Consider the following 53,752-nt stretch of genomic DNA (forward strand, 5'->3'; position numbering starts at 1 on the left):
ACTATTTTTTTTCCCTGGTGGGGTTTGTGGGTTGGGTGTTCGGCCCGATCGGGGGGGGGTGTGGGGGCGCCGCGGGTTTCCTATTTGTGGCCCTCCCCCCCCCGTAGGGGGGTTTGGGGGCCCGCCACGCGCCCGGAGAGGGGGCTTTCGTAGAGCAAAAGACGTCGGCCAGAAAGCCCAGGCCACGGTTGCGCCTTTCGATCATTCCTCGAAATGGAGGATCTTGGCGGCCGGCAGCCCGACAGCGAGGGTTCAATTCGCTGGCAACACCTTGGTCACGCGCGTCAGCCGCCATTCACCAAAGCAAGAATGAGCTTTTGCAGGTTGCCGCCCTGACCGAACTCGACGCGGTCGAAATCGCGGCTCGCCTGCCGCTGCGCTTGTGACAAGGCGGACAGGCGTCTGGTCATCTCGGTGCGGATCTTGCTGCATTTGGGATCGTCGGCAACGCTGAGGCCGACGGTCGCCGCCTCGATCTTGCGCACCATGTCGATGATATCAGCGCCATGCACCTTCTCGTGCGCGCTGACACCGGCGATGAAAACCTCCCAGTTCTTCTGGATGGCCGGCGGCAGCGGCGCCGAGGGGCTTGGCAAGGTGTAGGTGATGATGAGCTTCGGCCGTGCCGTCGCCAGCACGCAGGCGCCGGCCCGTGCTTGGTAATCCCGGGTCCAGGTCAGCTTGAAATTGGTGTGGGCGATGGCGCGGGTGATGCCGAGCTTTGGACCGTTGTCGCCGATCGAGCGGTAGAGTTCCGGCCCGGACTGGCCCGATATGGCGTACGTCTCGACCTTCTCGACCGGCTTCCAGTCGGCATGGGCGGCCAGCGGTGAGGCCAGCAGGGCGACCAGCAGCAGACACAGACGAACACAGGTTTTCAACACCGCTCTCCGCACAATCGGGCCGGACGCCGCAACAGGCGATGCCACCGGATGGCTTTTCCTATAGAATGCCGGCGGGTGCGGCGGCAAATGTGCGAGGGGGAAGTCATGAAATATCTCATCATGGCGGGTGCGGTGGCCGGCAGCCATCTCGGTTACAAGAAAGCCTTGTGATGCCCTGCGCGGTTCCGGAGCGCCAGCGGCTGGCGCATGCGGGAAATCTTTCAGGCACACTTCAATTGGGGGACAATAGAGGATATAGGTCAGCCAAGTTGACCTATATTGCAGCGTCCGGGAGGCGTGTCGTGACTTTGATGAACCTGTTGGCTTCGCGCTCGTCGCGGATGAAGGCGTCCGAAATCCGTGAACTGCTGAAGCTGCTCGACCAGCCCGACATCATCTCGTTTGCCGGCGGCATTCCCGATCCGGCGCTGTTTCCGGCCGAGGCGATCCGCGATGCCTATGCCGATGTGCTGGGTGGCTCGGAGGCGGGAGCGGCGCTGCAATACCAGGTCTCGGAAGGCTATCCGCCGTTGCGGCGCTGGCTCGCCGGGCAGATGGGCAAGCTCGGCGTTGCCTGCGACGAAGCCAACATCTTCATCACCTCCGGCTCGCAGCAGGCGCTGGATTATCTCGGCAAACTGTTCCTCTCGCCGGGCGATACGGCCTTGGTGACCTGGCCGACCTATCTCGGCGCGCTGCAGGCCTTCAACGCCTATGAGCCGCGCTACGACCGGCTGACCCCGGCCGGCGGCAACATGACGCCCGACGCCTATCGCGCGGCGGCCGCCGCGAACGGCGGCAAGGCCAAGTTCGCCTATCTGGTGCCGGATTTCGCCAACCCGACCGGCAACACGCTGAACCGAAAGCAGCGCGAGGCGGTGCTCGACCTTGCCGGCGAACTCGACATCGCCGTCATCGAGGATGCCGCCTATCGCGCGCTGCGCTATGACGGCGAAGGCGAGCCGCCGATCCTGGCGCTCGACTGCGCGCGCTCCGGCGGCATCGACAAGGCGCGTACGCTCTATTGCGGCTCGTTCTCGAAGATCCTGTCGCCGGGCATGCGTGTCGGCTGGGTGTGCGCGCCGCGCCATATCGTCGAGAAGCTGGTGCTGATGAAGCAGGCCTCGGACCTGCACAGCCCGTCGATCAACCAGGTGGTGATGCACCGCGTCGCCGAGGCCGTGTTCGACGGCCAGGTCGAAAAACTCATCGGTGCCTATCGCGAGCGCCGCGACGGGCTGCTCGCGGCACTTGAAGCCCACATGCCTGAAGGCGTGACCTGGAGCCGTCCGGAAGGCGGTATGTTCGTCTGGATGACGCTGCCCGAAGGGTCCGACGCCACCGCGTTGCTGGCGCGATCGGTCGAGGAGGCGCGCGTCGCCTTCGTGCCCGGCAACGCGTTCTTCGCCGACGGCACCGGGCGCAACACGCTGCGGCTGTCCTTCACGCTCGCCGACCGGCGCGCGGTGAGTGAGGGCATCCCAAGGCTGGCGGCCATCCTGAAGGAATAGGCTTCCGCCGCCGGCGGGCTTTTTTCGTTCCGGTGGAACCTCTGTGGTAAATCGGAGTTCTCACCATGTCTGACCCCCGCAGACAGTGGAAAGCCTCTTGTGTCGGCTTTCCAAAGGCCCGCCGGATCCCCCTCCCGGCGGGCTTTTTGTTTGACGGGCTTTTTGTTTGAAAGGTGGATCAGTGGACTTGCGGCGGGTGACGGTAACGCGTCCACATTGACGGCGTCTTGTCCGAACCTAAATTCGAAAGCCTCACGAGGAGGAGTTTTCATGGAAACCCAGGAATTGCATCGCGGCCGGCTCATCGACCATATCCAGTTGGTGGTCAGGGATCTCCCGGCCAGCCGACGTTTCTACGAGGCGATCTTCCGGGTGCTCGATGTTCCGATCGGTGGTGCCGGCGAGGGTTATTTCTGGGCCGATGAACTGTTCATCTCCAGCGCCGACAGCCGGGCGGCGTTGGGAAAACTCACCGGCCGCCATCATCTTGCGTTCCAGGCGAAGGACCACGCCATGGTCGAGGCCTTCTACAAGGCCGGGCTCGCCGGCGGCGGCACGGACAATGGCGCGCCGGGGGAACGGCCCTATCACCCCGGCTATTACGCCGCCTTCCTGCTCGATCCGGACGGCAATAACATCGAGGCCGTTCATCACGGTCCCCACACGCGCAGCACCGCTTCGGTGAAGATCACCTTCTAGGCTGTGCCGATATTCACCTGAATCCAGTCCGCAAGCGACGGCTTTGGGCGCTTCGGTGCTCATCCGAGTTGGTGCCGGACCGCGGTGCCATGGGCGATGCTGGAGAGATGCCGCCTTGCGTTGCCAATTTGGTGGCTCCGATGCTAACCGTGCAAATGGCGGGCGGGAATCGGCATCGAAGCAACGCGCGCCACAAACCTTTGAATAAAACTCCCCTTACCCATCGTGGAGACTATTTTTTATGCAAAACTCAACAAGGACGCTCCATGCCGCCGCACTTCTATTGGTGACCGGGGGTATGGGTCTGGGCGGTATATTATCCGTTGCTCATATCCAGTCGGCGCAGGCTCAGGAGGAATATCTTCCGACCCAGAAGGATTTTATCGGCAAATGGAAACTGAACGGTGGAGCCATCCGGTCGCCGCGCGACATGAAGAATGCGCCCACGCCGGAACAAGAGGCGGACGCCAATGAGTTCCAGCAGACGGTGACCGCGTTTTACGGCGCCTTCGACTATCTGGAGATCACGGCGGACGGCCGCTACAATTTCCATCAGCCCGGGGATCCAACGTCGGGGGCCTGCGTCTGGTGCGGGACCTGGTCCTTCAGCAACAGTTCGGCGTGGCTCAAGCTGGATACGGCGCCCAGGCTGGATATCTACGCCAAGGACGGCGACATGCAGATGACCTACACCGCCGAATCCGACGAAAGATCCAAATATGCCTGGCTGGTTTTCGGCTGGACCAAGGCCGAGTAAACGACGCCGCGCGGCTCGTAGAGCGAAACAGGCCCAAGCGGCTTTTCATCCATCTCGTATCCTCGTATTCGAGATGGAACCAGCCGCCCGAGGAGACCGCGTGAGTCCACTGCCTGAAACCGTGCCGTTTTTCAGCCAGTGGGAAACGCCGGACATGACCAAGGACGTGCTCGCCGATGGCGCCGAAGTGGCGCTGCGGCGCGATCCGCTGTGGCAGGGGTCGGGAGCGAAAACGCTGGACGAATACGCGGCCTGGGCCGCCAACATCTGCGGCATGGCCTGCCTGAAGATGATCCTGGCGACGCGCGGCGAGATCGTGCCAACGATCGAACTCGCCAGGCAATGCACTGGATATGGTGGCTATGTCGTCAACGAGGGATCGATCAAGGGGCTGATCTACGCGCCCTTCGTCAGCTTCGTGGATGAGGTCTTCGGCCTGCGCGCCGAGGTGATGACCAATGTCGCGACAGGGGACATTCCGGCGATCCTTTCGCGATCGCGTTTCTTCATCGCGTCGGTCAGCAGCTCTATCCGCTGGCCCGAGCGCGAGCCGCCATCGAAGGGCGGGCATCTGGTGCTGGTCACGGCGGCTTCCGCCAAGGATTTCCGCTTCCACAATCCGTCCGGCCATACCAGCGCCACACAGGCAAACGCAGTGTTGGCGCCAGCCGATTTCGATCGCTTCTTTGCCAATCGTGGCATTGCCGTCGCCATTTGAACTTTTTGAGAGTTGAGGGATTTCGATGACCGCCAAGACAAGGGTTGCCATCCTCTATGGCGGACGTTCGGCCGAGCATGACGTGTCGCGCCTTTCGGCCGCCAATGTGCTGAAGGCGATCGACCGGACGCGCTACGACATCGTGCCGATCGCCGTTTTCCGCAGCGGCAGGTGGCTGCTGCAACAGTCGGCCGCCGGCGACGGGGCAGGGGCTCCGGCATCCGAGGACGGCATCGAGGTCGCGCTTTTGCCCGGCGGCAAGGGCAGGCTGGTCGCCGTATCGCGGGATGGAACGCAGCCCGACCTGCCTCCGGTCGACGTCGTCTTTCCCGTGCTGCACGGACCGTTCGGCGAGGATGGGTCGGTGCAGGGCTATGCCGAAGTCGCCGATGTCGCCTTTGTCGGCTGCGGCATCCTCGCTTCGGCGGCCGCCATGGACAAGGAGATTGCCAAGCGGCTGATGCGCGAGGCCGGCCTTGCCGTCGCCCGCTCGCTGACCTTGCGGCGCGGCGAGTCGGTGGTCTTTACGGAAGTCGCGGCCAAGCTTGGCCTGCCGGTGTTCGTCAAGCCGGCGCGCCAGGGCTCGTCCTTCGGGGTCAGCAAGGCAACCGACAGCGCCAGCTTCACCGCGGCCGTCGAGGCGGCTTTCCGGCATGACAGCAAGGTTTTGGTGGAGGAGTTCGTCGAAGGCCGCGAGATCGAGTTCTCGGTGCTGGAGCGGGCCGACGGCACGCTGACGATGTCGCTGCCCGGCGAGATCATTCCGGCCGGCAAGCATGGCTTCTACACTTATGAGGCCAAATATCTCGATGCCGACGGCGCGGTGGTCAAGGTGCCCGCCGATGTCCCGGCCTCGGTTGCCGACAAAGCGAGAGAGATCGCGCGGCAGGCTTTTCAGGCGCTCGGCTGTGAAGCCATGGCGCGCGTCGACTTCTTCCTGCGCGCCGACGGCAGCCTGCTGGTCAACGAGGTCAACACCATTCCCGGTTTCACCGACATCTCGATGTACGCCAAGGCGCTGGCGGCATCAGGCATTGGCTACAGCCAGATCATCGACGTGCTGATCGAGCATGCGCTGGCAAGGCATGCGGCGCGTTGATCCCGTTCGGGAGCGGAGTGGCGCGGTCTACGCCTTGCCGGGGCCGTCTCTGGCCAGGTCTTGAAGGCCATGTGAAGCGTAGTTACATCAATCATTGAGCGTGCGTTGCACGCGAACTTAACGCTTTGGTCAAGCTTCATCTGTGGAGGTTGTCATGGCTAATACACTGATGGAAGGAAAGAAGAGCCAGGACTGGCTTAATCTGGTCCTTGCCATCTGCCTGTTCATCTCACCTTGGATAATCGGCTTCGCTGCTGAAACCGCTCCCGCATGGAACGCCTGGATTGTTGGCGTCGTGCTGGGCGTCATGGCTTTGGCGACGCTTGCCGCATTCGCCGAGTGGGAGGAATGGGTCAGTGTCGTTCTCGGGCTCTGGCTGATCGTTTCGCCCTGGTTTCTCGACTTCATGGCGAACGGGTACGCGATGGCCACCCACGTCGGTCTCGGCGTGCTGGTGGTTGCCGTATCAGGTTGGGCCGTCTGGGACTTCCGTCATCCGCACGCGCATGCGTGACCGGTAAAAGGGTGGGGGTCCGGCGCGCGAGCGGCGGGCTCCTCCGGATTTGAATTTATGCGCCCCATGCGTTTGCCGTCCAGGCCGCGCGGAGCCGGGTTCGTCGGCTTGCAGTCTGTACCGCGCCATGGATTTCGGTGGGATCGGGCCCCATATCCCGCCCGGGGAGTTTTGAGCGTGAACCTCGCGCGGATGGCGGTTGTTGCCGCGGCCCTCATGGCCGCCGCGGTCGCCAGTCCCTCTTCCTTGGTAACCGGGGAGGCGGCGGAGAGGGTGGCGTTGCGCGTCGAGATGGACGGCGCCATCGGCCCGGCGAGCGCAAGGCAGCTCAAGGAAGCGTTGGCGAACGCCACCGAGCGGCACGCCGAGGTTCTCATCCTCGAGATCGACACACCAGGCGGGCTGGTCACCTCGATGCGCGAGATGATCGCCGATATCCTTGCCTCGCCCGTTCCCGTCATCGGCTATGTCGCGCCCGCCGGGGCGCATGCGGCAAGTGCCGGAACCTACATCCTCTATGCGACCCATGTCGCGGCGATGGCGCCCGGCACCAATCTGGGCGCCGCCACACCGGTCGAGCTTGGCGGGCTGCCGTCTCTTCCCGGTGGCGGCGACCAGAACAAGGGCGACCAGAAGGACGCCACCGGACCGCCGGCGGGCGACGCGATGATGACCAAGATGACGAACGACGCGGTTGCCTTGATCCGCTCGCTCGCCGAATTGCGCGGGCGCAATGCCGACTGGGGTGAAAAGGCCGTGCGCGAGGCGGCCAGCCTTTCCGCCAACGCGGCGCTTCAGGCACATGTCGTCGACCTCGTCGCCCATGACACGGCCGAACTGCTGCAGCTTGCCGACGGCCGCATGGTCGAGGTGGCTGGCAAGAAACAGGTGCTGGCGACCAAGGGCCTCCCGGTCGAGACGCTGGAGCCCGGCTGGCTGATCCGGCTTCTCGCCGTCATCACCGATCCCAACATCGCCGTCATCCTGATGCTGGCCGGCTTCTACGGCCTCGTCTTCGAATTCACCAGCCCCGGCGCGGTGGCACCCGGCGTGATCGGCACCATCTGCCTTCTGCTCGGGCTCTATGCCCTCAACCTGTTGCCGATCAGCTATGCCGGCCTTGCCCTGATGCTGCTTGGCCTCGCCTTCCTCGTCATCGAGGCCTTCAATCCGACCGTGGTGCTTGGGCTTGGCGGCGTGGCCGCCTTCCTGCTCGGCGCCGCCATGCTGCTCAAGGTCGAGGGTCCCGGCTTCGAGATGTCATGGGCGGTCATCGGCACCGCCGCCGCGCTGACGCTTGGCCTGGCGCTGCTGGCCGGCAGCTATCTGTGGGCGGCACGCAAGCGCCTGCCGCGTGTCGGCGCGCAGGCCATGCACGGACTGCCGGCCAAGATACTCGACTGGTCGGGACGCGAGGGCCATGTGCTGGCCCAGGGTGAGCGCTGGCGGGCGAAAGCCGACGAACCGCTCGCCCCTGGCGACAGCGTCGAGGTGGCCGATGTCAGGGGTCTCATGCTGACGGTCCGGCGCAGGAACAATGGAGCAAGGCAATGATCATCGGTTATGTGGCCTATCTGATACTCGCCCTCCTCGTGCTGATGTTCCTCTCCGCGACCATTCGCATCCTGCGGGAATATCAGCGCGGCGTGGTCTTCACGCTCGGCCGCTTCACCGGGGTGAAGGGCCCCGGCCTCATCCTCCTCGTTCCCTTCGTCCAGCAGATGGTGCGGGTCGACCTGCGCGTGGTGGTGCAGGACGTGCCGCCGCAGGACGTGATCTCGCGCGACAACGTCTCGGTGAAGGTCAACGCCGTGCTCTATTTCCGCATCGTCGACGCCGAGCGGGCAATCATCCAGGTCGAGGATTTCATGGCCGCCACCAACCAGCTTGCGCAGACCACGCTGCGCTCGGTGCTCGGCAAGCACGAGCTCGACGAGATGCTGGCCGAGCGCGACAAGCTCAACAGCGACATCCAGGAGATTCTCGACCAGCGCACCGATGCCTGGGGTATCAAGGTCTCCAATGTCGAGATCAAGCATGTCGATCTCAACGAAAGCATGGTCCGCGCCATCGCCAAGCAGGCCGAAGCCGAGCGGCTGCGGCGTGCCAAGGTGATCAATGCCGATGGCGAGCAGCAGGCGGCGGCAAAGCTGGTCGAGGCCGGCAAGATGCTGGCCGCCGAGCCGCAAGCCATGCAGCTGCGCTATTTCGAGGCCCTGCACGACATCGCGGGCGAGCGCTCGTCGACAGTGGTGTTTCCGCTGCCGGTGGACCTGCTCACGATCTTCAACAAAAAGCCGGACGGCGCCAAGTGAACCGGCTAGGGCGCCGAGCAGCCGCATCGCCGGCTTCGGGTTCTCCGACCGTGCTGCGATAACCCTGGCGCACAGCCCATTGCCCGCACCGCCGAGATCGCTGGCGTGACGCTGCGCTACACCGACTTCATCCGCGGCGTCTATCTGGAACGGTGCTCAATGCTCCTTCCAGGCACCGGGGCCATGCGCTTGGGCGGCACGTCGTTTTCATCCGGATTGGGGACCGGGTCTTCATCCGGAAGCCTGTCCGGATCCGGCTCGCGCATGGGCTTCGGTTCGGGAAGCGGCGGCGGCGTGGGTACTGGAACAGGCGTTGGGTCGGGGTTAGGCAGAATGGCCATGAAATAACTCCTGCGTGGGGCTTGGTGGGTGGTCGAAATCCGGGGGGATGTCGACCAACCCGACATCCAGGTGTCCTCAGCGTCTTTGACGGCGTCTCGACCAGGGCTGATGCGGGCAGAACGGTCGTGCTTGCGGATGGTTCCGGTGCGGTTTCGGTCACGACCCGGACGCGCTCTCGCGAGCCGTGCCGCGGAATGGAGCCAGGTCGTCAAAAATGAATCGTCCTACCGTGCATTTCCGGGTCTTGCCGACCTCACGGAGCGCCATAATTCCATTCAAGGCTGGAGCGAATTCAGCCACTGAATAGGAGGCGTCCGTGAAGCATCAAACCGTTGACCAACTGAATGCCGTTGCCGACGTCCACGCCGAGGCAACCTATCTTGTCGCGACCCGAGGCGAACGCCTCGAACGCTGGGCGCAGCTTCTGGAGCAAAATCCCAACAGGTGCCTAGGGGCGCTGACGGGGACCGAGTACCAATCCGTGGAGGTGCGCGAAAGAATGCGTTCCGCGGGATCACCAATCACAGTTGCTTTCGAAGATCCGATCTTTCGCGCGCTGGGCTTGAAGGAGGATACCTACGGTGAGGCCAAGCGCTTCTTCGAGCTGACCGATTGGCAGCTCCACGGAATCGTCTGCCACTGCCATGTCGGCGCCACGATGACGGCACGATGGGCCGCATCCCGTGTCCGCGCGGCAATGTCGGCGAGATCCGGTTTCCTCGCGTGGCTGCGAGGAGCGTTTCTGCACTGAAGGCCGATGCCCGGCTGGCGAACATCGCGCACGACGTCGAGTTCGGCTGAACGAATGCTTGAAGATCGATGAGGCGGCAGCGGGTCTGTCCGCCCCGTATCGATTGTGCTGGATGACGCCGCTTGTCTGCTAGCAGCGGCCGCTCGCCGAACACGATGTCGAGCGAGCCGATCTCATCGCGTCGAACATTCGGAACGCCGACAAACAGCATTCGATCTCGCCATCCCGGCGCAGGCACGGGAACGCTGACAAAGTTGCATGCCGGCTCAATATATCAGATCATGACGGTTGGCGGGGGAGACATCGAGTGGCCAATCGTCGAAACGGCACGGCGTCTCCGGCTCATGGGTCGGAGGACATGTTTTCGGCTGCCGCGCCTCACCCTCGAACCGTATTGCCCAATGTGGCAACCACCGTCACGACGGTGGCGGCGCTGTATTTCGGGCGCGAGGTCTTCCTGCCGATCGCGATCGCGCTGCTGATCACCTTCGCGCTCGCGCCGCTTGTCGCGGCGCTCAAAAAGGTCGGCATACCCCGGATTGCGGCTGTCGTCGCCAGCGTGCTGGGCGCTTTCGCGGCGCTTGGCCTGTTCTCCTTCATCGTCGCCACGCAGGTCAGCGAACTGGCGCAGAACATCCCGGTCTACCAGACCAACATCCTGACCAAGATCCGTTCGCTCAAGGAAACCGGGGTCGGGGGAGGAATCCTTGCCAGATTGAGCCAGGTGGTCGAGCGTGTCGGCCAGGAAATCGACCGGCAGGACGCTACGCTGCAGGCCGTCACCCCGGAAAAGCCGCCGCGCGAGCCGGTGCCCGTCGAGATCGTCTCGCGCGAAAGGCCGCTCGAAGTCCTGCAGAACATAGTCGGCCCGCTGATCAGCCCGCTCGGATCGGCCGGGCTGATCATCGTCGTCGTCATCTTCATGCTGCTCGAACGCGAGGACTTGCGCGACCGCTTCATCAGGCTTGTCGGTTACGGCGACCTCCACCGCACCACGGAGGCACTTCAGGATGCCGGCAAGCGGGTGGGCCTCTACCTGCTGATGCAATTGGTGGTCAACATCGTCTACGCGATACCGATCGCGATCGGGCTCTGGATCCTCGGCATTCCCAATGCCCTGCTGTGGGGACTGCTGGCGCTGGCGCTGCGTTTCGTTCCCTATATCGGCCCGGCCATAGGCATGCTGCTGCCGCTGTTCCTGGCGCTGGCCGTAGCGCCGGGCTGGTCGCTCGTGCTGTGGACGGCAGCCCTGTTCGTGGTGATGGAACTGATAACCGGCAATGTCATCGAACCCTGGCTTTACGGTTCGCGAACGGGACTGTCGCCGCTGGCGATCATCGTCGCGGCGATCTTCTGGACGTGGCTCTGGGGACCGCTCGGGCTGATCCTGTCGACGCCGCTCACCGTCTGCCTGGTGGTGCTGGGCAGGCACGTGCCGCAGTTTGAATTCCTCGACGTGCTGTTCGGCAACGAGCCGGTGCTCGAACCCCATGCGCGACTATACCAGCGGCTGCTGGCCGGAGATCCGGAAGAAGCCACCGACCACGCCGAGGAGATGCTGGAGGAGAAATATCTCGTCGAATTCTACGACAAGGTCGCCATTCCGGCGCTCCTGCTGGGCGAGCGCGACCGTGTGCGCGGCGTCATGGGCGACCTGCAACGGCGGCAGGTGGCGGCCAGCGCCCTGACGCTGGTGGCCAATCTCGACGACAGCGCACAGGAGGAGGCAGGCGAGGAGGAGGAGGACCCGCACGTGGCCGGGGAGGCGGGCGACCATGGCGATGCCGCCGGCGAGAACGAGACCGATCTGCCCGATGGCACCGGCATATCGGTGCTTTGCGCCGGCGGGCGCGGCGAACTCGACGATGCCACTGCCGCGATACTGGCGCAGGTGCTGGAGGTCCAGGGCGCGACAGTCGCAAGGGCCGGCTTTGCCGAGATGGAACCCGCCAACATCCGCCGCATCGAGCTCGAAACCATCGACACCGTCGTGGTCGGCTTCCTGAACCGCGATTCCGTCAAGCACGCCCGCTTTCTGGTTCGGCGGCTGAAGCGCGCGAAGGCCGCACTTCGGGTGGGAATCGTGTTCTGGTCGGAGACCGGCACCGAGGACAAGGAAACGGCCGCCAGGCTGGCCCAGGACATCAACGCGGATTTCGTGGCGCACGGCATGGTGGATGCCGTACTGGGCGCACTGTCAAACGAGCCGCCGGTTGCCCTCAAGGTCATCGCCAAACGCCGCATGCGCCGGCAGCGGGCAGCGCCCAGGAAGGTGCCGGCAGCGGCGGCGAGCTAGGGTCGCCGTCGCCTCGTTCGGCAATGGGTCCGGCAAGCCCGGCTCCGATGGCGACAGAGCAAGCATCCTGCTCCCGTTTCGGGATCGCCCGCTCTACCGATCGACCATCGCCATGCCGCGCTCGGTGTAGCGCGGGCCAGCGATTTTCCCGGGCGCCAGGGCGTCGTCGAGCGCGGCCGTTTCGGTGGCGTCGAGTTTCAGGGATTCGGCGGCGACGTTCTCCTCCAGATATCTGATCCGCTTGGTGCCGGGGATCGGCACGATGTCGATGTCGAAACCGCTGCCCTTCCGCAGCAGCCAGGCCAGCGCGACCTGGCCGGGCTTGACGCCCCGGGCAGCCGCGATGTCGCGCACCTTGGCCGCCGCCTCGACATTGGCGTCGTAGTTTTCGCCCTGGTAGCGCGGATCGTTGCGGCGGTAGTCGCCCTCGGCATAGTCCTCCGCGCGCTTGACCTCGCCGGTGAGAAAACCGCGGCCGAGCGGCGAGAACGGCACCAGGCCGATGCCGAGTTCACCCAGCAGCGGGATGATCTCCGGCTCCAGATTGCGCTCCCACAGCGAGTACTCGCTCTGCACCGCCGACACCGGATGCACGGCATGCGCCCGGCGGATGTTGGCCACACCCGCCTCGGACAGGCCGAAGAAGCGCACCTTGCCTTGCGCGACCAGTTCACCAACGGCGCCCGCGACATCCTCCATCGGCACCGCCGGGTCGACGCGGTGCTGGTAGATGAGGTCGATATGGTCGGTGGCGAGTCGGCCGAGCGAGGCTTCCACGGCCTCGCGGATGTGCCCGGGCCGGCTATCGGTTCCGACCTGCTTGCCGTTTTCTATGCGGAAGCCGAATTTGGTGGCGATCGTCACCTGGTCGCGCTTGCCCTTCAACGCCCGGCCGAGCAGGGCCTCGTTGGTGTAGGGGCCATAGACCTCGGCGGTGTCGAGGAAGGTGCAGCCGAGCTCGATGGCGCGGTGCAGCGTTGCGATGGATTGGGCCTCATCGGCCGGGCCATAGGATTGGCTCATGCCCATGCAGCCGAGGCCGATGGCAGAGACCTGCAGCCCCTGACTGCCGAGCTTGCGTGTTTTCAGGGTCATTGGTGCGCTCTCCGGTGCAGCTCGCCACGACTATAGGCGCGTCCGCTCCATTCTCAAAAGGCGGGCTGGCTGCCACAATCGCCGGCCATGAGTCACGCTGCCTATCCCGGCGCCTCCGACAATCGGTTCGCCGGGCGATATTCCTGAAACCAGCCGCTCAGGCCGAAATACCGCCACGCCCGGATCGCTGCCCGGTCATCCAGGGCAGGACGCTCGAGATATCCTCCAGGATGCGCGCCGATCTTGCCCAGCCGGCGAAGGCTTCCCGGGCAACCGACGGCGGCAACAGCCCGTCAAAGGCGCGATGGCAGGCGCGCCGGGCGGTATCGAAGATTGGGCCGCGGCGGTTGCTCGGCCATTCGTCGAGAAAGTCGAGGGCCTCGTCGAGGCAGGTGATTTCCTGGACGATCATCTGACCGTCCTTGACGAAAACGGGGTGGTTGAAACGCCTGTCGTTCATCACTTCCTCCAATCGCTTGAACGATGCTTTGAACTGGCCGGCAACGCTGGCTCCGGCTATCGCAAAATATGCGAGGGGCGGGTTTCCGTGTCAAGAATAGACACGGGCGGCCAGACTACTCGATCAGGATATGCGCCTCGCGGGCGGCCTCGACGAAAGCCTCCCGGGCGATGTCGGAGGACACGTCACCACTCGTCGCCCGGCGGCAGGCGCGCAACGCCGATTGATGTTTTGGGCTGCCGGCGTCACGCCAATGTGTCGTGAGCAATTCGATGGCTTGCTGTGTATTGGACAAATGGTGGATGGAACCGGTGACACCGACCGACACCGCCACGGGTTTGGAAAACCATGCAGTCTGCATTGGAACCTCGACAGGCCTGAAGCGATAAACGCCTTTGGCGGCCCAAGGTTTCGTCGGTGCCAATCACTCTGCCGTGAGAGTCCGAAACATCCGTTCTCCAACGACCATCCGCATCGACACCCGGTTTGTTCGCCTTCGGCTTGTGTTCCGTCGCCCCGACTGTTGCCGGCGAAAGCGGCTTCAGTCACCACCTGCCAATATAGGCGGCCAGTTCGTCCGGCGTCCCATTTGGAAAGGCCTGTTTCAGAAAGTCCAGGAACGCCGACACGCGTGCGCTGAGCAGCCGCCGAGATGGGTAGAGCGTCCAGAGAGCGATCTCGGGGCCGTCGATGTCCCCCCAATTCACCAGTGTGCCGTCAGCCAAGTCGTGGCTCACCAGCGAAATTGGGAGACGTCCAACACCGACGCCGGCTCGCACCGCATCCCGCACCATGATCAGCGTTGACAAAGCGAGGACAGGTTCGATCGTAATCGTCGACCGGCCACCTTGTGTCTTCACGTGCCATGTTTGCCGTTCGCCTGTGCCACGCGCAACGCCAGGAGCGGCCCGTCCACCGGTCGTGCGAGGAAGGTGTGGGCTCGCCACAACGACCAGGCGGTCGCGGAGAAACGCCCGTCCGACCAGGCTTTCGTCGGGATCCGGATTGACCCGGATCACCAGGTCGTAGCCTTCCTCGATCATGTCGACAGGCCGGTCCTCCGTCGTGACCTCAAGCCTTACCTCCGGATGTTTGAGGGTAAACCCCGCGGCGATCCTCCCCATCGCGGTCTGAGAAAAATGGAGAGGTGCGCTGATCCTTAATCTGCCCTTGGGTCTCTGACCGCCCGAGGCGATCGCCGCGGCCGTCTCGTCCAGTTCGGCGAGCAAGGGCCCCGTCCGCTCGAAAAGTGCCCGCCCTTCCTCGGTGAGCTTCAGGTTGCGCGCACCTCGTTCGAACAGGCGCAGGTCAAGACTGCTTTCCAAGTCTCCGACGCGCCGAGACAGCGTTGCCTTGGGCCGGCCGGTGGCCCTTGCCGCTTTGCCGAAGCCACCATGGCGGGCAACGAGGTTGAAGTCGGCGAAGGCAAGGAGATCCATGATCGTTCCACCAGTGGGACGCTGCGTCCAAAATTTCCGTCTATTGGACTGCTAGTGAGCCACACATATTGGGCGTGTCAAGCAATCCAACAGGAGAAATTTCCATGACCATTCTCGTCACCGGCGCCACAGGCAATGTTGGCCGCCAAGTCGTCGAACACCTCGTCCAGCGCGGCGCCGATGTCCGTGCTCTCGTCCGCGATCCCTCGAAAGCCAGCTTCCCGGCGGGCGTATCGGTCGCGCAGGGCGACTTTCTCGACGTCGATTCGCTGCGCAAAGCCATGTCCGGCATTTCCACCCTGTTCCTTTTGAACGCCGTGGTGCCGGACGAATTCACGCAGGCTTTGGTGGCGCTGAACGTCGCCCGGTCGGCTGGCATCGAGCGGATCGTCTATCTTTCGGTGATCCACGCCGACGTCTATGCGAACGTGCCGCATTTCGCCGGCAAGTTCGGCGTCGAGCGAATGATCGAGCAGATGGACTTCAAGGCTACGATCTTGCGCCCGGCCTACTTCATCCAGAACGATCTGATGATCGAAGCCGCCATCACCGGCTACGGCGCCTACACGATGCCGATCGGCGGCAAGGGGCTCGCCATGATCGACGTGCGTGATATCGCCGAGATCGCCGCCCTTGAGCTGCTGCGCCGCGAACGGGCCGCGGAGCCGCTCGCGCTCGAGCGGATCAACCTCGTCGGTCCGCAGACGCTGACCGGGGCGGATATCGCCGCGATCTGGTCGGACGTGCTCGCCCGTCCGATCAGCTACGGCGGCGATGATACAGAGGGCTTCGAGCAAAACCTCAAGCAGTTCTTGCCTGCCTGGATGGCCTACGACATGCGCTTGATGGGCGAGCGGTTCTTGACCGACGGAATGCTGCCCGAGGCTGGCGACGTTGATCGCCTGACCGCGCTTCTGGGCCGCCCACTGCGCCCATATCGCGACTTTGCCTCACAAGTCGCTGCCTCCGCCTGACGGAAGCAAGCGCAAGGACCATTAACATGGACAACAGGGCGGCCTCTTGAGGAGGACGCCCTGCCTTTGCGTGGGACAATGTGTTCAACCAAAATTGCCCTACTGCCGGGAAGCCGGAAGAGGTCTATCGATCACGCGCTCGCCATCGTCGCCGGCCTGGCCATCCACGAACGTCCCAGCGACGCCGTCGACAGAGCTGAGGCCGTCGAATTCGATTGCGACGCCAATGAGTTGGGCTGCCTGCAGGACGAGGTATTCGACGTCCTCGAGGGCGACGTTCTCGGCCAGATTCCTGACCCTGACCCGTTCCGCCACCGCCGTGATGTTGACGATGCCGGCCGTCTTGAATGCCATCAGGACTGCTGAACTGACGTCATCGCGCAGGCGCGTCGAGTAATCATACCGCATCGAAACCTCCCAACGGGAACGGTTTTCTGTTCAGATTCCATCATGCGGCAAGGACTCCGCCATGGCAATCCACAAATTAAATATTATCTAAATAAATCAATTAGTTAGCAGAGTTACGCAAATGCGTGGCCAGCGCCGAATCCTCATCATGCGCCTGGTGCGCGAACCACCCATAGCAGGGTCTTGACGCATTATGAGGCTTATCCTATTTATTAGCCAAGTGAGTTAAATACTAACTCAACGCATTCTTGGTCCTGAGCGAGGAAAGCGCCATGGCTGAATTGGAACGCCCCGAACGATTGCAAATCATGCTGACGGCCGATGAACTGGCCGCGCTGGAAAACTGGCGCTACGACAAGCGCATGCCGAGCCGCTCGGCCGCGGTCAGGGAACTGTTGCGGCGCGGCCTTGCCTCGGACGGGTTCCTGACGGCGGAGCAAGGGGTTAAGTCGCAGGATTTCGGCATCCTGCGCAGCTCCGATGGCAACGGCGCCGCAGACCACGGCGGTTGACCGCGACTTTTGCGATCCGGCGCCTGGATGTTGGCCTAGAGAATGTTGGTCGTCACTTCGACGATGATAGCGGCACCCTCCAGCGTGCCATTGGTCACATGCACGACACGTGATACCCGCAGATCCTGTGTATTTCCATCGATCGACAGGGAAACGCTTTCGCCAATCCGGGGAACCGCCTGGAAAATCGCATCGGTGGCTTCAGGTCGGTTGTCGATCGATATGCGGCAGTTGACGGTCATGTGGTGTCTCCTGTGTCGGACCCCGGTCGTCAACGCGGGCTCCGCGAAATGGTTTCGGGGAACAGATGCAACTTAGTGGCGCCCGAATTCGTACAGCAGGAATTGCTCCATTGTTCATCGTAGAGGGGCAACAGGCTCGCCGGGGAGGGCGTTGGGGCTGCCCGGCGAGTTTTGTCCTCGTTGCCTCGCAAACCGTCAGCCAATAGCCAGGCTGGTCGGCAGGCTCAGTGCTATCCGTTCATTTCGCCCCGCGTGGCACGACATAGCTCGTCACGGCATCTGTTCCTCGCGTGACGACGACCGTAGTGTAGTCCGCCGGTAGAGAAGCCGTGGCGGTCGCGTCGATTGGCTGGCACCGGCCGACGATCTCGCCGTTGGGCGAGCTTGCCAGCCTGCCGGCCAAGGACGCCCGGCATTGATCGAGGGATGCGTAAAGGGCCGGCGCCGTTTCCATAGGTTTGCACATGGCGGCCTCGCCGGTGCCGCACGAAAGCAAAAGCATCACAGCCCCGCTTGCCGGATCCATTGCCTGAGCTCCCATGTTGAACGAGCCTCAACGTGGGCGTGCGACCTTGGTTTCGCTGTCGCTAAAAAACGTCAGCGGACCCGAACCGGACTGGAGTGTATGATTGATTTTGGTTCCATGGCTCGAACCACGGTTCACGCCATCGAAGGGTGCTCCTGTCGCCTCTTTCGTGGTGTTACCGAGGTGAGAAGGGCACGCGTTTCGGCGATCGCAATTCCCCGGCCATTTTCGCCGCCTGGAAAATTGTCATCAAAATCAGGATTGGCTCACCCTCGGTCGGGCTGATGGTCAGGACCACACGGCCAAGCTCGTCGCTCATGCCGCAAGACCAGTCCTTAACCGCTATCACCTTTCTCGCGGCCATATACCTCTCCAGGTGGGAAGCACCTCGCGGGCTACACCGTCTGGAGCTGTTGGATAGAGCCCGACATTGCAATCAGCCGTACGGCGGCAAAGGCGGCCAAAATTATGAAAACCGCCGTGATGTCGAGGAACATCGTCGATGCAAGGATGCCCCCAACATGGTCAAAGCAACTCAGTTGCATGGCGCGTCACCCCTTCAGGTCGCTAACCGCTTGATGATGATCCTGCTTCAGAAGAAATACAAGCATCTGCTAATAAGCAGGATGGAGCGGTCTCATGCGCGCAGCTTCGAAGTGATCGTCTGCTTTGTGCGGTTAAGGCCCGCCAAGTGCTTGATTGCTGGTTCCCGCTCATGGGCTCGAACCACGATTCACGCCTTCAAAGGGCGCTGTCCTACCATTAGACGAAGCGGGAAGATGCAACTGCGCCAACACCCGTAGCCGGTTCGCGCGCCGGGATCAACGCAGTGCCGCAGCAAAGGCGCGTGGCCGGCATCAGTTCGGGAAGTTGTTGACAGGCTCCTCGCAGCGGTAGGCCGGGCAGCGGCCGTCACGGGTTGGGACATAGGCCGACATCGGCACCTCCGGCCAGTCGCATTCGTTGCCGAACTGCCTGACGTAGCGGTCATAGGTGTTGGGGCCGGTGCTCAGCACCACGGCGCGGTGGCTCTGGATCAGCCGCTGGAGCTGCTCGCAGCTCATCGTGCGGGTGTCGGGCCGGGCCTCGGCGAGGCCGGTCGCGGCAAGCAGGATCGCTGCCGTCATCAAAGCAATTCGGCGCATCGGCATGGCGGTTCCCTCGAGCTGACGTATGACGCGAAACTCGCATCCCGGCCGGTGGTTCCGCAACGGCCAACTGGCCGTTTCTTTGCGGGGCAACCAAATGGCGCGTCGCGCATTGCTGGGGATGGACGGCCGGAAGCCCCACGAGACGCCGCAATGGTGGCCCGGAAACGAGGATCGTGAAGCCATGTGCTGTTCCTTCTGTGGCGGCCGCGAACACCGCTACGAGGATTGCCCGCAAAGGGACGCCTCGGCCAATCCATCGTCCGTTGCTCCGCCAGACGAGCCCGGTATCGAACCTGGCCGCACGGGCCATCCCTGATTGACCTCTCGCGGAATTTGGAACGGCCGAGGCGAGCTGCCAGCCCCGGTTTCGACGAGCAGCTTCGGCCGCGATGCGGAATGTTGCCTTCCCATTGCAACCAAAATGTCCGCCATGCATTGCAGGGCACGGCGGAAATCCGTCTGCAAGCCTGACGCATGGTTTCGAGAGCGGTGCAGGACGCCAGGCGGATAGGGGGAAGGTGGGGCAATGACGGAATTGGCAAACATCGATGGCCCGATCGAAATCGCCGCCGACGCAAGGCTGGCGGCGATCGTCGATTCGTCCTTCGACGCCATCATCAGCAAGGACCTGAACAGTATCATCACCAGTTGGAACGGAGCGGCTCAGCGCATGTTCGGCTACGCTGCCGGGGAGGCTGTCGGCCGATCGGTGCTGATGCTCATTCCCGACCATCTCAGGGACGAGGAGGCCGACATCATCGGTCGGGTTCGCAATGGCGAAGTCGTGGCCAGCTATGAGACGATCCGGCGACGCAAGGATGGTGGATTTATTGCCGTCTCGCTCACCATCTCGCCGATCAGGAACGCATCGGGCGAGATCATCGGCGCTTCGAAGATCGCCCGCGACATCACCGCGACGAGGGAGAGCGAGCGCCGGATCCGGCTTTTGCTGCGCGAGGTGAACCATCGCGTCAAGAACCAGTTCGCGGTGATCCTCTCGATGATCAGGGAGACGAGCAAACGCTCGACCGATCCGCGCGAGTTCGAAGAGCTGATCCGCTCCCGCATCATGGCGCTGTCGCGGTCGCACGACCTGCTGGTGAACTCGGATTGGGCGGGTGCCAGCCTCTTCGACCTGGTCCAGGAGCAGCTCAAGCCATTCGGCCGCGAGGAACAGGTATCGCTCTCCGGACCGCTTTTGACCCTGCAGCCGAACGCCGTGCAAAATCTCGGCATGGCATTTCACGAGCTTGGCACCAACTCCTCCAAATATGGCGCGCTGGCAGGCGATGCCGGGCGGCTTGAGATCACCTGGCAGATCGGCAACGGTGTTTCGGGAAAGCGGGAAATCCATCTCGTCTGGGACGAGACGATGCCGGTGTATGAAGGGAGCCGGCGGGACGATGGCACGCGCAAGGGTTTCGGTACCGTCGTCCTGGAGCGGGTCGCGCCGCAGTCGCTGAACGGATCGGCGGTCCTGGAACGCGGCCCGGGCCATCTCAGCTGGTCGCTGACGGCGCCTTTGGAATCGATCGTCGTTCCGCCGCTCGGCGCCGAAATCCCTACTGCCGACACCGAGCCGTCTTTCAGCCCTTGAGGTCTATTCAGCACGGGGCGCGGCTTCGGCCCCATCAAAGCGAGGGCGAAGGTAAACCCGACCGCTGCGAAATGCCCCCGAAGAAACTTGCCAGCGCCTCGGCGGTCTGCGGCGGGTTCTCCTCGGGAAAGAAATGTCCGCCCGGCATCGCCTGGCCGCGCACGTCATCGGCCCAGCCGCGCCACAGCGCCAGCGGCCCGCCTTCACCGGCATACCAGTCCGCGAGAGCGCCCTGGCCGCTCCACAGCGCCAGCAGCGGGCAGCGGATGCGCCGGCCGGTGGCCTTGTCCGAACGGTCATGCTCGCGGTCGAGCATGGCCGCCGCCCGGTATTCCTCGCAGATGGCATGGATGTGGGAAGGCGCGCGCAAGGCATCGATGTAGGCCCGCCGCACCTCGGGCGGAAACACCGAGGGCGATGAGCCCCAGCCGCTGAGCGCATTGTCGACGATCGCCTCGGCGGCACCTGCCAGGATCTTTTCCGGCATTGGCTCGGGCTGTGCCAGCAACGACCATGGCCAGTAGCCCAGCGCCAGCCTGTCGTCGGCCCGATCCCAGGCATCGGCCGTGGGCACGATGTCGAGCACGGCAAGCTTGTCGATGCTGTCTGGATGATCGAGCGCCATCCGGTAGGCGACACGCCCGCCGCGATCATGGCCGGCGACCATGAAGCTTGGGAAGCCGAGCCTTGTCATCAGCGCTACCATGTCGGCGGCCAAGGCGCGCTTGGCATAGGGCGCGTGATCGGGAGCCGATGCCGGACAGGAACTGCCGCCATAGCCGCGCAGATCGGCGCAGACGACGCTGAACCGGCTGGCCAGCATGGGCGCGATGTCGCGCCACATCAGATGCGTTTGCGGAAACCCGTGCAGCAACAGCAGCGGCGGCCCGCTGCCGGCACGCAGCGAGAATATGACGGCATCGCCGGTGTCGATCTCCCCACTTTGAAAGTCATCGAACATGGTCGCCTCCGGCACGCGCAACGGCCGGCGAACGGATTTGGTTGCAACACGCGCCCGCGGGGAAGCGGCCAACCTTTTTCCTCGACATGCGTTGTCTCTGTGAAGGGAAGGCCGCCGCGGGCGGCCATCAAAGGAATGGAGGCCCGGGATGAGAATTCTCGCGATCGTACCATGCGGCCTGATGCTGGCGCTGGCGGCGCCGGCGGCTGCCCAGACCGACCAGCAGGACGACAGCACAGCGACCGACCATTGCCGTGCGCAGACGGAGCAAGGTGCAAAACAGCAGCCCGGGCAGCAGCCCGACAGCGGCAATTTGACGGAGAAGCTCACCGATTGCGGCGGTGTGCTGAAACCGCCCCCCACGGGGGATCAGGGAATGGCCGCGCCGGCGCCCGACGAAGGCAAGACGCCGGTGATCAAGCCCGGCGACGTGCCGCCCCAGCCGCCGAAGCAATAGAGGCAGGGCTCGCCGGCAGTCTCGCCCGCCGGGGGCCCGCGACGGTTTCGCCGTGGCAAGTTTCCCGGTCTCGATCAACCGACCTTGTCGGACCGGCCGAGTCTCGACGCACCTCTACCGAACCAGCACGCCGGCGTGGCTGCAGAGTGCAACGAACGCCTCCTGCGCCTCGGCGGCACCGGCATTGCTTTCCAACGCTGCCTCGACCTTTTCGCGCGCGGCCTGGTAAAACGGGCCGCGTTTTGCCTGCGGCCAGTCGATGAGGATTTCGCTGGCATCCTTCAGTGTGGCGACGTCGCGGATCGTGTCCGAGCCATGCGGCTTGATCCGTATCGGCGTGGGCAGCATCAAATCGGACATGTCCTGTTTCCCGCTACTGGAGGAGTTTTGCTTCGCGCGCGGCGTCGATCATCGCCCACATCGCCTTTTCCGGCGGCGTCCAGCCATCCAATGCATCGCGACAGCTGCGCAGCGCCGCCCGGTAGCGCTGGCCCTGGCCGGCCGGCCAGTCGCCGAGACATTCCAGGCCTTCCCAGGCGCTGCGGACGACGCGCTCACGCTCGGGGGCGAATTTCAGGCGGATGGGTCGGGGAAACATCTTGTCGTTCAACGGTCGTCTCCGTCATGGGGGCGCCGGATAACGCCGCCAGCAGGGGTGGGTTCCCTGCCCGGCAAAATCAAATTTCACTCGACCGCATCGATGTCCGACAGCGCCCTCGGCGTCGGCGCTTCGGCGTCTTGGGCCGCCGGCCGGTCATGCTCGAACTGTTCGGTGCCCGGCAAGGCATGCAGCCAGGTCTCGCGCCTCGAGGTCCACAATTCATATTCGGGCACGAGATCGGTCGGCGCGATGTCGAGGCTGCCGATCGCCACCTCGGCCTCGTTGTCGTCGACCCAGGCGACGCGGCCGCCGCAGGTCGGGCAAAAGCTGCGCGTGCCGTAGCTGCTGATGAGGCCGGTGGTCTCGAAGGCCTCGCGCGGCCAGATGGCAAAGGCCGAATAGGCCGATCCGCCGGCCTTGCGGCAATCCTTGCAGTGGCAAAGCCCAATGCGGAGCGGCGCTCCCATGACCGAGAACTGCACGCCGCCGCACAGGCAACTGCCGGTCCTGCGTATGGTGTCGGACATGGTCGTGACCTCCGTTTCTGTCAGCCCGCGGCGCTGCCGGCCGGGCGGGACAGATGCTCGTCCATCGGCTCATCCGAGACGAGCCCCATCCCGATCCGTCCGGCCATGCTTTAGCCGCGGGCCGCCATATGGGCGTCGAGCTTCTTGCGCGATGGACCGTAGCGTTTGATGATGGTCTGCGCCTCGCTTGGCGGAATGCCGTATTTGCGGGCAAAGGCAGCGACCTCGTAGGGCTCTTCGCTCGAGACCAGCTTGCGGTCCTGTTTCGTCTTCGACTTGTCGTCAGCCATCTCGGGCCTCGCTTTCTGTTGTCGGGGAAACGCGCGGCCGTCGGCGCCCGATCCCGCGTTCAACAGGACATAACACAGATCGGCGCCGCGGGTTCCACAAGCACGACAATAAGGCCGGGCGGTTTCCGACCCGCCTGGTATCAGGCCGAGGAGCGCCTGGGGCCGGCGTCGGACGAGCGCTCGCCGTCGCACTCGGTGCATGCTGCGCTGACGCTGGGGCAGCCGCGCTGGTGCGTACCGGCGGGGCAGCAATGGCCGTTGGAACTCGTCCAGCGCGGACACTGGAAGACCTGGCCGGCGCCACCGCAGCCGCTGCATTGCAGCGCCGTCGACCGGACGCCACGGGACTTTGCTTTGAACCCGACGCTTGTGCCCACTTCAACCCCACCCCGAATAACTGCACCGGTATACCTGTGCATTAGCCCCAGCTAACTATAGCATTTTCGCGGTTACCAACAAGTTTCATGATTGCGGGATGCTGGAAGGACCGTCGGCGCCGAATCCGCCCTCAGGCCGGCTTAAGGCGCATCGCGGCGAGATCGGCCGGCAAACCGAAAATCGGTTTTTGCCGGCACGGTGCATGGATTCAAAGAGGCACCTCGGATAAGTCGGCTTCCAGACAAAAATCTGCCCAGGGGTGTCGGACCTGGCGTCGGTCGCGCGTCCTTGGGTCGGAACCCATTGCAAACCTGGAGAACGACCATGCCGTCGCAAATCACACAGTCGCAAATCACCCAATCGCCGTGGCAGACCGCGGCACTTCTCATCGCCCGCCTGATCTTCGCCGCCGTCTTCCTGATGGCCGTGACCTTCAAGTTCATGGGCATGGAGGCCACCGCCGGCTACATCGCCACGGCCGGCTTCCCGTTTCCGCTGTTCCTGGCCTGGTGCGCGGCGATCCTGGAAGTCGCCCTGGTGCTGTGTTTCCTGACTGGCGCCTTCTTCTCGCAAGCCGCCCTGGTGGCCGCCGCCTATGTGCTGTTCCTCGGCCTTGCGTTCCACGGACCCAGCCACTGGGCCGGTAACCAGGCCGAGTTCGGCTTCTTCGTCGACCATTTTTCCTTCCTGGCCGGATTGCTGTTTGCCGCCGTGCACGGGCCGGGCAAGGTGCTTTCGCTCAATCTGGGATGGCCGGGCAGGGCTTGAGGCGAGGGATCACAGCTGGTCGTTGTAGGGCTCCTTCACCTTGCCGACCATACGGGCGAGTTTTGAAAAGGAGGGCATGTCGGCCTCCGGCTGGCACTGGTTGGCGAGTTCCAGCAGCCGGATTGGAAAATTGATGGCATCGCGGCTGGACGCCGACATGCCTTCGGATCGCTCCTGGCTGGTTTCGCTGGCTTCGGCCTTGCGCAAGGCGATGTCGATCTCTTCAGCCGTCAGTATGCCTTTTCGAACCAGGACGTGGTTGATCGATGCGACGGCCATGAGCAGGCCTTCGAGTTGCAGGTTGGCGACGTTCATGGCGATTTTTCCCTCCATTGATCCAGTTGAAACGCGCCAGCGGCGTTTCCGATCCGGAAGGCGGCGCGGAACCGGTCTATTCCTGCGTCAGGCGCTCGCCATATTCGCGCCACAGCGCCTTCACCTCCAGGCTGCCGAGGCGCGTGACCGAAGGATCGCCGCAACTGATGGCGACGGCGCTGATGTCGTATTGGGGGTAGGCGTGGGCGACGAAGCGGATCGCTTCGCCGAGCGAACGCACGCGGATGATCGGATCGGCTTGGCCCTGGCCGGTGCTGCGCACCCCGGAAACCGTGGCCGATGCATGCCGCATCCTGAACACGGATGCCATGGCTGGTCTGTCCATCGTCCTCTCCCACAAGGCCGCGCGACGGGAATCATTCCATAAGCTTCCGCTAATGATTTCACGGATGCCGGCTCATGGCCAGCCGGCCGGAGAATTCCACGGCTTGCGGGCCCCGGTCGGGCAGGGGGGTCGACCGAGATAGGAATTTTTCTCAGAAAGTCGTTGACGGGGTGAGGGCAGCTTTGCCTTCCAGACGCTGAACCCTGTGATCGGTACCGACGACATTGTCCTGTCGTTCTATCAGTCCGACGACACGGTCGGGGGTATTCGGGACGCCGCGCAGGGCATCATCGACCAGGCCCAGGCAGCGGCCAATGTCGCGGCCGAGGCCATGACAACGGTGATCGATCCGCAATTCGCCACGCTTGCGGCGGCCCAAGCGTTTTCGCCGGTTATCGCCCCGACCTACATCCGCACCGCGTTCTACGACAGCCATCAGGTTGCAGGCAGCGGCGCCGTTTACCGCAGGAACGCGACCTCGGCCGGGGATCTGGTGATCACCCTGAGCGATGGCGTGACGCTGGCGGGGTACACGCTGGCAGACACGCCGCTTGCTTCACAGAAAGGCGCTCGTAAGAATAACTCCAATGACGATGCGCCGGCCGTGCAAGCGGCACACGACCTGGCGCTGGGCGGGGTCAGGTTGCCAGCCGGTTCCTACAAGATGGTGCCAGGTTCAGTCTCGCCTTTCACCTTCGGCAATTTCCCTACGGTGAACGTCTATCGTGCGGTCGCTCTAACTGCGGACAACGTCACTTTCAATGGCCATGAGGCGGTATTGCACGGTGTGAGCCGGGCCAGCGCTATCGCGGCGGATGTCCAGCCGGTCTTCTCGACCGACAAGAACATGATCGTCGGCGCCCGGAAGAACATTACGTTTGACAGTCTTACCTTCGACCCTGAAAATAATTCCGATGCAACGAACAGCAACCAACGCTTTGTCTATGCGGTCGGCGTCGACGGACTGAGGTTTCTGGATACTAAGAGCGGTTCCAGCGGCAACCGGCGTGGCTACTACGCCCACATCCAGAACAGCAAAAATGTGCAGGTTGACGGACATCGTCATCAGAAGGTGACGGGCGGCTTCAATGTTCGCTATGTCGATGGCTTCGTGATGACGAATTTCCTTTTCGAAGATTTCTCGGAAGCGATCGATCTCGACGGTGCCAGCCAACGTGTTGTCATCCGCAATGGAGTGTTCAAGTCGACCGCGCGCGTGAACCAGTGCATCGACGTCAACGATCAAGTCGATGCTTCGATCGGTGATTTTTCAGTCAACAACACTGGAAACATCGTCACAATAAACTACAAAACGACGACGCCCGATACGTTTGCGGAATATGTTGCAGGCACGATTGTCAGGAATTTCCAGGTTGGGAAGCGCATCCTTCTGTCAAACATCTCGGGTTCGGCGGTCGGCTCAGCGGCCACTCCGGCTTTTTACATCGGGTGGGATTGGTCGGCAGGGAATCATGCCGGTGCGGCCCCGGTGCAGGACATTACCCTGCAAAACATTGTGCTCGACGATCACGGCTACTTCGATATTCGCGAGGCGGTCAACCTGAAGCTCAAGGACATCACCTCCCGCCGGGCGCAATGCGGCTTCAACCATGCCGTGAACTGCATTTCGGCCGCGTCGAATGCCGATCAGATCGCCTGGTCTGATCTCGACGTCGATATCGACGGACTACGCATTGAGGCATCTGACAAAGGCGGCCTGAATATTTCGACACCTTCACAGGCAAAGGTTAGGCGGCTGATAACGCGGGGAAACAACACGCTTGGTGGTGCACTTACGGATCTAACAATCACGGGGCTTGCCACTCGTGCCGGACGCGCTTCCGTCGACGAGTGCGATATCGGCGGTAACGTGGTGTTGAACGGCGACAGCACCGCCATAGCGGCTTGGGCTGGTGACACGATCTACAAGCGCAACGCTATTGTGACCAACGGCGGGAATTTCTATCGCGCGACAGCCGAGGGGAAATCGGCCAGCAGTGGCGGGCCAACCGGAACGGCGCTTTCTGTCACAGATGACGGCTCGGCATCGATTGCGGTGTGGGCGGCGTCGACCGTTTACACTGTGGATGCATTGCGATCGAACGGTGACGCGTATTTCATCTGCGTGACGGCAGGCACTTCGGCGGTTGCAGGTGGTCCGGCTGGGACAGATCATAGGATCGCCGATGGCACTGTGGTTTGGCGGCCATTTGGTGGCGCGGTGAAGTGGGAATATCTGCTTTATCCATATTCCCTTAGATGGGGGAAAACCAATCACGTCAAGGGAGTGGTTACACTCCAAGGTGACGCGCAGAAGTACATATTCGGCGAAAGCATCGCCGCTCAGCTAGGCGATTATGCTGCAACCGGGTTGATAAACAAGGGCGTGTTCGTAGCGCGTCGCCGTGGCCGGATTGTTCGGGCCAGCTACCAAGCGACTGCCGATGCTGCCGCCGATGCGGCCAATTATCGGAATCTGATCTTGCGACGCTTCCGGGCAGGTGCTTCGGCAAACGTGTCGACCATTGATACCAGCGCAACAGGGCTGACGGCGCTCGTCATGCGCGACGGCGCTGTTGCTGCCAACTCAGCCGGCGCTGACCTGGAGCCGGGCGACGTCATATTCGTCAACTCAAATTCAGTCGGCGCAGGCAGAACTCTGATAGGGCTTTGCGTGACAGTTGAGTTCATTGAGTTTTGACGCCCGCAATCGGGACCGCCGGTCGGCAAGCACCGAAGGCGCTTTCAACGTTGATCCACGGGCGGCGTGCTTGGCGATCACCACGAGGACCATGTTTGGCGGGCCCACGTAGCGCTGGCCGGCAACTTAATTTGGAGGGCGTCGGCATCTTGCGTTTCACATGACAATAATGAAGGTGTTTATTGCACGTGTCGCCAAGAATCGAAAAGGCGTTTCGAATGCGGCCCATTCGCCAATTCTGGTTCCCAAAGTTGCTCTTTCTTGCCCCGGTGCTCTTCTTCGCGGTTTCTCGAACCGACTATGCGAATTATGCCTCGTATGCCTTGGAAGGTGATATCGTCGCCTACTCGAGAGATTTCGCCTATGCGACAAGAGCAACGTTCCTAGTCTATATGACGGCTGTGGCGCATGAACCTGTGTTCATCGCCATGCATTGGCTATACGCCAACCTAGGGTTTTCGATTTCTGACAGCATGCTAGCCAACAGCATGGTCATGGTCTCAGTCTACTATCTTTACTCGGTCAGACAAAGCGATAGCGTAGTCCTTGGTGCGATATCGGCTGTCGGCCTGATCATGCTGCCATGGTTCGAGCAACTGGGCCAAAACACGTTGCGTCAAGGGTTTTCGCTTATCTTCATTCTCGCGTTCTTCCTCGCGATTAATGATTAATGACGGCAAGAAATACCGAGCCATCCTCTTTGCCGCCTTGGCGATCGGCAGCCACTATAGCGCTGCTCTATTCGTTGCGATCTATGTCTTGGCAGATTTTGTTCCACGTTCAGGAAAATTGATCGTTGGCGCAGTTACCTTGATTTTCGCGGGTTACATTACAGATTTTGTTCCTGATATTTCGAATGTAATAATTACTCCGATTTTGGCGCAGGCTGGCCTATACACTCAGTACTCCTCCGACATGTTTATGAGCTATCGAATAGGGTTCAAGGCGCTGTTTTTTGCCTATTCGTTAGTCCAATGCATCGCCAGTGTCTTATTGATTAAGAGGGCGGCAAAGAAGTCTGATGAGCGCTTGGGAAAGTATTGTGTCCTCATGACTGTTATATACATGTTGGCGAGCGGACTACCTTACTACAACCGAGTCGCCATGATGCCGATGCTTTTGCTGCCGGTGGTGCTCGTGACGCTGTATGCCCGTATAACCGCGCCGCGCCGGTTTTTTCGGCAGACCGATCCGCGTAGTGAAACTCACTCGTCCAGTCGTTGGCAAGGCGCCTAACTCATATCCACGGCTTGCTCAGTTCTCGCGCTGCCCTTCGGTCTAGCCTAATCACCGCTTGAGCATCGCTCTGCGCATCGATTGAGGTGCTGTGGGCTGCTTTCTCGTGTCGCATCTCTTCGACCGTGAAATCCTCTATCGGCCCCGCAGAACATATTCAACCTTCAAGGAACCATCACCATGGACCAACCCGCGCCGGCGCTTGCGACCGTTCTCAAATCGGACGGCGGCCGGGCAGTGACGAGGGCTTGCGTGCAGCACCTGCTCTGTTGTGCTCGATGCGTGCGGATCGTCATTGCCAGCCAAGAAAGTACCAGGCGACCGTCCACGCAACTGAGGCATAAAGGGTCACCGAAATTGGCAGCACGAGGAGCGAGCCAAAAGAACCCGTCCAGCGAAGTTCGCATTTGAGACTACGTAAACTGCCAAATGAGCCCGGATACCGATCCGATCGCAACGGCAGCCGAAATCATTCCAAGCGATGAAACAGGCTACGGAAAGCCCGTCCTTCAGCCTTGAGTAGATGGCTGAGGCCGTGGCGCATAGCGCGAGAACAACAAGCACGAAAGATATTGCTGCGATGCGCCTCACTACGAGCCCGGCAGGTTGCGTCCGGCCGCTGCGATTTTGCAGGCGTCGGTGATCGCACCTTGGACGTTGTCCGTCATCTTGCCCCTCTCTCCTCAGGATTTGCGTCCTGACCAGAACACCACGGCCATGCCCTCCAGTATGGCTGCGCCAATCAACGCCATGATCCTCCGGTCCATCCCTGGCCGGGACATGTCGTGAGCAAATCGAACCATCGTGTCCACCTTCCCAGCCTAGCAAAAACCGATCCGAAAGGAACCATCTCCATGGACCGCAACTTCGCGCGGGCGCTTGCGCTCGTCCTCAAATCGGAAGGCGGTTGGTCGGACAATCCGGCCGATCCCGGCGGCGCCACCATGAAGGGTGTCACGCTCGCGAACTTCCGACGCTACGTGAAGGCCGACGCGACAAAGGCGGACCTCCGCAGCATCGGCGACGCGCAGCTTGCCACGATCTACCGCCGCTTCTACTGGGACGCCGTGCTCGGCGCCGAACTGCCTAATGGCGTCGACTTTGCCGTGTTCGATTTCGCGGTGAACAGCGGGCCTGGCCGGGCGGCGAAATATTTGCAGGCGGCCGTGGGCGTTGCCCAGGACGGCCGGATCGGACCGGCGACCCTCGCGGCAGTCGAGGCAAAGCCGGCCGGCGTCATCATCGATGCGCTTTGCGATGCGCGGCTGGCGTTTCTCAAACGGCTGCCGACATGGGCAACATTCGGGCGCGGCTGGTCCGATCGCATCAAGTCGGTGCGAGCTCAAGCCCTGCTGATGTCGGCGCAACGTCCCGCGGCACCGGTGGCCGCATCCGCGCCTGTTCCGTCATCGCAGCCACCCAGGGTCGAAACGTCCGCTAATGGGGCGCCGACGGATCAGCCCGGGCCGCCTTCACGGCCATCCGGCGGCAAGACGGCGGCCGCGGCCGGCATTCTCGTCCTCATGGCCGGAGCGCTCGCGGCCTTCTGGCACCACGTCACCGGTTTTTTCGGGAGCATCTTTTGATGGCATGGTTCAACACCAACGCGCTGCACAATCTCCTCAACACGCTGATCGCCATCATTTGCGGTGGCGCCCTGGTCGGCTTCGACTGGACGATGTTCGGCGTCACCGATCGCACCGCGCTTCAGATCAGCGGCGCTATCGCCCTTGCCAAGATCGTCATCAACGCCGTGCGTGACGGTCCGCGCGGTATGGTCGCGCCGCCGGCCAAGGAGACATGAGATGGGAACGCTCGCACTGCTTGGCCAGGTCTGGCCATATCTCCTTGCAATAGGTGCCGCGCTCGCCGGTCTCTGGACTGCCTACGCCAAGGGCAAGGCCAGCCAGAAGGCCAGGCAGGATGCCGCCGACGCCGCGGCCCGCACTGAAGCCCAGAAGATCGACGACGCCGTCGCCGGCCGGACGCTGGACGACAACCGGGGGAGGCTGGGCAGATGGTCAAAATCATAGCGCTCTCGCTCACGCTGGCCGGCTGCACCACATCAGGCGGGTCGTTCTGCGCGGCCGGGCATCCCATCCGGCCGACACAGGCAGAGGTGGCGATCCTTTCCGCTGCGTCGGTGGCGGCGATCCTGGCTCACAACGAAAAGGGCCAGAAGCTCTGTGGATGGAGGCCGTGATGAACGATCTTTTCGACCTGCTTGGCATCAAGGGGCCGGTCGTCGCGGCGGGCCTTGCCGGCGGCGTTCTGCGGGCGCTGTCGCGGCATCGCTACAAGCTGCGCGAAATGGTGGCCTCGCCGATCTGCGGCGCGCTTGCCGCGGCCTATCTGACGCTGCCGGCGGTCTCCTATGCCAGGATCACCGGCCTGCCGATGCCCGATCCCGCCGACGACACCACCACGCTGGCCGCCGCCTTCCTGATCGGCGTCTGCGCCATGTGGATCTCGGACGTCCTGTTCGAGTTTGTGGTGCGGAGATTCAGGCCGGCGCCAGAGGAATAGCTGCTGGCTCCGGCCGCACTTTTTGCCCGCCTCGGCTCACGCCGGGCGGGCTACTTTGCGTTTCGGGCGGCCTCCAGCGCCGGGGCCAGCCAGCGCGGCCCAAATGAGAGGTTGTTGATGACCAGAAGCTGCAGGCAGATGATGACGAGAACGGCCGCGCGCGCCATCCAGAAGTCGAGCGCACGCGGCGCTGTCGTGCCTGGAGAGAGGAGCGTCGATACTCCTGCTCGATCTTGATGCTGCAATGGCACATAGCTATACTTTTTCGTAAGCTTCGATGTTCGGGCTGTTCGTCAAACCGGACTATGTGATTTAAGCGCCGCATGGCGGGGATAGATGGATCCATGGACAACTGGGTGCCGGCGGGATTGCCTGCCGCCGGCGTCGATTCTCCATCGCTTTTGTCGAGTCTAATCCGTCATCCCTTGTATTTGCTGGCGATTTTGTGCCTGATGCAGATATTGTGCTGGACGGTGATGCCCGCACTTGTCAACGTCTCACCGCCCAACGATGTTGTCGAAGGCTTCATGTGGGGCCGCGAATGGGTGCTGTTGACCTACAAGCATCCACAGCTTCCCGCATGGCTGCTCGAGACCAGCCATCTTCTGACCGGATCGTTCCGCTGGCCGCAATATTTCGTGGCCCAGCTGATGATCTCGGCGACTTTCGTCCTGGTCTATCTGCTGGCCCGTGACCTGATAGGGCAGAAGCGCGCGCTGGCTGCCGTGCTTTTGATGCCGTCTCTCTATTTCTTCGGCTGGCCGACCCCGCAGTTCAATCATGACTACGCGCAGATGCCCTTCTGGGCCGCTATCTGCTGGCTGTTGTGGCGTGCAGGGCGTGGTGGTGGGCCGGGCTGGTGGCTTGCGCTCGGACTCGTATCGGGCCTCGGGCTCTACGCCAAGTTTTCCACCGGCCTGCTGTTGCTGTTCGGCGCGATCTGGCTGTTGTCCGACCCGCGGGCACGCAGTCGGCTCGCCACGCCTTGGCCATGGCTTGGCCTTGTGGTTTTCGTCGCTGTCGCCGCGCCGCTGGCCGTCGAAATCAACCGCGTCGATTTCCTGCCGCTGACCTATGCCGCCTGGCGCGATCAGTGGGTGCTGGCCCATCGTTCCCGCTTTTACTATATCGGCGTCCAGATGGCTGGGCTCTGCGGCTTTGTTCTGGTGCTCGCGATATCAGGGCTGCTGCGGCGCTCGGCGGCGCCGCAAGAGCCCGTTGGGCGTGGTATCCTCGTCTATCTCTTGTGGATGGGGCTTGCCCCGGCGCTCCTCGTCATGGTGGCGTCCCTGTTCACCGGTGCAGGCGAGGCCTGGGGCGCGCCGATGTACAATCTTGCTGGCGTTGTGGCGCTTGCCTTGCTGGGCCACCGCCTCGGCACCGTCGAGATGCGAAAGCTGGCGATTTGCGCGTTCGTCTGCATTATCGGCATATCTGGTGCTTATGCGGGGATCCGCTGGACGAAATGCAATTTGCGTGGACGCATGGACGCCGTCTGCTGGCCGGCGCGGCAGATATCGGATGAGGCCGAGGCCGTCTGGCACGCGGCCGCGCCCGGTCGGCTCGACATCGTCGGCGGCCATACCCTTATCGCGTTGCTGGCGGGCCTCAATGCCTATGACAAGCCGTCGATCTTCACCGACCTGAACATGCGGTACGCCCCCTGGATCACCAAGGAGCGGCTGCGCGACCACGGCATACTGCTGGTCTGGCCTGGGCGCGACGTGCCACCCTATCTGCAGGCGTGGCTGGGTAGCGTCCCGGTCAAAACCGTTCTTTTCGACTGGTCGCTCAGGGCGCGGCCTGTGGCGGTCAGCTTTGCCGCCATACCGCCCGGCGCGCCGCAATTGCCGAATGCGATCGACAGCCTCGCCCAAACGAGCAACTGAAGCAGGTCGGCGGTCCGCTGGACGAAGCAAGAGACAATGCCCATTTATGGGGAGATCCAACTTGCTTTTGCGCAATTCCAGACGGAAGATCGCTACACGCTTTCCCCGGAATTGCTTTTGAGGAGACGTGATATGGCGACTTCGACCGAACGCGCAGTCCTTGCCGGCGGCTGTTTCTGGGGCATGCAGGATTTGATACGGCGCTATCCCGGCGTCATCTCCACGCGTGTCGGCTACAGCGGCGGCGACGTGCCTAACGCCACCTACCGCAACCATGGCACCCACGCCGAAGCCATCGAGATCAATTTCGATCCGGCCAACATCAGCTATCGCACACTGCTGGAGCGCTTTTTCCAGATCCATGATCCGACGACCCGCAACCGGCAGGGCAACGATGTCGGGCTGAGTTACCGCTCGGCGATCTATTACACCAGCGACGAACAGAAGCGCGTCGCCGAGGACACTATCGCCGATGTCGATGCCTCGGGTCTGTGGCCGGGCAAGGTCGTCACCGAAGTGGCGCCGGTCGGTCCCTTCTGGGAAGCCGAGCCTGAGCATCAGGACTATCTGGAGAAATATCCTAACGGCTACACCTGCCACTTCGTCAGGCCGGGCTGGAAGCTGCCGGTTCACGAAAAAGCTGTTTCGTAGGATTTGCTGGATCGGGGCCAGGCCCCGATCCTGATCTTGCCGTCTGTCGTGGATCATGCCTGTTGCGTTGGGTAGAGCGTCAGGATGTTGACGTTGACCCTTGGCGGCTGCGACACCGCGTAGAGCATTGCGGCGGCGATGTCCTCGCTCTCCAACTGCTCCATGTCGCCCAACCTTTGCTCGACCGCCAAGCGTACGTCATCGCGCATGTTGGCGGTGAATTCGGTCCTGACCGCGCCTGGCTCGATCACCGTGACGCGAATGCCATCCTTGGCGATTTCGCGGCGCAGCGATTCCGCCATGGCGCTGGCCGCGTGCTTGGTGCCGGAATAGACGACCGAAGGATGGATGTAGCGGCCGGTGCCCGACGAGACGATGACGATATGGCCTGATCCCTGCCGTTTCATCGCCGGAAGCGCTGCGTTGATCGTATAGAGCAAACCCAGAATGTTGATATCGACCATCGCCCGGTATTCGCTCGTGGTGGTGTTCTGGAAAGGGGCGGCGACGCCGACGCCGGCGACATTGAACAGCATATCCAATCGGCCGTAGCTCTCCAGGACGCGACCGACCATGGCGGTTGCTTGCGCCTCGTCGGTGATGTCGGCCTCGATGGCCAGCACCTCGCCGCCGGCATCACGGATGCGCTTGGCCAAATCATCGAGCCGTTGCCGACGTCGCGCCGCGATCACGACGACCGCGCCTTGCGCCGCCAGAGCAAATGCTGTTGCCGCGCCAATGCCCGAGGAGGCGCCAGTCACCAGGGAGATTTTTCCATTGAGTTTCCGCATGTTGGTTGCTCCTGCTCAAAGAGAAGTTCAGATGCGCTCGATGCCGATGATCGGCATCATTCGAGATATGTCCTCAAACTAGGCAGCAGACGCCCTGCGGAAAATGCGATAGAATTCGATCATACTCATTGGAGAATCCGAGATAATGCGGGGTAGCGACTATGCGGAGCTGAAGGCCTTTGCCACTGTCGTCGCGCATGGCAGTTTTGCTCGCGCCGCGGAAGATCTCCGGATTTCCGCATCGACGCTCAGCCAGACGATCCGCCAGCTCGAAGCGCGGCTTGGCTTGCGCCTGCTCAACCGCACAACCCGCAGCCTCTCGCTGACCGAAGCCGGCGCGCGCCTACACGCGCGCTTCGCGCCGGCCATGGCCGAGATGGAGGCGGCGGTCGGCGATGCCATAGCCTTGCGTGGCATGCCAGCCGGCATCTTGCGCGTCCATATGCCCAGTGTTGCCGCCACCACCTATCTGGAGCCGGTGCTCGGCCGTTTTCACCAGGCTTGGCCCGACATCGTGCTCGATGTGACGATCGACGATGCCGCCATTGATAGTGTCGAGGCCGGCTATGATGTCAACGCCAGACTTGGTGAATTTCTTGAAGCCGACATGGTCGCCGTAGCGCTCGGCGGCACCCAGCGCCAACTCGCCGTGGCCTCGCCGGAGTACGTCGCCCGTCACGGATCGCCGTCGGCACCCGCGGATTTGCACCAACACCGCTGCATCAACTGGCGCCGGCCGGGCAGTGCCGGCCCCTACAGATGGGAATTCGCCAGGGATGGCCAATGGTTTTCGGTCGCGGTTAACGGTCCGCTGATCGTCTCTAGCCGCGACATGGCGATTGCCGCCGCGGTGCAGGGCGTCGGCATCGCATTCTGGGCGGAAGAGCTGGTACGTCCGCTGATCGATGCCGGCAAACTGGTGTCGCTGATGGATGAGTGGTGTGCGACGTTTTCCGGCTGGTTCCTCTGCTATCAGAAGCAGCGCCATACGCCGCCGGCCGTGCGCGCCTTCGTCGATTTTCTGCGGCATGCACATGCCGGACGCCAAACGCTGCCGGGTGGCTGACGGCGCGCCGCGCCGCTTGAACAGGTCGATAATGCCAGCTTGGCCTTGTTTAGGAGTGCCCGGTTCCGCTGACGCCCAAAGAAGCCGCGGAGCATGCGCTCGCGGCTTCTTCGGTGGCCAGCAATGGCCTACTTACCGCAATGGTTGTCATTGACCGTCGGCGCAGAGGTGCCCGGCGACGTGTGGGTAGCGTCAGGCTGCGCACCCTGCGGGCCGGCCGGGCAATTTCGATCTGCGTTCGAATTCATTTCGCCGGGCATGCCGGTCGTGCTGTTGGTTATGCCGGGGTCGACAGTACCCGGGCTGACCGTATTCGGCGAAGCCGGGGTGTTCGGCTCCACAGTCACCGACTTCCCGCTGCCGCTGCCATCGCCATTTGCGTTGTTGCTACCGGCGCTTTGCGCCATGGCTGACATGGCCAGACCGACGGTAAGAGCCGAAGCTGCGATGATTTTCATGAACATGGTTTGTCTCCATTTCTGTGAACTCGTCGCTTGTTTCTACGAAGGTGATCGCATTGCGACTGTGGGGACAACAGGTCGCGGCAGCGAAGGTTCCCGACAAAATTCCGCTCCAGCAGCATCGGCAGCTTCGACCCAAGAACCAGGCCTGGCGCTATGCTTTTTTTGGCGCAACGCGCTGAAAAAATGGCTTTCACTTCAGTTTGATTGGTGCATTAACCCGCGCATCCACGGGGGTGCTCCGTACGGTCGGGGCTGAGACGGGGCGGCAAGCCCGCAGACCCTAGAAGCTGATCTGGGTAATACCAGCGGAGCGAGGCGGGCGATGTTTTCAGGCGCACAGATTTCCCTATATCCCATGGTCGACGATTTCGTCGGCGTCATCCTTGGCGCGCTGGGCGCGCTGTGCGCGACCTCTTCGTGGTGGCGGCGCGCAGCGGCAAACTCGCGTGCTGTCGGCTGCCATTTCGCGCGGCTGTCCGGGCGAGCCGGATGATCCGATCTGCCGCTCCGATGCGCTTGGCGGACCTGTCGGGCCACTCGGCCCGCGCAGGGATGCGGCATCGCGGCGGTGCGCGGCGCCGGCGGCAGCGCAGTTCTCGCTCTACGTGATGGGCACCGACGACCATATGGACGAGATCTACGGCTGCATCGATTTTCTCAAGCAGTCGGGCGTCTATGAGCGCTCCAGCATTTCTGCACGAAATTGCGCGGAGGCAACGCGGCGCGGCTATCAGTTCGCTGTTGATCATCCCGAGGAGGCGGGCAGCCCTATTGGTCGCCGCCAACAAGGATACGCTGACCAATCCGGCACTGATCGAGGCTTCACTGAAGATGCTGGTCGACGGCCATTATCTGCGCAGCCAAAGCGGCGCCATCGGGACGATGGAACCGGCCAAGATGGACGCGATCGGCGGCTATCTCTTCGCGTCGAACTTCGAGGAAATGGCTGGCCAATCAAAGAAGCTCACGAAGTGCGGCAGCTCTACGTCAGACACACAGATCAGCAGATCCGACTAATTCCGGACGATCTCATAGAGCAGAGTGGTTTTGATGTGTCGTCCGGATTCACCCTGCAGCGACAGGGCGGCTGCGTAGAGTTTTGCCACGGCCGGGCAGAGACCTTCGAAGTCCCGGCTGACATTGGCAATGGCAGTCATCTCGGCGGGAGTACCGCCAGCATTGATGAAAGCGTCGGCCAGCAGCGACCAGTCTCCGTCGCTAGCAGCGGCGGCCGGCAAACCGCCATCCTTCGCTGCACCGAAGGCATGAAACAGGGTGGCGCCGACCTTGTCCATGTCGATCAGGAAATCCTGGTCCGGCGCGCTGAGTGCGCCCGGCCCTTCACGTAGGTAGTTGTTGCAGACGGCGGCGGTTTCCCGCGCCATGACATGGTTGAGCATATCCGATTGTGCACGCAGCGCTTCGGCGGCTTTGCCATCCGGAGCCGAGGACAGCAGGGGTGCGTATCTTCGCCTGAGATCGGCGACAGCCATCCTGCTCGTATTTCGCATCTGATCGACATTTCCAAGTCTGGCCACGGCCGTGATCTTTTCCACGACGGCGTCGTAGTCGTCTGGAAACTCCTGCTTGATTGCCTTGAAGATTTGGCTTCCCTGGCTCTCAATCTGTTCCCTTACCTGAGCTGTGGTCAGCGTTTGTGGATCGGGCGAACTCGCCACCGTCTGGTAGAGATATTTACCGCCGGCAAAGCCGACCACCCAGGGCAACACCTTCACTGCAACGAAGGACAAAGCGGCGACCGCCGCCACGCTCAAAGCCCTCCAACGCGACATCTGGCAGCCCTCCCGAACCTTGTCTCTATTTCGCCCCGAGGCTCAGCGCTTTCTTGCGGTCGGTCTCGGCGCGCTTGTGGTTGCCCTTGGCGTCCCATGCTCTGCTCCGCACTTTGTAGGCGGCGCGAAATCCGGTTTGAGCTTTATCGTCTGGCTCAAATCGGCGATGGCCCCGTCATAATCCGCCTTGCTGATCCGAATGACGCCCCGGCCCAAATAGGCAAAGGGGTTCTTGCGATCGAGGCTGAGGGCCTTTTCGAAATCACGCAACGCTGCGACGTCCTCATGCCTGCCCATCAAGATGAGGCCCCGATCGGCGTAAACCCTTGCGTCCTTGGTATTGAGACTGATGGCTTTTCCGTAGTCAGCAAGCGCCCCATCGTAATCTCTTTGGAAACCGCGGTTCTGACCACGGTCGTAGTAAGTATCGGCAAAATTCGGATTGAGCGTGATTGCCTGACTGTAATCGGCGACGGCATGAGCGTAGTCGCTCTTGGCCTCCCAGACCATCGCTCGGGCCAGATAGGCATCATGGAACGCCGGAAAGAGCGCGATCGCCTTGTCGTAAAGCGCTAAGGCGCCGTCATAGTCGTCCCTCTCGTGCAGCGTCCAGCCCTTGCTGAACGCCTGCGCGGCTGGCGAACCGCTACTTGGCTCGATCGCCTCATCACTAGCCTGGCCAGCGGCTTCGTCTGATGTCTTTGAGGCGTTCGCTTTCGCCGCCACTGCCACCTTGCGGCCTTTGCGAGCGATGGCCAGCTTTGGGTCGAGCTTGAGCGCTTGGTCGTAGTCGGCGATGGCCTGATCGTAGTCGCCCTTGGCGAACCAGGTGCTGCCGCGCCCGAAATAGGCAGGTGCGTAGCCAGGTTCGATTTCGACCGCGCGGTTGTAGTCGGCGATGGCGCGATCCAGTTCGTTCTTCTTGCCCAAGGCGATGGCGCGGCCGAGGTAAGCGTCGAAATAGGCCGGATAGAGTTCGATCACCTTGCCGTAGTCATCGATGGCACCATCGTAGTCGCCCTTCTCGGCGCGCGACAGTCCTCGCCCGACATAGGCGGCCGCCTTTCTTGGATCGAGCGCGATCGCGCGGCTGTACTCGGCAATCGCGCGATCGTATTTGCGCTTCGTGTAGAACGCATCGCCGCGATCCATGAAAGCCTTGAGGTTCTTGGGATCAGAGCCGACGGCATCCGGCGCGGCGGCCCCTGCAGTCACCGCCGCCTTGCGGGCGACCGCGTAATCGCGGTTGCCCGGATTGAGTTCTATCGCCTGGTCGAAGTCGGCAATGGCGCCGCTGTAGTCCTTGCTGTCGGCCCTTTCTATGCCACGTCCATAATAGCTGGGAGCATCCTTCGGATCGATTTCGATCGCCGCCGAGTAGGCTGTGATCGCTTGCCCGGCGTCGCCCTTGACGTGCCAGGCCATGCCTATGCAGAAATAGGCATCCAGCAGCTTCGGATCGACCATGGCGGCCCGGCCGCAATCGAGAAGAGCACCTTCGGCATCCTCGGACGTGGCCTTGGCCATGCCCCGGCGAACATGGGCAGAGAGCAGGTCCGGTACGAGCCGGATCACCTGATCATAGCCGGTAATCGCCCGGTCATACACTCGCTTGGCGGACCAGGCATTGCCACGGCCAAAATAGGCGAGGGGGCTGTCGGGGTCGAGCGAGATCGCCTTGCCATACGCGCCGATTGCCTGATCATACTTACCCGAGTTCGACAGGCTGTCGCCTTGCTGTACCTCGACCAGAACGCGCGGGTCTGTCGCCTGGATGAGTTCCGCCATCCTGACGGCGGAACGCTTGCCGCCGGACTTGGTGCTATTGCCGGCGTCCCGCGGAGTGGCAGGTTTGGTGCCAACCGCGTCGTCCTGTCCCAGCGCCGCCAACGCCGCCTTACGGCTGACGAGGTAGTCCGCATTGTCGGGGTCGAGCTTGATTGCGTGGCCGAAGTCGGCGATGGCCTCGTCATAGTCTTTCCTGTCGGCCCGCGCCATGCCGCGCCCATAGTAGCTGGCGTCGTCCTTCGGATCGATCTCGATGGCTACCGAATAGGCAGCGATCGCGCGCGCCGGGTCGCCCTTGGCGTGCAAGGCCATGCCTTTGCAGAAGTAAGCGTCGCGCACCTTTGGATCGAGTGTTGAAGCCCGGTCGCAGTCGGCAAGAGCGCCATCGGTATCGCCTGAGGTGACCTTGGCGAGGCCGCGGCGAGCATGCGCCGACGCCATATTGGGGGCGAGGTGGATGACATTGTCGAAGTCGGCGATCGCCTGCTCGTAATCGCGCTTGGCGGCCCAGGCCTTGCCGCGGCCGAAATAGGCAAACCGGTTGTTCGGATCGAGCGCGATCGCCTTGCCATATGCGCCAATCGCCTGGTCGTATTTGCCCATGTCCAGGAAGGCATCGCCGCCCAGGATCGCTTCCAGCGCGCGCCGGTCTGTAGACTCCAGGGCCTTTGCTGCCAGCGTGTCTTCCGTGGCCGCCATGTCGGGAACGGCGGCTTGGGCCTTTGGCGCATCCGCAATTGCGGGCGGCTTGCCTTCGACGTTCGCATCATGTTCGCGACAGCTTCCCGTCCTATCAGGGTCGAGGTCGATGGCGTGCCGGCAATCCGCCGCCGCTCCGGCCAGATCTCCCTTCAGTGTCTTGGCGCGACCGCGGCTGAAATAGGCATCGGCATTGTTCGGATCGAGGCTGATGGCGCTGTCGAAATCGAGAATGGCGCCCTCGATGCCATACTTAGACAGCCGCACCATGCCGCGCTCGATTAGGATTTTGGCGGCGCCGGGATCTCCGATCTTTTCCGTTGCAGCGGGTTCGACTGGCTGGACCCTGTCGTCTGCGACCTGTTCGTTGCAGGTACCTGTCCGCTTCGGATCGAGCTTGATTGCCTGTCTACAGTCGGCAGCAGCATCCACATAGTCTCCTACAGACGCCTTGGCCAAGGCGCGATCGTAATAGGCTTCGGCATTGTGGGGATCGAGCCCGACTACAAAGCTGAACGAGTCTATCGCTCCTCCGACATAGCCTTGAATCTGCTGGTCCAACCCCCGCTGCAGATTCCAGGCGATAGCTGCTGAATTGTCCTGCTGTGGAGCGGCCATCGGTGCTTCCGCAGACGGAGCTTCACCGCCTGTCACCTGCTCGTTGCAGGCGCCGGACCTTTTTGGGTCGAGTTCCATGGCTTTTCGGCAGTCGGTGGCCGCGCGGTCACGATCGACTTTGCGGGTCAACGCGAGCGCGCGGCCGAAATAGGCGGCGGCGTCCTTCGCGTTGACGTCAATCACCTTGTCGAAATCAGCTATGGCGCGATCATTGTCGCCTGTATTCGTCCAGGCGACGGCTCTGTTGTAGTAGCCGTCCGCGCTGTCGGGGGCGAGCTCAATCGCCCGATTGGCATCGGCAAGTGCGCTCGGCCAGTCGCTCTTGCCAATCCAGGCAGCGCTTCGATTGGCATAGGCGTCGACGCTTTCCGGATCGAGGCTGACGGCATGGTCGAAATCAGCTATCGCAAGGTCGTAATGGCCCTTTGAAGCGTGGGCGATGCCTCTGTTGACATACACCGTGACGTCTTGTGGATCGAGGCGGATCGCCTCGTCATATTCGGCGATAGCCCTGTCATGGTCGCCCTTGCGTTGCCAGGTGGCGCCGAGACTGTTGCGCGCATTGTGGTTTTGCGGATCGACAGCGAGCGCCTGCTCGAAATCGATAATGGCCGCGTCGGTCTTGCCTTTGCGAAAGAAGGCCAGGCCACGGCTGTAGTAGGCATCGCCGGAGCCGGACTCGAGGCTGATGGTGACATTGAAATCAGCGATAGCGCGGTCGTTTTCCCCCTTGTTGTACCAGGCAGCCCCGCGGTTGAAGTAGACTGAGGCCTCTCTAGCATCGAGCATGATCGCCTCGCTGTAGTCGGCGATCGACCGGTCGTAATCATGCTTGTCGTCCCAGGCGAGGCCGCGATGGAAATAGGCGATGACACGGTTCCGCAACGGTTCGGTCTTGTCGTCGGCAATCGGTGCGCAGGCGGCGATGAGTTGGTCGGCACCGATCTCGCGGTCGCTGAAGCATACGGCGTAGTCCTTGCCGGCGGCGTGTGCGGACGTGTTCTGGACAAGGAGGACGACAAGGCTTACCAACGACCAGCGCACCCATGGAAGGGCTTTTTTCGTCAGCGCGGATAATCTGCTTACGGCGGCAGCCAGCCCCACACCTTTCCAACGCGCCATTTCGCTGGTCCCCCCGAACACCTTTGTCCGCTTAAGCGGTGTTCTGCACATTGTTCTTTATTTGTTCCAAAAATGCAAGCAGAAATTGCAGAGCGGGATGGATCGGACCTGCGTGCTGCCATGGTGATTGCCGAACTTCTTGCGAGCGGCAAAGGCGTTCCGCGCTGCATCCCCGGTGGCGTCATATCCCGTTTAATGCCGATCTGATCTTGTTGATTAACCGCCCGGCAATGGTTGCATGCAAAGGTTGCCCCGATGGATCATTGGGGTGCTTGCCTTGCTCATATCAAAAAGCGAAACCCTTTCGCACATCAATGACCACAGGATATTGTCCGCGGTCCGAAAGCACGAAATCCTGGTCGATTTGCGGGAAGGTTTCTTTCGGATCTGCGCGCTGGCTTTCGCGGGGATGTTCGTCTACCGCGGCGTGTATCACCTCATGCTCGATCCGACCCGCCTCAACGTTGCGCTGGTGGCGATTTCCGAGGTCCTGACTTTTACCTGGCTGCTTCTGTCGCGGCGACCGCAGGTTCGCGACTGGAACCCGCTCACGGTGGTTGTCTCGGTGATCGCCAGCTTCGGTGTCGGCTTCATCGACCTGGAGCCTGGGGCAGCCATCATCCCGGTCTATGCCGCCGCGCCGCTGCAAGCCCTGGCGTTGGGGTTCGTGATTTGGGGAAAGATATCGCTGGGGCGTTCGTTTGCCATTCTGCCGGGCAATCGCGGTGTGATGACCGGCGGTGCCTACCGTCTGGTGAGGCACCCGATCTATGCCGGCTACCTCATCGGTCATGTCCTGTTCCTGCTATCGGCCTTTTCCATCTACAATCTTGCCGTCTACGCCGTGATCACCTTCTTCCAGGTGCATCGCATCTTGCGCGAAGAGGCGCTGCTGGCCGCCGCGCCGGAGTACCGGGACTACATGAAGCGCGTCCACTACAGGCTGTTTTACGGGATCGTCTGACACCAGGGACGCCGTTCGGCCTGCATTCACGCCGGCAGCTTTTTCACGTGGCCGGCCCGCCGGCCTGCAAATTGACCGTCGGCGGCCTCCGGCGGACGAAAAGCCCGCAGCCCTGGCGGGCTTTCCGTGTGTGCGGTGCTGATTGTTCCTGGGCAATCCAACCTCGACCTTGGGCGGAACGCAAAGGCGTTCAAACCGTTCATCTCTGGGCAATATCGCCAAAGCTTGACGCCGGAACCGGCACGCCAAGCGCAGAGAGGAGCGAGATCCATGGGCCTCGGGACCATACTTATCGTCATTCTTATCCTGGCGCTGCTTGGCGGCTTCAGCGGCCTCGGCGGCGGTCCGTTTTACGGAACTGGCTACTATGGCGGCGGCGGGCTGGGGCTTGTGCTGTTGATTGTCATCCTCCTTGTCGTCCTCGGGCGCATTTAGCCGGTGATCGCAATCCCGCGACCGCACCGGGGGGCCCGTGCACCGCATTGTGATGCGGCATTCGACAAAACCCTCGTATGGTGATCGCGGTCCACACCCCTGTGGAAAGAAGAGGAGAGGGTTCCACCCCTTGTCCTCCTCCAAGGCCCGCCCGGTTTCACCGCGGCGGGCTTTTGCCTGATGGTGACTGGGCTTGGGTCCCACCGTTGCGCTTGGTCCCGGAACCAATAGATTACTCCATGTCAGGTACGTCGCCGCTGACGAAGAGGGTGTTCGGCGGGCCGTATTCGCCCAGTGTCGGGTCGGCCTCGCGGCTCCAGGCGATGACACCGGCATGCTTTGCAGCCAATGCCCTGGCGGTGCGTATGGCCCGATCCTCGCTCTGCTGGTCGGCGGGTCCAAAGGATGGAAATAATTCGCCATCCTCGCCGCGATCGAACGCAACCACGACGATCAGCCTGGGATTTTTCTGGCCACTGGAATCGGACATCTTGCACCTTTCCTCCGGAACCTATCACAATACAGGGAATTGGGTCGGCACGTTCGATTCCGGGAGGTGGGGTAGTGCAAGACCAGCGTTTCGATGAGCCGGTCAGGATTGCGCTCGGCCGATCGCGAAACTCGATCTTCAATGTGGAGCGGGTCGCTCAGGCTGCCGACATCCTGATGAACCGCTGGCCGGTTGCGACGGGGCAAAGGCATATGGTTGCCCGCAAAGTCTGCCTGGCCGTACTCGAGGGAAAGAAAGAAGCCTCGGCGGCACGGGCGGCATTCATCAACGCCGCGATCGAGGCGGATATCCTCGTTGAGCCTCGTGAAGTGTCGATGCCGTAGCGCGTGCGGCCAAAATTGAATCAAGACTCGCCTTTATCATCTTGATTGATCGCGATCTTTTCAGCGATCGGTGGTCGGCTTTTCCAGACCCATATTTGGCCGGCCTGTCGGTGCGCCCTGCTGGCATTCCGAAATTTTCTGCCCCGTTTGGCTTGCCTCAGGCATCCGTTGACAGGGCATCCGTGTCTCTGTATTGAACAGGGTTATACAGGTTCACTGAACAGGTACCCCATATGAAGAGGCGCGCGGTTCAACTGTCTCCCGGCACGGGCAAGCCCGAGCAGATCGCCACCGTTCTCGAACATGAAATCCGCTCTGGCGTTCTCGGCTTCGGCGACCGCCTGCAAAGCGAGAACGAGCTTGTCCAACGCTTCTCCGTCAGCCGCAATACGGTCCGCAAGGGCCTCGAGGAACTGTCCAGCCGCGGGCTGATCACCACCAAGGTCGGCATCGGCTCGTTCGTCACCTTCGACGGCAAGCCGGTCGATGACGCCATCGGCTGGTCGCGGGCACTGGCCAATGCCGGAGCCAATGCCGAGACCCGGACGCTGCGGCTGGAGGTCATCGAGGACACCGATCTGGCTGCGCTGCTTGGTATAGAAAGCCCGTTCTTCATCGCCGTCGATCGGGTGCGCACCAGCGCCAGCGACGGCCATGCGATCTCCATCGAGCGCAGCAGGCTGCCATTGTCATCCGAGCTTGAGGACGTGCCGTTGCGCGGATTGCGCGAGGGCTCGCTGCACCAGACGCTGCGCGCCGCCGGCCTCATTCCCGACCACGGCGAGGAATGGGTCGAGATCGAGATGCTCAACGCCGAGGACGCCGCCATCCTCGGCTGCCCGCAAGGCACACCGTTCCTGCGCGGCCGCCGGTTGACACGCGCCGTCGACGACCGGCCGATCGAATATGTCACCAGCCTGCTCAACCCCGCGCATTTCGCGCTGCATATGAGGTTCTGAGCGATGCCGGACAAAGCCAAGGACCCGCTCGATCGCGCCATGGGGGCGCTTGTTGGCGGGGCGCTTGGAGACGCGCTCGGCATGCCGACGCAGCTTTTGTCGCCAGCCCGCATTGCCGAACTCTATGGTCATGTCGAGGATTTCATCGCGCCTTTCGCCGATCATCCGGTGTCGAAGGGACTGGCTGCCGGCACCATCACCGACGACACCGAACAGGCGCTGCTGCTCGGCCGCATTCTCGTCGAATCCGGCGACCGCTTCGATCACGTGCGCTGGGTCAATGCGCTGCTCGACTGGGAACGCGAGGTCAAGGCGCGCGGCAGCTATGACCTTTTGGGACCATCGACCAAACGCGCCATCGACGCCATCAACAATGGCGTGCCGGCCGAGGAAGCGGGACGCAGCGGTGACACCAATGGCGCGGCCATGCGCGTCGCGCCAGTCGGTATCATGATGCCGCTCGAACCATTGGAGACGTTCGTTGCCAAGGTGGCTGAGACCTGCCGGGCAACGCACAACACCTCGATCGCTATCGCTTCCGCCGCTGCCGTTGCCGCCGCTGTCAGCCGCGGCGTCGCCGGCGGCGGCTGGCGCGATGCTTCCGCCAGCGCCGTCGCGGCGGCGAGGCGGGGGGCGACGCTCGGCCATTGGATCACCGGCGGTGACATCGCCACGCGTATCGTCTGGGCACAGGACATCGTGCGCGGCAAGGCGATCAGGGATGCGATCCGGCTGATCACCGATCTGGTCGGCACCGGCGTCGCCAGCCAGGAATCCGTTCCGGCGGCCTTCGCCGTGCTGGAAGTTGCCGATGGCGATCCATGGCAGGCAGCCATCATCAGCGCCAATCTCGGTGGCGACACCGACACGATCGGCGCCATCGCCGCCGGCATGGCCGGCGCCTGCACCGGTTTCTCGCGCCTGCCGCAGCAGCATATCGCCCGGCTGAAGGGCATCGACATGTCAGAGGTTCGCGCGCTTGCGGCCGACCTCGTGACGGCACGAGTGGCGAAAACCGGTTCCGGCAAGGACGCGGCGGCATGACCGGGCGTCTCGTCCATATCGGTAGTGCCGTGGTCGATTATGTCTACCGCATCGACGCCTTGCCGGCGCCCGGTATGGAAAAGACGGCGTCGAGCTTCGCCCAGGTTGCCGGCGGTGGCTTCAACATGATGGTCGCGGCCAGCCGCACCGGGACGAAGGTGGTTTTCGGCGGCCAGCTCGGCAGCGGGCCGAATGGCGACTTCCTGCGCGCCGCTTTCGCCGCGGAGGGCATCGAGACACTGACGCCGCCATCGCCCCTGATGGACAGCGGCAATTGCGTCGCCATGATCTCGAGCGACGCCGAACGCACCTTTGTGTCGTGGCCAGGTGCGGAAAGCGTGCTCAGCCTCGACATGATGGCGCCGGTGATGGTCGCGCCTGATGATTGGGTGTTCACCTCCGGCTACACGCTGAGCTATCCCAAGAGCCGCGATGCGCTCACCGACTGGATCGAGGCATTGCCGGCTGAAACACCTTTCGCCTTCGACCCGACGCCGGTCATCTCGGACATTCCGCGCCCGATCCTGTCGCGCGTGCTTGCCCGCACGACATGGCTGAGCTGCAACACGACGGAGGCGGCCGAGATTGCCGGGCCGGGCGATGTCGAGGCCGTCGCGGCCCGGCTTCTGGACGACCATTGTCCGCAGGCTGCCGGCGTGGTCATCCGCGCCGGCGCAAAGGGCTGCCATATCAGGTTGGTCGACGGGTCAGCGCGGACCATTGCCGGCTATACGGTCACCGCCATCGATACCAATGGCGCCGGCGACACCCATATCGGGGCTTTCGTCAGCGCGCTGGCGCGCGGTATCCCGCCCTTCGAGGCGGCGCGCTATGCCAATGCGGCGGCGGCCATTTCGGTCACTCGCCACGGCGGCTCGTCAGCGCCGACCGATCACGAAATCCAGACATTCCTGAGCCATGCCGCCGATCCGTCGGGCGCAGGCCGGACACAGAAGGCCAATGCATAATTGCCGGAAGCCTGACAAGCCCGGGAAGCGGGCAAACACAGAGAGGAACCAACATGCGCATGCCTGACTTGACTGCTCTTGTGACGGCGACCGCCGTCTTTACCTCCGCGCTCGCCTTCGCCGCCAAGGCCGACGAAGTGCATGTGCTCAACTGGAAGGGCTACGGCACCGACGAGCCGTGGGCCGTAGAGGCTTTCGAAAAGGCGACCGGCAACAAGGTCGTCAACGACTTCTTCAATTCCGAACAGGAAATGCTGACCAAGATCCGGACCAATCCCGGGCTCTACGACGTAGTCATGATCAATGCCGCCTTCAACGACCAGGCGATGGCCGGGAAACTGATCCAGCCCATCGACGTCTCCAAGTTGCCGAACTATGCCGACATCAGCAAGGACAAGGCGGGATCGCCGATGCTCGTCCACGATGGCGAGGTCTATGGCGTGCCGTGGGTATGGGGCCTGACGGCGCTCGCCATCAACGAGAAATCCTTCGACAAGCCGCCGACGAGTATCGCCGAGATGTGGGATGCCGCGCACAAGGGCCGCGTCGTCATTCGCGACGACGCCGTCGAGGCGGTCCAGTTCGGCGCCATCGCCACCGGCCAGAACATCAACGACATCAAGGATATGGACGCGGTCAAGGCGAAGCTCACCTCGCTGATGCCGCAGATCAAGACCTTCTGGAGTTCGGAGAACGACTGGAACCAGATGGTTGCCTCCAACCAGATCGACATTGGCACCTATTGGAGCGGCTCGGCCGATCGCGCCAAGACGCATTTCAAGCTGCCGGTCTCGCTGGTCGTGCCGCAGGAAGGTGCTGTCGCCTGGCTCGACGCGTTTTCGATCCCGGTCGGCGCCAAGAACGTCGCCGGGGCCGAGGCCTTCATCAACTACATGATCGACCCGAAATTCTACGTCGAATGGGTCACCAAGGTCGGTGCGCCGGTGTCAGCCAACACCAAGGCGGTGGGAGCGCTGCCCGAGGATGCCTTCAACCGAAAGGTGATGGGTGATCCCGAAGTGGCCAAGCGCATCCAGTTCCAGGCGCCGATCACCGACGCACAGCGAGAGGCCTATCTGGCGCTGTGGCAGCAGCTCAAGGTCGACGTGAAATAAAGCCGACATCCGGGCCAGCCGGCGGTTCGCGCCGGCTGGTTCTACGAATCCTGCGGAGGAGGCTGTCATGGCAGCTGCAACAGCGTCGCGCAGCGGGCTGAGATCGGCATTGCCGCTGCTGGCGCCGGCTTATCTCTGGCTGACGGTGGCGATCTTCCTACCACTCTCGGCCATGGTCTTCTTCTCGTTCATGACCGAGCTGCCGCTGTCGGAAAAACCGTGGGCCTTCACCCTTGGCAACTATGCCGCCTTCTTTTCGCAAAGCCTTTATCTGACACTGCTGCTGGCCTCGCTGCGCCTCGGTCTCGAGGTGACGTTGTGGTGCGTCATCATCGGCTACCCTGCGGCCTATGTGCTGGCCAAGGTGCTGAAAGGGCGCAGCCGTGAGGCCATCTTCCTGCTCGTCATCCTGCCGTTCTGGTCGAACGGGCTGGTGCGCATCTTCTCCTGGGCGATGGTGCTGCGCGAGGGCGGCATCCTCGACACCCGCACTCAACGCCGTGCTGCCGTTCAAGATCAACATCGACCTGATGTATTCCTATCCGGCCGTCATCATCGGGCTGGTGCATTCCTACGTGCCCTATATGGTGCTGACCTGCTATCTCACCCTGCAGGCCATCGACGACTCGCTGATCGAGGCCGGACGCTCGCTTGGCGCCTCGCGGCTGCAGGTCTTGAAGCGGGTGATCATCCCGCTGTCGATGCCGGGGCTGGTGGCGGGTGCGGCACTGATCTTCGTGCCGGTCGTCGGTTCGTTCATGGAACCGCGCATCCTTGGCGGTCGTACCGGCACCTTCTACGGCACGGTCATCGAGGACCAGTTCGTCGCCGTGTTCAACTGGCCGCTGGGTGCCGCGCTCTCCTTCATCCTGCTGGCAGTGGTGCTGGTCATCCTGGCGGTGGCCTCACCGGTGCTGAGGAGGGCCGCGTGACGGCCACCACCCGCATCCTCGAATGGTTCGGCCGCCTCTACATCTGGCTGCTGCTTGCCTTCCTCTATCTACCGATCATCATCATGGCGCTGATGTCGTTCAACGTCTCGCCCTTCTACCAATTGCCGTTCGAATGGACGACCGAATGGTACACATCGCTGTGGCAGAACGATCAGCTTATTGCCGCCACCTGGAACAGCGTCGAGATCGCCGTCATCGCTACCGTCATCTGCACGGTGCTCGGCTCGGCGGCGTCGCTGGCGCTCTACCGCTATGAGTTTCGCGGCAAGAAATTCCTGCAGGCGCTGCTGTTCCCGCCGATCGCCATACCGTGGCTGATCACCGGCACGGCGATGCTGATCTTCTTCTTCGGCGTCGGCATCGGCCGCGGCCTGCATGCGATCCTTCTCGGCCATGTCGCATTGGCGCTGCCCTATGTCATCGTCGTCGTTTCGGCCCGGCTGCAGACCTTCGCGCCGGAGCTGGAAGAGGCCGCGCGATCGCTCGGCGCCAACCAGTGGCAGGTGACGCGGCGCGTGACGCTGCCGTGGATCATGCCTGGCGTCATTGCCGGCGGACTGTTTGCGTTCGCCGTCTCGTTCGACCAGTTCGTGGTGTCCTATTTCCTGGCGACGCCGGGGCAGACGACACTGCCGGTCGAAATCTACGCCGCGATCCGCAAGGGTTTCACGCCCGAGATCAATGCGGTCTCGACGATCATCATCGTCGTGTCGATGGCGCTGATGCTGCTGACGGCAAGGTTCTTCAAATTCGGCGGAGAAAAATAATGGCCGGCGTGCAGGTATCGAACGTCTCGCGCAGCTTCGGCGCGCACAAGGCGCTGGACGACGTCTCCATCGATTTCGCCGATGGCGGTTTCTATGCTCTGCTTGGGCCATCGGGCAGCGGCAAGACCACGCTGCTCCGGCAGATTGCCGGCTTCGATTTCCCCGATTCAGGCCGCATCACCATCGGCGGCGAGAGCGTCGAGCGGGTGCCGGTCGAAAAACGTCGCATCGGCATGGTGTTCCAGAACTATGCGCTGTTTCCCAATATGAGCGTCGCCGACAATATCGCCTTTGGCCTGTCGGTGCGCGGCGAGACCAAGGCGGTGATTGCTCTAGAGGTGCAGCGCGCTCTCGATCTCGTGCAACTCGGCAAGCTCGGTGGCCGCCGACCGCATCAGCTGTCGGGCGGCCAGCGCCAGCGCGTCGCGCTCGCCCGTGCCATCGTCACCAAGCCGCGCGTGCTGCTGCTCGACGAGCCATTGGGCGCGCTCGACAAGGCGCTGCGTGTCGACATGCAGATCGAGCTCAAGCGCATCCAGCGCGAGATCGGCATCACCACCATCTTCGTCACTCACGATCAGGAAGAAGCGCTGACGATGAGCGACCGCATCGGCATCCTGCGCGACGGCAGGCTGGTGCAGGAAGGGCCACCGGAGGAGATCTACGATCGGCCGAAGAGCGAGTTCGCCGCCACCTTCCTCGGCGACGCCAACATCTTTCGTGGTGACTCGACGGGCAACGGCATCCGGCTGCCGGACGGCACGGCGATTGCCGCCGGCGCGGGCACGACGCTTGCCGCCGGCGCCAAGGCGAGCTGTGCCGTGCGGCCCGAACGCATCCGCATTGCGACCGATGCCGGGGCTGTGGACGGCAATGCCAACATGCTCAAAGGGCAGGTCTCCAAGCGCATCTTCGCCGGCAACAACAGCACCTACTTCGTCGAGCGTCCGGGGCAGACGCTGAAGGTGATCGTGCAGAACACCGGCATGGAACGGCTGGCGGAAGGTCAGGATGTCGTGCTGTGCTGGTCGCCGGAGAGTACGGTGCTGATCGCGCCGGGCTGATGCTCACACCGGCTCTTGCCAGACTGTTCGCAATCAGGGACAGCATAGCCGGCATAGCCCGGAGCATACCGATGACCTTGGAACTGAGTGCGCGGGACCGATCCATGCTCGACGGCGAGCAGGGCCCTTCCGCGGCCGCTGCCATGAAAATCCTGGTCGCGTTTTCCAATGCCGTCGGGGCAGGCAGTCTGCTCGACATTGCCGGCGCACATATCGATGGCTGTCTCTACCATGGCAAGGCCGGCCTCGATTTCGTCGAGCGGCTGGTCGAGGGCGGCGGCCGAGTCGAGGTGCCGACGACATTGAATGTCGGCTCGTTCGACCTCATCCATCCCGGCATGGTGAAAATGCCGGCGGCGGTAGAGGTGCCGGCGAGGCGGCTGATGAAGGCGCATCTGGAGCTTGGCTGCGAGGCGACCTTCACCTGCGCGCCCTATCAAACGCGGTTCCGGCCAGACTTCGGCCAGCAGATCGCCTGGGGCGAATCCAACGCCATCGTCTTTGCCAATTCGGTGATCGGCGCTCGCACCAACCGCTATGGCGATTTCATCGATTTGTGCTGCGCCATGACCGGACGCGCGCCGGCCTGGGGCCTGCATCTGAGCGAGAACCGGCGCGGCCGGCTCCTGTTCGAGCTGGCCATTGCCGACCTGGAGCCGAGCGACAGCCTGTTCGTCGGCATCGGGCTGGTGATCGGGCAAGCGAGCGGCGACCGCATTCCGGTGATTGCCGGCCTGCCGCGGCCGCGCGACGAGGACCAGCTGAAGGCGCTGGGTGCGGCGGCGGCAACGACCGGCGCGGTGGCACTGTTCCATGCGGTCGGCGTCACACCGGAAGCGAGGACGCTCGCTGAAGCGTTCCAGGGCCATGCGCCTGACGAGACGATCCACATCACCCGCACCGATATCGACCACGCTCTGGCAAGGCTGTCGAGCGTGCCCGAAGGCGCGCCGCTGGCGGCCGTTTCGCTCGGTACGCCGCATTTTTCGCATGAGGAATGGATGCGGCTGCTGCCGATGCTGCGCGAGGTCGCGCCGGGCAGGCGCATCCCGATCTATGTCAACACCGGCCGCGCGACCCTGACGCGACTGCAGGCGGAGGGGGCGCTTGATGGCATGGAGGCGTTCGGCCTGATCCCGGTTGCCGACACCTGCACCTATGTCACCTCGATCCTCAAGCGCCTCGACGGCGTGGTGATGACCAATTCCGGCAAATGGGCGCATTACGCGCCCGGCAATATCGGCGTGTCCGTCGCTTTCGCCGAGATGAAGGACTGTATCCGTTCGGCTGCGGCCGGGCATGTCGTGCGGAGCGCCTCATGACGATAGAACGAACCGGCACCTTCCAGCTGGCTGGCGAGGCTCAGGGCCAAGCGCTGGTGTTTTCGCAACCGCTCAGCTTCTGGGGCGGCATCGATGCCGAAACCGGCGACATAACGGACCATTCGCATCCCGGTCTCGGCCAGAATGTCGCCGGCAAGATCCTGGTCATGCCGAGCGGGCGCGGCTCGTCGTCTTCATCCTCGGTCCTGGCCGAGACGATCCGCAGGGGCACCGCGCCTATCGGGATTCTTCTGGAGCGGCCGGATCCGATCCTGGCGGTCGGCGCTATCATTGCCGAGTTTCTTTACGAGATCCGCATGCCGCTGGTCGTGTGTGATACTATGGGCATTGTTTCCGGCGATCGGATCGTGATCTGTGTTGGCAAGGATGGCGCGGCGGTCATTCGCAAAGGCTAGGGATCAGTGCTCGTTGGCCAAGGGGCGGCGCCAGCGATTCTTAGGTCCGCTGCCATCGAAATGTGCTTCAGCCCTCAGCCAGCCATCAATCCCGCCGAGCCGCGCCGCCAGTAGGCCGCGGCCAACGTTTGATCGCGGCCGAGCCCCGGCGTATCGCGCCAATATTCGCGCACGATCTTGGCGGCGGCCGCTTCCGCCGCGAACCAGCCGAAGGCCGAGCCGCCCTGCGGCCACGCCACCGAGCGGACGGCCTCTGCCAGCAGTCTGTCCTCGCCCGCCGGCACGCCATCCCGTGTCAGCCAATGCAACTCGATGCCGGTTGCATTGTCGATCGTCTGCCGTTCACCGTCATTGGCGATCTCGACAAAGGCGATGCCTTTTGTCTCGGCCGGCAGCGTCTCCAGCAGCCGCGCCAGCGCCGGCAGGCCGGTTTCGTCGGCGCCCATGACATACCATTCTGCTTGCCGCACCGGGCGGCCGACCGGTCCCATGATGCCGACCCTCATGCCGGGGGGCGGCGGCGCCCCCCCCCCCCCGCCCGCCCCCCCCCCCCCCGCGAGGGGGGCAAGTGAAAAAAAATTGGCTGACGGGTAGGGGATGAGGATTAAAAAAAAAAAGAACGACACCACAAACA

General features: G+C 62.8%; 62 protein-coding genes, 1 tRNA gene, 2 pseudogenes and 1 riboswitch. Of the genes and pseudogenes, 40 read left to right on the forward strand and 25 right to left on the reverse strand.

Going from position 1 to position 53,752, the window contains the following annotated elements:
* Window positions 1–284 precede the first annotated feature (284 nt).
* Window positions 285–881 carry a DUF922 domain-containing Zn-dependent protease gene (locus NKH03_RS24010; RefSeq protein WP_352883076.1) on the reverse strand — a complete coding sequence of 199 codons (597 nt, stop codon included), beginning with the start codon at window positions 879–881 and terminating at the stop codon, window positions 285–287.
* Between the two features lie 314 nt (window positions 882–1,195).
* Here NKH03_RS24010 and NKH03_RS24015 point away from each other — a divergent pair, with 314 nt between their 5' ends.
* The 8 genes from NKH03_RS24015 to NKH03_RS24050 all read left to right on the forward strand — a co-directional run bounded on the left by NKH03_RS24015 (window position 1,196) and on the right by NKH03_RS24050 (window position 8,497).
* The gene (locus NKH03_RS24015) at window positions 1,196–2,395 is read left to right on the forward strand and encodes an aminotransferase-like domain-containing protein (protein WP_352883090.1); all 1,200 of its coding nucleotides are present in this window, start codon (window positions 1,196–1,198) and stop codon (window positions 2,393–2,395) included.
* Window positions 2,396–2,665: 270 nt separating this feature from the next.
* Window positions 2,666–3,094 (forward strand): VOC family protein, encoded by a 429-nt coding sequence (locus NKH03_RS24020; protein WP_352970939.1) that lies wholly within the window; start codon window positions 2,666–2,668, stop codon window positions 3,092–3,094.
* A 241-nt stretch (window positions 3,095–3,335) separates the two neighbouring features.
* Window positions 3,336–3,851, forward strand: coding sequence for a hypothetical protein (locus tag NKH03_RS24025; RefSeq protein ID WP_352970942.1), 516 nt, complete (start codon window positions 3,336–3,338; stop codon window positions 3,849–3,851).
* Window positions 3,852–3,924: 73 nt separating this feature from the next.
* Entirely contained in the window at window positions 3,925–4,569 is a 645-nt protein-coding gene (locus NKH03_RS24030; protein WP_352872616.1) for a C39 family peptidase, read from the forward strand.
* 25 nt (window positions 4,570–4,594) lie between these two features.
* Entirely contained in the window at window positions 4,595–5,668 is a 1,074-nt protein-coding gene (locus NKH03_RS24035; protein WP_352970945.1) for a D-alanine--D-alanine ligase family protein, read from the forward strand.
* A gap of 154 nt (window positions 5,669–5,822) precedes the next feature.
* On the forward strand, window positions 5,823–6,182 hold the full coding sequence (locus NKH03_RS24040) for an SPW repeat protein (protein ID WP_352872618.1): 360 nt from the start codon (window positions 5,823–5,825) through the stop codon (window positions 6,180–6,182).
* A gap of 177 nt (window positions 6,183–6,359) precedes the next feature.
* A complete protein-coding gene (locus NKH03_RS24045; protein ID WP_352872619.1) occupies window positions 6,360–7,736 on the forward strand; it encodes an NfeD family protein in 1,377 nt (458 codons plus the stop codon).
* Window positions 7,733–8,497 carry a slipin family protein gene (locus tag NKH03_RS24050; protein WP_352872620.1) on the forward strand — a complete coding sequence of 255 codons (765 nt, stop codon included), beginning with the start codon at window positions 7,733–7,735 and terminating at the stop codon, window positions 8,495–8,497. Before NKH03_RS24045 ends, NKH03_RS24050 begins: the two co-directional genes overlap by 4 nt.
* A 140-nt stretch (window positions 8,498–8,637) precedes the next feature.
* Here NKH03_RS24050 and NKH03_RS24055 read toward each other — a convergent pair whose 3' ends face one another.
* Window positions 8,638–8,838, reverse strand: coding sequence for a hypothetical protein (locus NKH03_RS24055; protein WP_352970948.1), 201 nt, complete (start codon window positions 8,836–8,838; stop codon window positions 8,638–8,640).
* Between the two features lie 317 nt (window positions 8,839–9,155).
* Here NKH03_RS24055 and NKH03_RS24060 point away from each other — a divergent pair, with 317 nt between their 5' ends.
* The gene (locus NKH03_RS24060; RefSeq protein WP_352970951.1) at window positions 9,156–9,590 is read left to right on the forward strand and encodes a hypothetical protein; all 435 of its coding nucleotides are present in this window, start codon (window positions 9,156–9,158) and stop codon (window positions 9,588–9,590) included.
* A 358-nt stretch (window positions 9,591–9,948) separates the two neighbouring features.
* Window positions 9,949–11,886 carry an AI-2E family transporter gene (locus NKH03_RS24065; protein WP_352971050.1) on the forward strand — a complete coding sequence of 646 codons (1,938 nt, stop codon included), beginning with the start codon at window positions 9,949–9,951 and terminating at the stop codon, window positions 11,884–11,886.
* 93 nt (window positions 11,887–11,979) lie between these two features.
* On the opposite strand, the gene NKH03_RS24070 is transcribed toward NKH03_RS24065, so the two are convergent.
* The 4 genes from NKH03_RS24070 to NKH03_RS24085 all read right to left on the reverse strand — a co-directional run bounded on the left by NKH03_RS24070 (window position 11,980) and on the right by NKH03_RS24085 (window position 14,880).
* Window positions 11,980–12,981, reverse strand: coding sequence for an aldo/keto reductase (locus tag NKH03_RS24070; RefSeq protein ID WP_352970954.1), 1,002 nt, complete (start codon window positions 12,979–12,981; stop codon window positions 11,980–11,982).
* Window positions 12,982–13,138: 157 nt separating this feature from the next.
* Complete coding sequence (locus NKH03_RS24075) at window positions 13,139–13,441, reverse strand: DUF982 domain-containing protein (RefSeq protein WP_352970957.1); 303 nt, start codon at window positions 13,439–13,441, stop codon at window positions 13,139–13,141.
* 115 nt (window positions 13,442–13,556) lie between these two features.
* On the reverse strand, window positions 13,557–13,802 hold the full coding sequence (locus NKH03_RS24080; protein ID WP_352883064.1) for a DUF982 domain-containing protein: 246 nt from the start codon (window positions 13,800–13,802) through the stop codon (window positions 13,557–13,559).
* A 184-nt stretch (window positions 13,803–13,986) separates the two neighbouring features.
* Window positions 13,987–14,880 (reverse strand): LysR family transcriptional regulator, encoded by an 894-nt coding sequence (locus tag NKH03_RS24085; protein ID WP_352883063.1) that lies wholly within the window; start codon window positions 14,878–14,880, stop codon window positions 13,987–13,989.
* Window positions 14,881–14,984: 104 nt separating this feature from the next.
* Between NKH03_RS24085 and NKH03_RS24090 the strand changes: the two genes are divergently transcribed.
* The gene (locus NKH03_RS24090; protein WP_352970961.1) at window positions 14,985–15,854 is read left to right on the forward strand and encodes an SDR family oxidoreductase; all 870 of its coding nucleotides are present in this window, start codon (window positions 14,985–14,987) and stop codon (window positions 15,852–15,854) included.
* Window positions 15,855–15,953: 99 nt separating this feature from the next.
* Here the strand turns inward: NKH03_RS24090 and NKH03_RS24095 are convergent, their stop codons facing one another.
* Window positions 15,954–16,262, reverse strand: coding sequence for a hypothetical protein (locus NKH03_RS24095; RefSeq protein ID WP_352872629.1), 309 nt, complete (start codon window positions 16,260–16,262; stop codon window positions 15,954–15,956).
* A 272-nt stretch (window positions 16,263–16,534) separates the two neighbouring features.
* Here NKH03_RS24095 and NKH03_RS24100 point away from each other — a divergent pair, with 272 nt between their 5' ends.
* The gene (locus tag NKH03_RS24100) at window positions 16,535–16,774 is read left to right on the forward strand and encodes a hypothetical protein (RefSeq protein WP_352872630.1); all 240 of its coding nucleotides are present in this window, start codon (window positions 16,535–16,537) and stop codon (window positions 16,772–16,774) included.
* Between the two features lie 35 nt (window positions 16,775–16,809).
* Here NKH03_RS24100 and NKH03_RS24105 read toward each other — a convergent pair whose 3' ends face one another.
* The 5 genes from NKH03_RS24105 to NKH03_RS24125 all read right to left on the reverse strand — a co-directional run bounded on the left by NKH03_RS24105 (window position 16,810) and on the right by NKH03_RS24125 (window position 18,693).
* Entirely contained in the window at window positions 16,810–17,016 is a 207-nt protein-coding gene (locus tag NKH03_RS24105) for a hypothetical protein (protein WP_352872632.1), read from the reverse strand.
* A 238-nt stretch (window positions 17,017–17,254) separates the two neighbouring features.
* Window positions 17,255–17,542 (reverse strand): hypothetical protein, encoded by a 288-nt coding sequence (locus NKH03_RS24110; RefSeq protein WP_352970964.1) that lies wholly within the window; start codon window positions 17,540–17,542, stop codon window positions 17,255–17,257.
* 175 nt (window positions 17,543–17,717) lie between these two features.
* Window positions 17,718–17,906: a hypothetical protein gene (locus NKH03_RS24115; protein WP_352970967.1), complete on the reverse strand. Its 189-nt coding sequence runs from the start codon at window positions 17,904–17,906 to the stop codon at window positions 17,718–17,720.
* 339 nt (window positions 17,907–18,245) lie between these two features.
* Window positions 18,246–18,319, reverse strand: a tRNA-Gln gene (locus tag NKH03_RS24120).
* An 80-nt stretch (window positions 18,320–18,399) separates the two neighbouring features.
* The gene (locus NKH03_RS24125) at window positions 18,400–18,693 is read right to left on the reverse strand and encodes a hypothetical protein (RefSeq protein ID WP_352970970.1); all 294 of its coding nucleotides are present in this window, start codon (window positions 18,691–18,693) and stop codon (window positions 18,400–18,402) included.
* Window positions 18,694–19,219: 526 nt separating this feature from the next.
* On the opposite strand from NKH03_RS24125, the gene NKH03_RS24130 reads away from it, so the two are divergent.
* Window positions 19,220–20,290: a sensor histidine kinase gene (locus tag NKH03_RS24130; protein ID WP_352970972.1), complete on the forward strand. Its 1,071-nt coding sequence runs from the start codon at window positions 19,220–19,222 to the stop codon at window positions 20,288–20,290.
* 34 nt (window positions 20,291–20,324) lie between these two features.
* Here NKH03_RS24130 and NKH03_RS24135 read toward each other — a convergent pair whose 3' ends face one another.
* Window positions 20,325–21,251: an alpha/beta fold hydrolase gene (locus NKH03_RS24135; RefSeq protein WP_352970975.1), complete on the reverse strand. Its 927-nt coding sequence runs from the start codon at window positions 21,249–21,251 to the stop codon at window positions 20,325–20,327.
* Window positions 21,252–21,399: 148 nt separating this feature from the next.
* On the opposite strand from NKH03_RS24135, the gene NKH03_RS24140 reads away from it, so the two are divergent.
* Complete coding sequence (locus NKH03_RS24140; protein ID WP_352970978.1) at window positions 21,400–21,708, forward strand: hypothetical protein; 309 nt, start codon at window positions 21,400–21,402, stop codon at window positions 21,706–21,708.
* A 114-nt stretch (window positions 21,709–21,822) separates the two neighbouring features.
* On the opposite strand, the gene NKH03_RS24145 is transcribed toward NKH03_RS24140, so the two are convergent.
* From NKH03_RS24145 to NKH03_RS24160, 4 genes are all read right to left on the reverse strand, one after another.
* Window positions 21,823–22,068, reverse strand: coding sequence for a DUF982 domain-containing protein (locus NKH03_RS24145; RefSeq protein ID WP_352872642.1), 246 nt, complete (start codon window positions 22,066–22,068; stop codon window positions 21,823–21,825).
* Window positions 22,069–22,081: 13 nt separating this feature from the next.
* Window positions 22,082–22,318, reverse strand: a complete 237-nt coding sequence (locus NKH03_RS24150) for a DUF982 domain-containing protein (protein ID WP_352872643.1) — start codon at window positions 22,316–22,318, stop codon at window positions 22,082–22,084.
* A 74-nt stretch (window positions 22,319–22,392) separates the two neighbouring features.
* Window positions 22,393–22,836 (reverse strand): GFA family protein, encoded by a 444-nt coding sequence (locus NKH03_RS24155; RefSeq protein WP_352883054.1) that lies wholly within the window; start codon window positions 22,834–22,836, stop codon window positions 22,393–22,395.
* A gap of 110 nt (window positions 22,837–22,946) precedes the next feature.
* Window positions 22,947–23,126 (reverse strand): DUF3606 domain-containing protein, encoded by a 180-nt coding sequence (locus tag NKH03_RS24160; protein WP_024501602.1) that lies wholly within the window; start codon window positions 23,124–23,126, stop codon window positions 22,947–22,949.
* Between the two features lie 702 nt (window positions 23,127–23,828).
* Here NKH03_RS24160 and NKH03_RS24165 point away from each other — a divergent pair.
* Window positions 23,829–24,272: a DoxX family protein gene (locus NKH03_RS24165; RefSeq protein WP_352970981.1), complete on the forward strand. Its 444-nt coding sequence runs from the start codon at window positions 23,829–23,831 to the stop codon at window positions 24,270–24,272.
* 9 nt (window positions 24,273–24,281) lie between these two features.
* On the opposite strand, the gene NKH03_RS24170 is transcribed toward NKH03_RS24165, so the two are convergent.
* Both NKH03_RS24170 and NKH03_RS24175 read right to left on the reverse strand, forming a co-directional pair.
* Window positions 24,282–24,587, reverse strand: coding sequence for a hypothetical protein (locus NKH03_RS24170; RefSeq protein WP_352970984.1), 306 nt, complete (start codon window positions 24,585–24,587; stop codon window positions 24,282–24,284).
* A gap of 76 nt (window positions 24,588–24,663) precedes the next feature.
* On the reverse strand, window positions 24,664–24,933 hold the full coding sequence (locus NKH03_RS24175; RefSeq protein WP_352970987.1) for a hypothetical protein: 270 nt from the start codon (window positions 24,931–24,933) through the stop codon (window positions 24,664–24,666).
* Between the two features lie 205 nt (window positions 24,934–25,138).
* Here NKH03_RS24175 and NKH03_RS24180 point away from each other — a divergent pair, with 205 nt between their 5' ends.
* From NKH03_RS24180 to msrA, 10 genes are all read left to right on the forward strand, one after another.
* Complete coding sequence (locus tag NKH03_RS24180) at window positions 25,139–27,634, forward strand: hypothetical protein (RefSeq protein WP_352970990.1); 2,496 nt, start codon at window positions 25,139–25,141, stop codon at window positions 27,632–27,634.
* Between the two features lie 218 nt (window positions 27,635–27,852).
* Window positions 27,853–28,305, forward strand: coding sequence for a hypothetical protein (locus NKH03_RS24185; protein WP_352970992.1), 453 nt, complete (start codon window positions 27,853–27,855; stop codon window positions 28,303–28,305).
* Window positions 28,298–28,870, forward strand: coding sequence for an EpsG family protein (locus NKH03_RS24190; protein WP_352970995.1), 573 nt, complete (start codon window positions 28,298–28,300; stop codon window positions 28,868–28,870). The genes NKH03_RS24185 and NKH03_RS24190 overlap by 8 nt, the downstream gene beginning before the upstream one ends.
* An 854-nt stretch (window positions 28,871–29,724) precedes the next feature.
* A complete protein-coding gene (locus NKH03_RS24195; protein WP_352970998.1) occupies window positions 29,725–30,456 on the forward strand; it encodes a glycoside hydrolase family 108 protein in 732 nt (243 codons plus the stop codon).
* Window positions 30,456–30,674, forward strand: coding sequence for a hypothetical protein (locus NKH03_RS24200; RefSeq protein WP_352882792.1), 219 nt, complete (start codon window positions 30,456–30,458; stop codon window positions 30,672–30,674). The genes NKH03_RS24195 and NKH03_RS24200 overlap by 1 nt, the downstream gene beginning before the upstream one ends.
* 1 nt (window position 30,675) lies before the next feature.
* The gene (locus NKH03_RS24205) at window positions 30,676–30,903 is read left to right on the forward strand and encodes a hypothetical protein (RefSeq protein ID WP_352971001.1); all 228 of its coding nucleotides are present in this window, start codon (window positions 30,676–30,678) and stop codon (window positions 30,901–30,903) included.
* Window positions 30,888–31,073, forward strand: a complete 186-nt coding sequence (locus NKH03_RS24210) for a hypothetical protein (RefSeq protein WP_352971004.1) — start codon at window positions 30,888–30,890, stop codon at window positions 31,071–31,073. The genes NKH03_RS24205 and NKH03_RS24210 overlap by 16 nt, the downstream gene beginning before the upstream one ends.
* Window positions 31,073–31,396 carry a hypothetical protein gene (locus tag NKH03_RS24215; protein ID WP_352882795.1) on the forward strand — a complete coding sequence of 108 codons (324 nt, stop codon included), beginning with the start codon at window positions 31,073–31,075 and terminating at the stop codon, window positions 31,394–31,396. The genes NKH03_RS24210 and NKH03_RS24215 overlap by 1 nt, the downstream gene beginning before the upstream one ends.
* Before the next feature lie 344 nt (window positions 31,397–31,740).
* Window positions 31,741–33,285 (forward strand): glycosyltransferase family 39 protein, encoded by a 1,545-nt coding sequence (locus NKH03_RS24220; protein ID WP_352971007.1) that lies wholly within the window; start codon window positions 31,741–31,743, stop codon window positions 33,283–33,285.
* 132 nt (window positions 33,286–33,417) lie between these two features.
* Window positions 33,418–33,936 (forward strand): peptide-methionine (S)-S-oxide reductase MsrA, encoded by a 519-nt coding sequence (gene msrA, locus NKH03_RS24225; protein WP_352971010.1) that lies wholly within the window; start codon window positions 33,418–33,420, stop codon window positions 33,934–33,936.
* A 53-nt stretch (window positions 33,937–33,989) separates the two neighbouring features.
* On the opposite strand, the gene NKH03_RS24230 is transcribed toward msrA, so the two are convergent.
* Window positions 33,990–34,727, reverse strand: coding sequence for an SDR family oxidoreductase (locus NKH03_RS24230; protein ID WP_352971013.1), 738 nt, complete (start codon window positions 34,725–34,727; stop codon window positions 33,990–33,992).
* A 145-nt stretch (window positions 34,728–34,872) separates the two neighbouring features.
* Here NKH03_RS24230 and NKH03_RS24235 point away from each other — a divergent pair, with 145 nt between their 5' ends.
* Entirely contained in the window at window positions 34,873–35,793 is a 921-nt protein-coding gene (locus tag NKH03_RS24235; protein WP_352971016.1) for a LysR family transcriptional regulator, read from the forward strand.
* 128 nt (window positions 35,794–35,921) lie between these two features.
* Here NKH03_RS24235 and NKH03_RS24240 read toward each other — a convergent pair whose 3' ends face one another.
* On the reverse strand, window positions 35,922–36,257 hold the full coding sequence (locus NKH03_RS24240; protein ID WP_352873476.1) for a hypothetical protein: 336 nt from the start codon (window positions 36,255–36,257) through the stop codon (window positions 35,922–35,924).
* Between the two features lie 219 nt (window positions 36,258–36,476).
* Window positions 36,477–36,589: riboswitch (TPP riboswitch) on the forward strand.
* Between NKH03_RS24240 and NKH03_RS24245 the strand changes: the two are divergent.
* Together NKH03_RS24245 and NKH03_RS24250 are read left to right on the forward strand one after the other, a co-directional pair.
* Window positions 36,580–36,981 (forward strand): annotated as a pseudogene (locus NKH03_RS24245) (YkoF family thiamine/hydroxymethylpyrimidine-binding protein); the annotation flags it as partial. Its footprint overlaps the riboswitch before it by 10 nt.
* Before the next feature lie 47 nt (window positions 36,982–37,028).
* Window positions 37,029–37,274 (forward strand): hypothetical protein, encoded by a 246-nt coding sequence (locus NKH03_RS24250; protein ID WP_352971019.1) that lies wholly within the window; start codon window positions 37,029–37,031, stop codon window positions 37,272–37,274.
* On the opposite strand, the gene NKH03_RS24255 is transcribed toward NKH03_RS24250, so the two are convergent.
* On the reverse strand, window positions 37,271–38,026 hold the full coding sequence (locus NKH03_RS24255; protein ID WP_352971022.1) for a hypothetical protein: 756 nt from the start codon (window positions 38,024–38,026) through the stop codon (window positions 37,271–37,273). The genes NKH03_RS24250 and NKH03_RS24255 overlap by 4 nt on opposite strands.
* 66 nt (window positions 38,027–38,092) lie before the next feature.
* Window positions 38,093–42,277 (reverse strand): tetratricopeptide repeat protein, encoded by a 4,185-nt coding sequence (locus NKH03_RS24260; protein WP_352971025.1) that lies wholly within the window; start codon window positions 42,275–42,277, stop codon window positions 38,093–38,095.
* Window positions 42,278–42,605: 328 nt separating this feature from the next.
* Between NKH03_RS24260 and NKH03_RS24265 the strand changes: the two genes are divergently transcribed.
* Window positions 42,606–43,241 (forward strand): methyltransferase family protein, encoded by a 636-nt coding sequence (locus NKH03_RS24265; RefSeq protein WP_502913556.1) that lies wholly within the window; start codon window positions 42,606–42,608, stop codon window positions 43,239–43,241.
* Window positions 43,242–43,511: 270 nt separating this feature from the next.
* The gene (locus tag NKH03_RS24270; protein WP_352873469.1) at window positions 43,512–43,676 is read left to right on the forward strand and encodes a DUF3309 family protein; all 165 of its coding nucleotides are present in this window, start codon (window positions 43,512–43,514) and stop codon (window positions 43,674–43,676) included.
* 232 nt (window positions 43,677–43,908) lie between these two features.
* Here NKH03_RS24270 and NKH03_RS24275 read toward each other — a convergent pair whose 3' ends face one another.
* Window positions 43,909–44,166, reverse strand: a complete 258-nt coding sequence (locus tag NKH03_RS24275) for a hypothetical protein (RefSeq protein WP_352873468.1) — start codon at window positions 44,164–44,166, stop codon at window positions 43,909–43,911.
* Window positions 44,167–44,240: 74 nt separating this feature from the next.
* Here NKH03_RS24275 and NKH03_RS24280 point away from each other — a divergent pair, with 74 nt between their 5' ends.
* From NKH03_RS24280 to NKH03_RS24325, 10 genes and pseudogenes are all read left to right on the forward strand, one after another.
* Window positions 44,241–44,510 (forward strand): DUF982 domain-containing protein, encoded by a 270-nt coding sequence (locus NKH03_RS24280; protein ID WP_352873467.1) that lies wholly within the window; start codon window positions 44,241–44,243, stop codon window positions 44,508–44,510.
* Window positions 44,511–44,743: 233 nt separating this feature from the next.
* The gene (locus NKH03_RS24285; RefSeq protein WP_352873466.1) at window positions 44,744–45,469 is read left to right on the forward strand and encodes a GntR family transcriptional regulator; all 726 of its coding nucleotides are present in this window, start codon (window positions 44,744–44,746) and stop codon (window positions 45,467–45,469) included.
* 3 nt (window positions 45,470–45,472) lie between these two features.
* On the forward strand, window positions 45,473–46,513 hold the full coding sequence (locus NKH03_RS24290; protein ID WP_352971028.1) for an ADP-ribosylglycohydrolase family protein: 1,041 nt from the start codon (window positions 45,473–45,475) through the stop codon (window positions 46,511–46,513).
* Window positions 46,510–47,481 (forward strand): PfkB family carbohydrate kinase, encoded by a 972-nt coding sequence (locus NKH03_RS24295; RefSeq protein WP_352971031.1) that lies wholly within the window; start codon window positions 46,510–46,512, stop codon window positions 47,479–47,481. Before NKH03_RS24290 ends, NKH03_RS24295 begins: the two co-directional genes overlap by 4 nt.
* Window positions 47,482–47,534: 53 nt before the next feature.
* Complete coding sequence (locus NKH03_RS24300) at window positions 47,535–48,596, forward strand: ABC transporter substrate-binding protein (RefSeq protein ID WP_352971033.1); 1,062 nt, start codon at window positions 47,535–47,537, stop codon at window positions 48,594–48,596.
* A gap of 67 nt (window positions 48,597–48,663) precedes the next feature.
* A pseudogene (locus NKH03_RS24305) lies at window positions 48,664–49,528 on the forward strand (ABC transporter permease).
* A complete protein-coding gene (locus NKH03_RS24310; protein ID WP_352971036.1) occupies window positions 49,525–50,316 on the forward strand; it encodes an ABC transporter permease in 792 nt (263 codons plus the stop codon). Before NKH03_RS24305 ends, NKH03_RS24310 begins: the two are co-directional and overlap by 4 nt.
* Window positions 50,316–51,380, forward strand: a complete 1,065-nt coding sequence (locus NKH03_RS24315) for an ABC transporter ATP-binding protein (RefSeq protein WP_352971039.1) — start codon at window positions 50,316–50,318, stop codon at window positions 51,378–51,380. Before NKH03_RS24310 ends, NKH03_RS24315 begins: the two co-directional genes overlap by 1 nt.
* Before the next feature lie 71 nt (window positions 51,381–51,451).
* Window positions 51,452–52,702 (forward strand): aconitase X, encoded by a 1,251-nt coding sequence (locus tag NKH03_RS24320; RefSeq protein ID WP_352971042.1) that lies wholly within the window; start codon window positions 51,452–51,454, stop codon window positions 52,700–52,702.
* Entirely contained in the window at window positions 52,699–53,118 is a 420-nt protein-coding gene (locus NKH03_RS24325) for an aconitase X swivel domain-containing protein (protein WP_352971045.1), read from the forward strand. Before NKH03_RS24320 ends, NKH03_RS24325 begins: the two co-directional genes overlap by 4 nt.
* A 74-nt stretch (window positions 53,119–53,192) precedes the next feature.
* On the opposite strand, the gene NKH03_RS24330 is transcribed toward NKH03_RS24325, so the two are convergent.
* Window positions 53,193–53,609 (reverse strand): siderophore-interacting protein, encoded by a 417-nt coding sequence (locus NKH03_RS24330; protein ID WP_352971047.1) that lies wholly within the window; start codon window positions 53,607–53,609, stop codon window positions 53,193–53,195.
* Window positions 53,610–53,752 lie beyond the last annotated feature (143 nt).

This window comes from Mesorhizobium sp. M1406, from assembly GCF_040317555.1.
Lineage (GTDB): Bacteria > Pseudomonadota > Alphaproteobacteria > Rhizobiales > Rhizobiaceae > Mesorhizobium.

Bases quoted from the DNA above. Each gene is read 5' to 3' on its own strand.
- NKH03_RS24055 (WP_352970948.1), bottom strand. From the start codon at position 8,838: ATGGCCATTCTGCCTAACCCCGACCCAACGCCTGTTCCAGTACCCACG.
- NKH03_RS24190 (WP_352970995.1), top strand. From the start codon at position 28,298: ATGATTAATGACGGCAAGAAATACCGAGCCATCCTCTTTGCCGCCTTG.
- NKH03_RS24030 (WP_352872616.1), top strand. From the start codon at position 3,925: ATGGAACCAGCCGCCCGAGGAGACCGCGTGAGTCCACTGCCTGAAACC.
- NKH03_RS24075 (WP_352970957.1), bottom strand. From the start codon at position 13,441: ATGAACGACAGGCGTTTCAACCACCCCGTTTTCGTCAAGGACGGTCAG.
- NKH03_RS24135 (WP_352970975.1), bottom strand. From the start codon at position 21,251: ATGTTCGATGACTTTCAAAGTGGGGAGATCGACACCGGCGATGCCGTC.
- NKH03_RS24295 (WP_352971031.1), top strand. From the start codon at position 46,510: ATGACCGGGCGTCTCGTCCATATCGGTAGTGCCGTGGTCGATTATGTC.
- NKH03_RS24200 (WP_352882792.1), top strand. From the start codon at position 30,456: ATGGCATGGTTCAACACCAACGCGCTGCACAATCTCCTCAACACGCTG.
- NKH03_RS24100 (WP_352872630.1), top strand. From the start codon at position 16,535: ATGGCTGAATTGGAACGCCCCGAACGATTGCAAATCATGCTGACGGCC.
- NKH03_RS24260 (WP_352971025.1), bottom strand. From the start codon at position 42,277: ATGGCGCGTTGGAAAGGTGTGGGGCTGGCTGCCGCCGTAAGCAGATTA.
- NKH03_RS24185 (WP_352970992.1), top strand. From the start codon at position 27,853: ATGCGGCCCATTCGCCAATTCTGGTTCCCAAAGTTGCTCTTTCTTGCC.
- NKH03_RS24155 (WP_352883054.1), bottom strand. From the start codon at position 22,836: ATGTCCGACACCATACGCAGGACCGGCAGTTGCCTGTGCGGCGGCGTG.
- NKH03_RS24270 (WP_352873469.1), top strand. From the start codon at position 43,512: ATGGGCCTCGGGACCATACTTATCGTCATTCTTATCCTGGCGCTGCTT.
- NKH03_RS24095 (WP_352872629.1), bottom strand. From the start codon at position 16,262: ATGCGGTATGATTACTCGACGCGCCTGCGCGATGACGTCAGTTCAGCA.
- NKH03_RS24020 (WP_352970939.1), top strand. From the start codon at position 2,666: ATGGAAACCCAGGAATTGCATCGCGGCCGGCTCATCGACCATATCCAG.
- NKH03_RS24015 (WP_352883090.1), top strand. From the start codon at position 1,196: ATGAACCTGTTGGCTTCGCGCTCGTCGCGGATGAAGGCGTCCGAAATC.
- NKH03_RS24070 (WP_352970954.1), bottom strand. From the start codon at position 12,981: ATGACCCTGAAAACACGCAAGCTCGGCAGTCAGGGGCTGCAGGTCTCT.
- NKH03_RS24035 (WP_352970945.1), top strand. From the start codon at position 4,595: ATGACCGCCAAGACAAGGGTTGCCATCCTCTATGGCGGACGTTCGGCC.
- NKH03_RS24140 (WP_352970978.1), top strand. From the start codon at position 21,400: ATGAGAATTCTCGCGATCGTACCATGCGGCCTGATGCTGGCGCTGGCG.
- NKH03_RS24050 (WP_352872620.1), top strand. From the start codon at position 7,733: ATGATCATCGGTTATGTGGCCTATCTGATACTCGCCCTCCTCGTGCTG.
- NKH03_RS24235 (WP_352971016.1), top strand. From the start codon at position 34,873: ATGCGGGGTAGCGACTATGCGGAGCTGAAGGCCTTTGCCACTGTCGTC.
- NKH03_RS24275 (WP_352873468.1), bottom strand. From the start codon at position 44,166: ATGTCCGATTCCAGTGGCCAGAAAAATCCCAGGCTGATCGTCGTGGTT.
- NKH03_RS24215 (WP_352882795.1), top strand. From the start codon at position 31,073: ATGAACGATCTTTTCGACCTGCTTGGCATCAAGGGGCCGGTCGTCGCG.
- NKH03_RS24105 (WP_352872632.1), bottom strand. From the start codon at position 17,016: ATGACCGTCAACTGCCGCATATCGATCGACAACCGACCTGAAGCCACC.
- NKH03_RS24065 (WP_352971050.1), top strand. From the start codon at position 9,949: ATGTTTTCGGCTGCCGCGCCTCACCCTCGAACCGTATTGCCCAATGTG.
- NKH03_RS24175 (WP_352970987.1), bottom strand. From the start codon at position 24,933: ATGGACAGACCAGCCATGGCATCCGTGTTCAGGATGCGGCATGCATCG.
- NKH03_RS24090 (WP_352970961.1), top strand. From the start codon at position 14,985: ATGACCATTCTCGTCACCGGCGCCACAGGCAATGTTGGCCGCCAAGTC.
- NKH03_RS24025 (WP_352970942.1), top strand. From the start codon at position 3,336: ATGCAAAACTCAACAAGGACGCTCCATGCCGCCGCACTTCTATTGGTG.
- NKH03_RS24325 (WP_352971045.1), top strand. From the start codon at position 52,699: ATGACGATAGAACGAACCGGCACCTTCCAGCTGGCTGGCGAGGCTCAG.
- NKH03_RS24165 (WP_352970981.1), top strand. From the start codon at position 23,829: ATGCCGTCGCAAATCACACAGTCGCAAATCACCCAATCGCCGTGGCAG.
- NKH03_RS24160 (WP_024501602.1), bottom strand. From the start codon at position 23,126: ATGGCTGACGACAAGTCGAAGACGAAACAGGACCGCAAGCTGGTCTCG.
- NKH03_RS24285 (WP_352873466.1), top strand. From the start codon at position 44,744: ATGAAGAGGCGCGCGGTTCAACTGTCTCCCGGCACGGGCAAGCCCGAG.
- NKH03_RS24115 (WP_352970967.1), bottom strand. From the start codon at position 17,906: ATGGCCGCGAGAAAGGTGATAGCGGTTAAGGACTGGTCTTGCGGCATG.
- NKH03_RS24145 (WP_352872642.1), bottom strand. From the start codon at position 22,068: ATGTCCGATTTGATGCTGCCCACGCCGATACGGATCAAGCCGCATGGC.
- NKH03_RS24230 (WP_352971013.1), bottom strand. From the start codon at position 34,727: ATGCGGAAACTCAATGGAAAAATCTCCCTGGTGACTGGCGCCTCCTCG.
- NKH03_RS24330 (WP_352971047.1), bottom strand. From the start codon at position 53,609: ATGGGACCGGTCGGCCGCCCGGTGCGGCAAGCAGAATGGTATGTCATG.
- NKH03_RS24170 (WP_352970984.1), bottom strand. From the start codon at position 24,587: ATGAACGTCGCCAACCTGCAACTCGAAGGCCTGCTCATGGCCGTCGCA.
- NKH03_RS24210 (WP_352971004.1), top strand. From the start codon at position 30,888: ATGGTCAAAATCATAGCGCTCTCGCTCACGCTGGCCGGCTGCACCACA.
- NKH03_RS24300 (WP_352971033.1), top strand. From the start codon at position 47,535: ATGCGCATGCCTGACTTGACTGCTCTTGTGACGGCGACCGCCGTCTTT.
- NKH03_RS24040 (WP_352872618.1), top strand. From the start codon at position 5,823: ATGGCTAATACACTGATGGAAGGAAAGAAGAGCCAGGACTGGCTTAAT.
- NKH03_RS24205 (WP_352971001.1), top strand. From the start codon at position 30,676: ATGGGAACGCTCGCACTGCTTGGCCAGGTCTGGCCATATCTCCTTGCA.
- NKH03_RS24125 (WP_352970970.1), bottom strand. From the start codon at position 18,693: ATGCCGATGCGCCGAATTGCTTTGATGACGGCAGCGATCCTGCTTGCC.
- NKH03_RS24220 (WP_352971007.1), top strand. From the start codon at position 31,741: ATGGACAACTGGGTGCCGGCGGGATTGCCTGCCGCCGGCGTCGATTCT.
- NKH03_RS24195 (WP_352970998.1), top strand. From the start codon at position 29,725: ATGGACCGCAACTTCGCGCGGGCGCTTGCGCTCGTCCTCAAATCGGAA.
- NKH03_RS24130 (WP_352970972.1), top strand. From the start codon at position 19,220: ATGACGGAATTGGCAAACATCGATGGCCCGATCGAAATCGCCGCCGAC.
- NKH03_RS24320 (WP_352971042.1), top strand. From the start codon at position 51,452: ATGACCTTGGAACTGAGTGCGCGGGACCGATCCATGCTCGACGGCGAG.
- NKH03_RS24315 (WP_352971039.1), top strand. From the start codon at position 50,316: ATGGCCGGCGTGCAGGTATCGAACGTCTCGCGCAGCTTCGGCGCGCAC.
- NKH03_RS24110 (WP_352970964.1), bottom strand. From the start codon at position 17,542: ATGGATCCGGCAAGCGGGGCTGTGATGCTTTTGCTTTCGTGCGGCACC.
- NKH03_RS24080 (WP_352883064.1), bottom strand. From the start codon at position 13,802: ATGCAGACTGCATGGTTTTCCAAACCCGTGGCGGTGTCGGTCGGTGTC.
- NKH03_RS24085 (WP_352883063.1), bottom strand. From the start codon at position 14,880: ATGGATCTCCTTGCCTTCGCCGACTTCAACCTCGTTGCCCGCCATGGT.
- NKH03_RS24240 (WP_352873476.1), bottom strand. From the start codon at position 36,257: ATGTTCATGAAAATCATCGCAGCTTCGGCTCTTACCGTCGGTCTGGCC.
- NKH03_RS24290 (WP_352971028.1), top strand. From the start codon at position 45,473: ATGCCGGACAAAGCCAAGGACCCGCTCGATCGCGCCATGGGGGCGCTT.
- msrA (WP_352971010.1), top strand. From the start codon at position 33,418: ATGGCGACTTCGACCGAACGCGCAGTCCTTGCCGGCGGCTGTTTCTGG.